This is a genomic window from Pseudomonas sp. NBRC 111123 (assembly GCF_001320205.1).
Taxonomy (GTDB): domain Bacteria; phylum Pseudomonadota; class Gammaproteobacteria; order Pseudomonadales; family Pseudomonadaceae; genus Aquipseudomonas; species Aquipseudomonas putida_J.
In genome coordinates, this window is sequence record NZ_BCAZ01000028.1 from 1 (window position 1) to 57,671 (window position 57,671).

General features: G+C 63.9%; 50 protein-coding genes and 1 pseudogene (1 of these 51 running past the window's edge). 20 read left to right on the forward strand and 31 right to left on the reverse strand.

Translation table 11 applies throughout. The features are described from left to right. Positions 1-135: 135 nt before the first annotated feature. From APH27_RS15315 to mnxG, 19 genes are all read right to left on the reverse strand, one after another. The gene (locus tag APH27_RS15315) at positions 136-987 is read right to left on the reverse strand and encodes a CsgG/HfaB family protein (protein ID WP_027916700.1); all 852 of its coding nucleotides are present in this window, start codon (positions 985-987) and stop codon (positions 136-138) included. Positions 988-1,021: 34 nt separating this feature from the next. After that, on the reverse strand, positions 1,022-1,435 hold the full coding sequence (locus APH27_RS15320; protein WP_060485256.1) for a curli assembly protein CsgF: 414 nt from the start codon (positions 1,433-1,435) through the stop codon (positions 1,022-1,024). Then, positions 1,432-1,833 carry a curli production assembly/transport protein CsgE gene (gene csgE, locus APH27_RS15325; RefSeq protein WP_027916702.1) on the reverse strand — a complete coding sequence of 134 codons (402 nt, stop codon included), beginning with the start codon at positions 1,831-1,833 and terminating at the stop codon, positions 1,432-1,434. The genes APH27_RS15320 and csgE overlap by 4 nt, the downstream gene beginning before the upstream one ends. Beyond that, on the reverse strand, positions 1,830-2,357 hold the full coding sequence (locus APH27_RS15330) for a type II secretion system protein (protein ID WP_060485257.1): 528 nt from the start codon (positions 2,355-2,357) through the stop codon (positions 1,830-1,832). The genes csgE and APH27_RS15330 overlap by 4 nt, the downstream gene beginning before the upstream one ends. Then, complete coding sequence (locus APH27_RS15335) at positions 2,332-2,706, reverse strand: type II secretion system protein (protein ID WP_027916704.1); 375 nt, start codon at positions 2,704-2,706, stop codon at positions 2,332-2,334. The genes APH27_RS15330 and APH27_RS15335 overlap by 26 nt, the downstream gene beginning before the upstream one ends. A 5-nt stretch (positions 2,707-2,711) precedes the next feature. Further along, positions 2,712-3,185, reverse strand: a complete 474-nt coding sequence (locus tag APH27_RS15340) for a type II secretion system protein (protein WP_027916705.1) — start codon at positions 3,183-3,185, stop codon at positions 2,712-2,714. Beyond that, on the reverse strand, positions 3,182-5,062 hold the full coding sequence (locus APH27_RS15345; protein WP_060485258.1) for a secretin N-terminal domain-containing protein: 1,881 nt from the start codon (positions 5,060-5,062) through the stop codon (positions 3,182-3,184). The genes APH27_RS15340 and APH27_RS15345 overlap by 4 nt, the downstream gene beginning before the upstream one ends. Beyond that, positions 5,059-5,583 (reverse strand): hypothetical protein, encoded by a 525-nt coding sequence (locus APH27_RS15350; RefSeq protein WP_060485259.1) that lies wholly within the window; start codon positions 5,581-5,583, stop codon positions 5,059-5,061. Before APH27_RS15350 ends, APH27_RS15345 begins: the two co-directional genes overlap by 4 nt. Beyond that, on the reverse strand, positions 5,583-6,146 hold the full coding sequence (gene pilO, locus APH27_RS15355; protein ID WP_027916708.1) for a type 4a pilus biogenesis protein PilO: 564 nt from the start codon (positions 6,144-6,146) through the stop codon (positions 5,583-5,585). The genes APH27_RS15350 and pilO overlap by 1 nt, the downstream gene beginning before the upstream one ends. Beyond that, positions 6,133-6,675: a PilN domain-containing protein gene (locus APH27_RS15360; protein WP_060485260.1), complete on the reverse strand. Its 543-nt coding sequence runs from the start codon at positions 6,673-6,675 to the stop codon at positions 6,133-6,135. Before APH27_RS15360 ends, pilO begins: the two co-directional genes overlap by 14 nt. A gap of 1 nt (position 6,676) precedes the next feature. Further along, complete coding sequence (locus APH27_RS15365; RefSeq protein ID WP_027916710.1) at positions 6,677-7,471, reverse strand: hypothetical protein; 795 nt, start codon at positions 7,469-7,471, stop codon at positions 6,677-6,679. Continuing rightward, on the reverse strand, positions 7,455-9,137 hold the full coding sequence (locus tag APH27_RS15370) for a GspE/PulE family protein (RefSeq protein WP_060485261.1): 1,683 nt from the start codon (positions 9,135-9,137) through the stop codon (positions 7,455-7,457). The genes APH27_RS15365 and APH27_RS15370 overlap by 17 nt, the downstream gene beginning before the upstream one ends. 60 nt (positions 9,138-9,197) lie before the next feature. Then, positions 9,198-9,731 (reverse strand): response regulator, encoded by a 534-nt coding sequence (locus tag APH27_RS15375; protein WP_027916712.1) that lies wholly within the window; start codon positions 9,729-9,731, stop codon positions 9,198-9,200. A gap of 237 nt (positions 9,732-9,968) precedes the next feature. Next, the gene (locus APH27_RS15380; protein WP_060485262.1) at positions 9,969-10,610 is read right to left on the reverse strand and encodes a SurA N-terminal domain-containing protein; all 642 of its coding nucleotides are present in this window, start codon (positions 10,608-10,610) and stop codon (positions 9,969-9,971) included. Between the two features lie 12 nt (positions 10,611-10,622). Beyond that, positions 10,623-12,110 (reverse strand): ABC transporter substrate-binding protein, encoded by a 1,488-nt coding sequence (locus APH27_RS15385; protein ID WP_060485263.1) that lies wholly within the window; start codon positions 12,108-12,110, stop codon positions 10,623-10,625. Between the two features lie 194 nt (positions 12,111-12,304). Next, positions 12,305-12,940, reverse strand: coding sequence for an SCO family protein (locus tag APH27_RS15390; RefSeq protein ID WP_371260221.1), 636 nt, complete (start codon positions 12,938-12,940; stop codon positions 12,305-12,307). A gap of 23 nt (positions 12,941-12,963) precedes the next feature. Next, positions 12,964-13,620, reverse strand: coding sequence for an SCO family protein (locus APH27_RS15395; protein WP_027916716.1), 657 nt, complete (start codon positions 13,618-13,620; stop codon positions 12,964-12,966). Further along, positions 13,617-15,605, reverse strand: a complete 1,989-nt coding sequence (locus tag APH27_RS15400) for a cytochrome D1 domain-containing protein (RefSeq protein ID WP_060485264.1) — start codon at positions 15,603-15,605, stop codon at positions 13,617-13,619. The genes APH27_RS15395 and APH27_RS15400 overlap by 4 nt, the downstream gene beginning before the upstream one ends. An 18-nt stretch (positions 15,606-15,623) precedes the next feature. Beyond that, positions 15,624-21,473, reverse strand: coding sequence for a manganese-oxidizing multicopper oxidase MnxG (mnxG, locus tag APH27_RS15405; protein ID WP_060485265.1), 5,850 nt, complete (start codon positions 21,471-21,473; stop codon positions 15,624-15,626). A gap of 292 nt (positions 21,474-21,765) precedes the next feature. Here mnxG and APH27_RS25970 point away from each other — a divergent pair. From APH27_RS25970 to APH27_RS15420, 3 genes and pseudogenes are all read left to right on the forward strand, one after another. Next, positions 21,766-22,183, forward strand: a pseudogene (locus tag APH27_RS25970) (hypothetical protein); the annotation flags it as partial. A 333-nt stretch (positions 22,184-22,516) separates the two neighbouring features. Further along, the gene (locus APH27_RS15415) at positions 22,517-22,804 is read left to right on the forward strand and encodes a hypothetical protein (RefSeq protein WP_027916720.1); all 288 of its coding nucleotides are present in this window, start codon (positions 22,517-22,519) and stop codon (positions 22,802-22,804) included. 86 nt (positions 22,805-22,890) lie between these two features. After that, positions 22,891-23,502 (forward strand): Yip1 family protein, encoded by a 612-nt coding sequence (locus APH27_RS15420; protein WP_027916721.1) that lies wholly within the window; start codon positions 22,891-22,893, stop codon positions 23,500-23,502. A 17-nt stretch (positions 23,503-23,519) separates the two neighbouring features. On the opposite strand, the gene APH27_RS15425 is transcribed toward APH27_RS15420, so the two are convergent. The 5 genes from APH27_RS15425 to APH27_RS15445 form a co-directional block, all read right to left on the reverse strand. Further along, a complete protein-coding gene (locus tag APH27_RS15425) occupies positions 23,520-23,780 on the reverse strand; it encodes a DUF1652 domain-containing protein (RefSeq protein WP_027916722.1) in 261 nt (86 codons plus the stop codon). 208 nt (positions 23,781-23,988) lie between these two features. After that, a complete protein-coding gene (locus APH27_RS15430) occupies positions 23,989-24,900 on the reverse strand; it encodes a DNA-3-methyladenine glycosylase (RefSeq protein WP_060485267.1) in 912 nt (303 codons plus the stop codon). A 139-nt stretch (positions 24,901-25,039) separates the two neighbouring features. Continuing rightward, positions 25,040-25,927, reverse strand: a complete 888-nt coding sequence (locus APH27_RS15435) for a pirin family protein (RefSeq protein WP_060485268.1) — start codon at positions 25,925-25,927, stop codon at positions 25,040-25,042. Positions 25,928-26,027: 100 nt separating this feature from the next. After that, entirely contained in the window at positions 26,028-26,900 is an 873-nt protein-coding gene (locus APH27_RS15440) for an alpha/beta fold hydrolase (RefSeq protein WP_060485269.1), read from the reverse strand. Positions 26,901-26,921: 21 nt separating this feature from the next. After that, the gene (locus APH27_RS15445) at positions 26,922-27,551 is read right to left on the reverse strand and encodes a LysE family translocator (RefSeq protein ID WP_027916726.1); all 630 of its coding nucleotides are present in this window, start codon (positions 27,549-27,551) and stop codon (positions 26,922-26,924) included. 139 nt (positions 27,552-27,690) lie between these two features. On the opposite strand from APH27_RS15445, the gene APH27_RS15450 reads away from it, so the two are divergent. The 5 genes from APH27_RS15450 to APH27_RS15470 all read left to right on the forward strand — a co-directional run bounded on the left by APH27_RS15450 (position 27,691) and on the right by APH27_RS15470 (position 33,227). Continuing rightward, on the forward strand, positions 27,691-28,170 hold the full coding sequence (locus APH27_RS15450; RefSeq protein ID WP_060485270.1) for a GNAT family N-acetyltransferase: 480 nt from the start codon (positions 27,691-27,693) through the stop codon (positions 28,168-28,170). A 74-nt stretch (positions 28,171-28,244) separates the two neighbouring features. Continuing rightward, positions 28,245-29,180: a LysR substrate-binding domain-containing protein gene (locus APH27_RS15455; RefSeq protein ID WP_027916728.1), complete on the forward strand. Its 936-nt coding sequence runs from the start codon at positions 28,245-28,247 to the stop codon at positions 29,178-29,180. A gap of 115 nt (positions 29,181-29,295) precedes the next feature. Then, a complete protein-coding gene (gene tcuA / locus APH27_RS15460; protein ID WP_060485271.1) occupies positions 29,296-30,741 on the forward strand; it encodes an FAD-dependent tricarballylate dehydrogenase TcuA in 1,446 nt (481 codons plus the stop codon). Further along, on the forward strand, positions 30,728-31,885 hold the full coding sequence (tcuB, locus tag APH27_RS15465) for a tricarballylate utilization 4Fe-4S protein TcuB (protein ID WP_060485272.1): 1,158 nt from the start codon (positions 30,728-30,730) through the stop codon (positions 31,883-31,885). Before tcuA ends, tcuB begins: the two co-directional genes overlap by 14 nt. 49 nt (positions 31,886-31,934) lie before the next feature. Next, positions 31,935-33,227: an MFS transporter gene (locus APH27_RS15470; protein WP_027916731.1), complete on the forward strand. Its 1,293-nt coding sequence runs from the start codon at positions 31,935-31,937 to the stop codon at positions 33,225-33,227. A gap of 32 nt (positions 33,228-33,259) precedes the next feature. On the opposite strand, the gene APH27_RS15475 is transcribed toward APH27_RS15470, so the two are convergent. Further along, positions 33,260-34,384: an MFS transporter gene (locus APH27_RS15475; protein ID WP_060485288.1), complete on the reverse strand. Its 1,125-nt coding sequence runs from the start codon at positions 34,382-34,384 to the stop codon at positions 33,260-33,262. A 353-nt stretch (positions 34,385-34,737) separates the two neighbouring features. Between APH27_RS15475 and mexE the strand changes: the two genes are divergently transcribed. From mexE to APH27_RS15500, 5 genes are all read left to right on the forward strand, one after another. Then, positions 34,738-35,979: a multidrug efflux RND transporter periplasmic adaptor subunit MexE gene (gene mexE, locus APH27_RS15480; RefSeq protein WP_027916733.1), complete on the forward strand. Its 1,242-nt coding sequence runs from the start codon at positions 34,738-34,740 to the stop codon at positions 35,977-35,979. 12 nt (positions 35,980-35,991) lie between these two features. Then, positions 35,992-39,171, forward strand: a complete 3,180-nt coding sequence (locus APH27_RS15485; RefSeq protein WP_027916734.1) for an efflux RND transporter permease subunit — start codon at positions 35,992-35,994, stop codon at positions 39,169-39,171. Continuing rightward, the gene (locus tag APH27_RS15490) at positions 39,168-40,586 is read left to right on the forward strand and encodes an efflux transporter outer membrane subunit (protein ID WP_060485273.1); all 1,419 of its coding nucleotides are present in this window, start codon (positions 39,168-39,170) and stop codon (positions 40,584-40,586) included. The genes APH27_RS15485 and APH27_RS15490 overlap by 4 nt, the downstream gene beginning before the upstream one ends. Positions 40,587-40,753: 167 nt before the next feature. Next, positions 40,754-41,809, forward strand: a complete 1,056-nt coding sequence (locus APH27_RS15495; RefSeq protein ID WP_060485274.1) for a HEAT repeat domain-containing protein — start codon at positions 40,754-40,756, stop codon at positions 41,807-41,809. A 105-nt stretch (positions 41,810-41,914) separates the two neighbouring features. After that, the gene (locus tag APH27_RS15500) at positions 41,915-43,519 is read left to right on the forward strand and encodes a response regulator (protein ID WP_060485275.1); all 1,605 of its coding nucleotides are present in this window, start codon (positions 41,915-41,917) and stop codon (positions 43,517-43,519) included. 6 nt (positions 43,520-43,525) lie between these two features. Here APH27_RS15500 and APH27_RS15505 read toward each other — a convergent pair whose 3' ends face one another. Then, positions 43,526-45,514, reverse strand: coding sequence for a PAS domain-containing sensor histidine kinase (locus APH27_RS15505; protein ID WP_060485289.1), 1,989 nt, complete (start codon positions 45,512-45,514; stop codon positions 43,526-43,528). A 280-nt stretch (positions 45,515-45,794) separates the two neighbouring features. On the opposite strand from APH27_RS15505, the gene APH27_RS15510 reads away from it, so the two are divergent. Together APH27_RS15510 and APH27_RS15515 are read left to right on the forward strand one after the other, a co-directional pair. Next, positions 45,795-46,481, forward strand: a complete 687-nt coding sequence (locus APH27_RS15510) for a type 1 glutamine amidotransferase domain-containing protein (RefSeq protein ID WP_027916739.1) — start codon at positions 45,795-45,797, stop codon at positions 46,479-46,481. A gap of 130 nt (positions 46,482-46,611) precedes the next feature. Next, positions 46,612-47,415: a CSS-motif domain-containing protein gene (locus tag APH27_RS15515; RefSeq protein WP_027916740.1), complete on the forward strand. Its 804-nt coding sequence runs from the start codon at positions 46,612-46,614 to the stop codon at positions 47,413-47,415. Between the two features lie 20 nt (positions 47,416-47,435). Here the strand turns inward: APH27_RS15515 and hppD are convergent, their stop codons facing one another. Next, positions 47,436-48,512, reverse strand: coding sequence for a 4-hydroxyphenylpyruvate dioxygenase (gene hppD / locus APH27_RS15520; protein ID WP_027916741.1), 1,077 nt, complete (start codon positions 48,510-48,512; stop codon positions 47,436-47,438). 301 nt (positions 48,513-48,813) lie between these two features. Between hppD and APH27_RS15525 the strand changes: the two genes are divergently transcribed. Next, positions 48,814-50,400: a cyclic diguanylate phosphodiesterase gene (locus tag APH27_RS15525; RefSeq protein WP_060485276.1), complete on the forward strand. Its 1,587-nt coding sequence runs from the start codon at positions 48,814-48,816 to the stop codon at positions 50,398-50,400. A gap of 32 nt (positions 50,401-50,432) precedes the next feature. Beyond that, the gene (rarD, locus tag APH27_RS15530) at positions 50,433-51,320 is read left to right on the forward strand and encodes an EamA family transporter RarD (RefSeq protein ID WP_027916743.1); all 888 of its coding nucleotides are present in this window, start codon (positions 50,433-50,435) and stop codon (positions 51,318-51,320) included. Here the strand turns inward: rarD and APH27_RS15535 are convergent. Then, on the reverse strand, positions 51,283-52,854 hold the full coding sequence (locus APH27_RS15535) for a TerC family protein (protein WP_027916744.1): 1,572 nt from the start codon (positions 52,852-52,854) through the stop codon (positions 51,283-51,285). The genes rarD and APH27_RS15535 overlap by 38 nt on opposite strands. 260 nt (positions 52,855-53,114) lie before the next feature. Between APH27_RS15535 and APH27_RS15540 the strand changes: the two genes are divergently transcribed. After that, complete coding sequence (locus APH27_RS15540; RefSeq protein ID WP_027916745.1) at positions 53,115-53,696, forward strand: LysE family translocator; 582 nt, start codon at positions 53,115-53,117, stop codon at positions 53,694-53,696. Here APH27_RS15540 and APH27_RS15545 read toward each other — a convergent pair. Together APH27_RS15545 and APH27_RS15550 are read right to left on the reverse strand one after the other, a co-directional pair. Beyond that, entirely contained in the window at positions 53,689-54,474 is a 786-nt protein-coding gene (locus APH27_RS15545) for an AraC family transcriptional regulator (RefSeq protein WP_027916746.1), read from the reverse strand. The genes APH27_RS15540 and APH27_RS15545 overlap by 8 nt on opposite strands. 10 nt (positions 54,475-54,484) lie before the next feature. Beyond that, positions 54,485-55,027, reverse strand: coding sequence for a helix-turn-helix domain-containing protein (locus APH27_RS15550; RefSeq protein ID WP_027916747.1), 543 nt, complete (start codon positions 55,025-55,027; stop codon positions 54,485-54,487). 152 nt (positions 55,028-55,179) lie between these two features. Between APH27_RS15550 and APH27_RS15555 the strand changes: the two genes are divergently transcribed. Together APH27_RS15555 and APH27_RS15560 are read left to right on the forward strand one after the other, a co-directional pair. Beyond that, positions 55,180-55,962 (forward strand): aldolase, encoded by a 783-nt coding sequence (locus APH27_RS15555; RefSeq protein ID WP_027916748.1) that lies wholly within the window; start codon positions 55,180-55,182, stop codon positions 55,960-55,962. Positions 55,963-55,995: 33 nt separating this feature from the next. Then, positions 55,996-56,883, forward strand: coding sequence for a dihydrodipicolinate synthase family protein (locus APH27_RS15560; protein WP_060485277.1), 888 nt, complete (start codon positions 55,996-55,998; stop codon positions 56,881-56,883). A 126-nt stretch (positions 56,884-57,009) separates the two neighbouring features. Here the strand turns inward: APH27_RS15560 and APH27_RS15565 are convergent, their stop codons facing one another. Continuing rightward, positions 57,010-57,671 carry the final stretch of a short-chain fatty acid transporter gene (locus tag APH27_RS15565; RefSeq protein ID WP_027916750.1) on the reverse strand. 757 nt of this gene lie beyond the right edge of the window, so 662 of the gene's 1,419 nt are visible here — the last part of the coding sequence; the start codon falls outside the window, past its right edge; the stop codon is at positions 57,010-57,012.

The window sequence follows — 57,671 nt, forward strand, 5'->3', positions numbered from 1 at the left end:
TCAAGGCAGGCAACCATGGCGCAACAGGTTTGGTACGTTGCAACAAATGTAGGAGCGGATTTATCCGCGATGCGCCGCGCGGGCGGCGCTCGATCTCACTGGCACCCAAAACCTCAAGCCAACACCCAAAGCCCATCACTGCGGCTGATTCTGGCTGAGGAACTTGTCCACCTCTGCCTTGCCCTCCCCCGGATCCCCCGCCACCTGCCACAGGTGCCGTTCGATCCCCTGGGCCAGCAAATGCCCCACCGCCGCCTCGATCGCCGACAGCACACACAGCTGCGCCGGTTCGTTGGTGGTGTAGCCCACCTCGGCTTCCAGCAACTTCTTGAACTCGATGAACTTGAACACCCCGGCATTGCGGCCAATCGAGTAGATGGTCTTGCTGGTCATCACGTTGGCCAGCACCTGCCCGGTGCGCACGTCCACCGCACGCAGGTTGACCGTGACCTGGTCGACCCGGTACTCGCGGGAAATGTCGACGCCGAGATAACGGGCTCCCTCGCCGCCGCTGCGCACGTTGGTGTCGTAGGCGATGATGCCGCCTTCAAGCATCAGGTTGGCAGCCTGCAGCGGTGGCAGTTCGCTCATGATGTTTTCGGGCACATCGGGCTTTTTCTGCGAAGCACGGATGATCTTGCGTTCGGTCAGCAGGTTCTGCAGGCCCTCGCGCTCCAGCACCACGAACCAGCCGCTGGCATTCAGGGCATCCATCAGCATGCTCGCTGCCCCCTGGGTGACACTGGTGGAGAACGAGCTGGCCGGGGTCGGCTTGTACTGCCCGGTCTGGTCGCGGAAGCCATACACCACGGCCATCAAGCGGCCTTTGGGGCGCGGCATGTTGATCAGGTCATAGTAGGTCGAAGCGCGTGGCGTCAAGGTCGGGGTTTCCGTGTCCTGTTCGGCCGGCATTGGCTCGCGCAGGCCGCAGCCTTGCAGGCCCGCAAGGGTGGCGACGATCAGTAGAGTGCTCAGCAGACGTTTCATGGTGCTCTCTCCCCAGCTAAACGGCCAGTCCCTCTCAGGGGTTCAGGCCACTGACCTCAATGAGCGAAGTTTCTCCGGTAGCGCGGTCGGTGACCTTGATGCTCAGGGCACCGGAGTCATCGATGACATCGATCAGGAACGCATCGGTGGCCATGCTGCCGGTCTTGCCGTTGCTGATGTTGTCCATCAGCTGCGACAACATCCGCGACTCCAGCTGGTTGCTGAAGCGCTCCAGGGCCGAGGTCCCGCCAATGGCGGAGGCGCGGTCCTTGAGGTCCGGGTCGTCGTAGTCGTTCTGCGCCTGGGCGTTGTTCAACAGCCAAGTGCCGTTCAACGGGTTGCCACCGAACGCCGGGTTGACCGGGGTGTACACCAGCTCGGTGGCCTGGACGGTGCAGGCACCGAGCAGCAGGCCAGCCGCCAGGTAACGGGGTATGCACGTGTTCATAGCTCATCCCTCTCCAGATCAGTGGTGTCCTGCAGCAGACGTTGCAGCTTGCGCTGAATGACCTCCTGCTTGACCAGGTCGGCGGCCATCACCGCCTCTTCTTTTAATTGAGTGACGTTCGGGGGCAGAAAGCGGCGGTACAGCACGTCGCGGTCGAACTCCACGGTCACCAGGCTGCCCCAGCGGGCATCGGGGCGCTCGCGCACCACCAGGTTGAAGTCCAGGCGGCTGGTGGCACGCAGGCGGTCGGCAAAGTAGTAGTAAAAGTCGTGGCCGATGTGCGAGATGGTGTTGTCGACGATGAAGCCCTTCATCTCGTCCTCGGCGTCGGCCATGGCCGCGCCCGGCAACCCGGCTGCCAGCAGCAGGCACAGGTACAGCGCGTGCAGGCGTTTCATGGCGTGTCTCCCGGGCCTGCATGGGTACGGGCGCCACCGGCGCTTTCGTTGAAGGCCTGCTCGGCGACGAACTGCCAGTCGCTGTAGTGCTCCAGGCCTTCGAAACCGGAGAACTGCGTCTCGAAGCCGCTGCGTTTGAACGGAGTGGCATCGGAGCGGCTGTGCACCCCGGTGATACGGCCATCGATGGCGCGCAGCAGGCCCCAGTCGTCGCTGTTGGTGATCGGGTCCGGGTACAAGCGGCGGATGTGCCGCTTGGCCTGCGGGAAGCGGTTGTCCTCGAGCAGGTCGGCAAGCTCCTTGGGGTACTGGGCCAGGCCTGGCGAGGCGCGATAGTAGCTGCGCAGGGCCTGGGCATACTGGCCACCGACCCACAGCAGCTCGCGCTCATGCTCGCGCTGGGCGACGCTGGACCACACCGTGCCGGTCGCTGCCAGGGCTACGCTGCTGATTGCGATCAGCACAAGCACGCCCAGGTAGGTGAAGCCGGCGCTGGCCTTACCATTCCGCGAACAGGCTGCCATCACGCGCCCTCCCTGTGGCACCGCTCTTGATATCGGCGACGCCGCCGGCCACGCCCTCGGGCGGTGGCACCAACTGCCAGGCGTCGCTGCGCTCGGTGATCGGGTCAACCGGGGTATTGCGCAGATAGCGCTGCTCCACCAGTTGTTCCAGTGATTCCGGGTAGTGGCCAGTGTCGCCGTAGTAATGGTCCAGGGCTTCACGCAGCACCGACAGGCTCTGGCGCAAGGTGGCCTCGCGGGAGCTGTCCAGGCTGTTGAAGTAGCGCGGCATGGCGATAGTCATCAGCGTGGCGATGATCGCCATCACCACCAGCAGTTCGATCAGGGTGAAGCCTCGGCTGCGTTTCATGGCCGTCACCATTGCCCGTAGGGGATGTTGTTAAGGCCCTTGCCGCGGGCCTTGGAATACACGTCGAAGACGTCTTCGCCTTCACGCGGGTTGTCGGGGCTGCTGGCGTACGCACGCAGGCCCCAACCGCCTTCGTCCTCGCTTTTGGCCGCCACCAGCGGGTCGTGCGGGATGCGCCGCAGGAAGTAGAACTTGGCGCCCTTGGCGCTGCGCACATCGCGCACGCCATCGACCAGCACCTGCAGGTTCGGCGGGTAGCCGCTGGCATCCAGGCGCTTTTCGATGAACCCGGCGTCAAAGGCACGCTTGTAGGCATCGATCGCGTCGCGGATCTGGTACAGCGCCTCGCGCAGCTGCTGCTCCTTGCCACGGCGCACCACCGTTTCGGTCAGTGGCGCGGCCATGGTCGCGAGCATCCCGAGCAGGGCCAGGGTCAGCACCACTTCGATCAGGCTGAAACCCTGCTGGCGACGTTTCATGGCCGTGGGCTCACGGTGATCGGGGCTGGGGCAGTGGCCACCTGGCTTTGCACCACCGGTGCGCTGTCCTGGCTGTCGCTCGGTATGTCGCCTGGCACATCACGCACTGGCAGCGGCGCCGCCTGGCGCACCTGCATGCTCGACTCGGTGCCGGTGCCGAACTCCATATCCGAGGGGCTCTGGTACGGCAGGTTGCGTACGATGCGCGGGGTGATCGCCAGCACCAGCTCGGACTTGCTCATGTCGTCCTTGTTGCTGCCGAACAAGCGCCCCAGGCCAGGGATGTCGCCAAGGCCAGGGATCTTGTTGCCGCTGGCGTTGTGGTCGTTGCGCACCAGGCCGGCCAGCACCTGGGTTTCGCCATCGTGCAAGCGCAGGCTGGTCTGCGCGTTGCGGGTATCGACCTGAACCGGGATGGTGCCCTGGCGGGTGGCCTCCAGCGGCGTGGCGTTACTCACTTCCAGGGCAATCTTGATCGCAACTTCGTTGTTCAGGTGCACGGTGGGCTGTACTTCAAGCTTCAGACCAACATCCAGGTAGGTGACGCTTTCGGTGATCACCGGGCCTTGGGTGGACGGCACCGAGGTGGCACTGATGATCGGCACCCGCTGGCCGATGTGGATGCGCGCCTGCTCACGGTTGCTGACGCGGATCACCGGGCTGGCCAGGGTGTTGATGTCCTTGTCCTGGGCATTGATCTTGGCCTGCGGGGCCGGCGAAATGCTGATGCGGCTGGAGTTGATGCCGCGCAGTTGGTCGAGCACGCTGACCGGGTTGCCATCGTTGGTCAGCACGCCGAAGGTGTTCGGCCATTGCAGGCCGAGGTCGAGGATGCGCGAGGTGGCGACTTCCATCACCTCCACTTCCAGCACCACTTCCGGGTTGGACTGGTCCTGCGACTGCAGCAGTTTTTCGGCCATGCGCACGGCATCGGGGGTATCGCGCATGGTCAGGGTGTTGAGGCGTTCGTCGACGAACACGTCACGGGTCTTGAGCATGGTCTTGACCATGTTCAGCGCGGTGTTGGCGTCGATGCTGGTCAGGTAGAAAGTGCGCATGACCAGTTCCTGGTAGTCCTTGGTCTTCTGCGGCGAATCGGGGTAGACCAGCAAGGTGTTGTCGTTGACGATCTTCTGGCGCAGCTGGTTCTGCTCCAACAGCAGCGCGATGGCATCTTCGATACGCACGTCACGCACGAAGATCGTGGCTTTCATGTCTGGGCGCAGGTCCTTGTCGAAGATGAAGTTGATGCCGGCGACCTGCGACAGCACTTCGAAGATAGTCTTCAGGCCCGCGTCGCGGAACTCCAGGGTCACCGGGCGCTCCAGCTTGCTGCGCAGTTGCGGAAACGGCTGCGCGGTGCGGGCCTGCACGTTCTCGATGTCGGTGCGCAGCGCGATGCCTTTCTGGTTCTGTGGATCCAGGCGCAGCACTTCGCGCATGTAGCGCTCTGCGCCGAACAGGTCACCTTGGCGCAATGCGGCCTGGCCCAGCGCCACGCGCTCGTCGAGGGTGCGGATGAGCTCCAGGTTACGGATACCTTCCTGGGCGCGGCGGTTGTTCGGCTCGATGGTCAGCACCCGGCTGTAGCCCATGCGGGCACTGGTGAAGTCGTGGCGGATACGGTCGGCATCAGCCTGGCTGATCAGCGCTTCCACCGCAGCCTGGCGTCCGTGGGCCAGGGCGATGTTCAGCTCGGTGTCGCGCGGGTTTTCGCTCAGGGCTTCTTCCAGGCGGGCGATCCCGGCCTCGTACTGGCCTTCCTTCATCAGCTCGGCGCTGTCCTTGCGCACCCCGCTGGAGCCGCAGCCGGCGATGGCCACGCACAGCGCCAGCAGCATGAACGGAGCAGGCTTGCACATCTTCGACGACTTCATGGTGCGCTCCCTACAGACAAGGTCTGTGACTGATGCAAAGGCAGATAAACCAGGTCCAGCTCATTGGCCGAAACGTTGTCGAGGCGGTAGGTGCTGTCGATCACGTCCCCCTTGCGCACGACGTACAGCTTTTCTCCGCTCTGCAGGAAGATCTGCAGGTCGTCGCGGTCGCCCATGCGGCCGACGAACTGGAACGGCAGCGCCGGGGCGGTGGGGGCCGCAGTTACCACGGGCGCGGCGGCTACGGGTTGTTCGGTGACGGTGGCCAAGGCTTGTGGCTTGGTCCATTGCTGAGCTGGGAACAGATCCCTGGAAGCCTGTTCCGGCGCCTTCGCGGCGGTTCGGCGCCCCGATGAACCCGCTCCCACAGGGGCGGCGTCGCCTGCGGAACCTGTGGGAGCGGGTTTACCCGCGAAGGGAGCGACGCTATCTTCCTGGTTAAACCAGTGCCCTGGCGCCCAAGCCAACGCTGCCGATACCCCCAAAAAGCCCAGCCACATCACTGCGCGTTGAGTGTTCATCACGACCTCGACAGGTAGAGGGTCAGGCGTACCCGGCCGTTGAGTTCGGTGTCGCCGATGGTTTTACGCTGCAGCTCCAGGTCTTCAAGTACCAGGGTCGGCAGCTGGCCGATCAGGCCGCGCAGAAAGCCGCGGATCTGCGGGTAGCTGCCGCGCACTGGCAGGATGATCTGGTAGCGCGACAGCTGGGTCTTGGGATCGACCCCCAAGGCGTACTCACCGCGCGCCAGGCTGATGTGCTCGGCGCTGGCCAGGTGGTACAGGCGTTCGATCAGCTCGCTGGCTTCTGGCTGCCCGGGCAGCTGCTGGCGCAGGCTGTCCAGCGCCTGCTGTTCAGGCTTGACGGCGACCTTCAGCTCGCCGCGCTTGACCCGTTCGACTTGCACCCTGGCATCGGCTTCGCTGGCGCGCAATTCGCGCACCGCCTGCCACTGCGGGACTACGCCAACCAGCGCGATACCAACGGCGAGCACGGCGACTGCGGCGGCGCCCAGGCCGACCGGGCCGATGCGGCGCAGGTGCTCCTGAAGGACCAAGCTGTTTACAGCATCAGGGACGCGCATGGCCGGTCTCCCAGGTGGCGGTAAGGTTGAAACGCACCGGGTGCTCGGCTTGCCCGGCCACCACTTCGTGGTTGAGCAGCGAGACATCGCTGAGCGCGTCGCTTTGCTCCAGGCGCTGGTGGTACTGCAGCATCGCTTCCAGGTTGCGAGCCTCGGCGGTGATACGGACCTGGCCCTTGCGCGCATCCGGGGTCAAGGTCAGCAGTGCAACGTCTTCCTGCGGCTGCGCTTCGAGCATGGCGAACAGCTGTTGCCAGGGCCGTTGCAGCTGCTGCGAGACGCTGCGCATCTGCGCCAGGCGTTCGGCCTGCTCGCGGCTGGCGGCGCTGTTCTGTGGGGCAGCCGGTGCCGGGCGACGGCCCAGTTGCAGTTCCAGGCTGTGCACGCGGGCGTCCAGGTCTAGCTGCTCGACCTGCAGCTGCTGCTGCACCAGCACCAGCAAGGCGACGGTGGCTGCACTCAGGGCCAGCAGCGACCAGGCCAACGGGCCACTGCGACGGGGCTGGAATTCCAGGTCGAGGCGGCGCATGTCAGGCCACCGCCCGCCACATGGCGCATAGCGGGTCGCTGTCGGCGGCCGGTTGGCACAGCTGCACCGCCGTCAGTTGCGGCACATCGCCCCGCCCCGGGGCATGCAGGTAGACCCGTGGCAGGTGCTCGCCGTATAGCTCGCAGGTGCGTTCGATCAACGCCTGCAGAGCCTGGTCGCTGTCGGCGCAGCCTTGGGCCAGCACCTGTTGCCAGGCGCCACCGGCCGCCAGCAGCAACACGCTGCGGCGCGGTTCGGCGAGCACGAACAGGAAGTCGCCCTGCTCCAGTTGCGCCGAGCAGCGGTTGTAGGCGGCCATCAGGTACGGCTGCACCGAGCGCAGGCTCAGGCGGCTTTCCCGGCCCAAGGTCTGCAGGCCTTGCAGCAGTGCCTCGGGCAGCGCGGTGGCGATGCGCGCGGCCCCGGCAGGCTCGGGCGAGAGGACGATGCGCCAGTCGTCCAGCGACTGACCGTAGAGGTTCTCGAAGCAGGCCCGGGCGTAGGCATCCAGCTCGCGTGGGTGGCCGATGGCATCGCTCCACGGCACCAGGCAGAAGCGGCTGTAGCGGGCCGACAGCAGCACCCGCAACTGTGCTCCCTTGACAGCATGCTCGGCCAGCAGCGCACTCAGGGTTTGCAAGGCGGCTTCCCAGGCCGGTTGCTGCGCGGCATCGCAGGTAAACGCGCGGCTGCCCAGCCACTGATGTTGATTGGCGTGCCAGCAACCCAGGCCGACACCTTCAGCACCCAGTACGGCGCTGTACTTGTAAGCGCCACGATCAGATGAATGTGACACGGTTGATCTCCTCGAGTGTGGTGCGGCCATCGCGGACCAGGTCCAGGGCCGAGGCACGCAGCAGGCGCAGGCCGCGCTGGCAGGCCAGCTGCTTGATCTGCGCCAGGGGGCGGCGTTCGACGATCATCTGCCGCAGGTCGTCGTCCAGGTGCAGCAGTTCGGCAATCGCGCTGCGCCCGCGGTAGCCGCTGCCACGGCACTGGCCGCAACCCTGGGCGCGGACGAACTTCCAACCGGTTACTGCTGCGCGGGTCAGGCCCGAAGCGGTGAGGATTTCGTCATCGGCCTCGCAGGGCGTGCAGCAGTGCGGGCAGGCCAGGCGGATCAGGCGCTGGGCCAGCACGGCGTTGAGGGCAGAGACGAAGCTGTAGGGGTCGACCTGCATCTGGCTGAAGCGGCCGATCACATCGAAGACGTTGTTGGCGTGGATGGTGGTGAACACCAGGTGGCCGGTGAGCGCCGACTGCACGGCGATCTGTGCGGTGTCCGGATCGCGGATCTCACCGACCAGGATCTTGTCCGGGTCGTGGCGCAGGATAGAGCGCAGGCCGCGGGCGAAGGTCAGGCCTTTCTTCTCGTTGACCGGAATCTGTAGCACGCCGGGCAGCTGGTATTCGACCGGGTCTTCGATGGTGATGATCTTGTCCACGCCGTGGTTGATCTCGCTGATCATCGCGTACAGGGTGGTGGTCTTGCCGCTGCCGGTAGGCCCAGTGACCAGGATCATGCCATAGGGCTCGCAAGCCAGCCGGCGCAGGGCACGCAGGGTTTCGTCGGCAAACCCCAGGGCCTGCAACTGCACGCCGCTGACGCGGTCGGACAGGTCTTGCTTGTCGAGCACCCGCAGCACCGCGTCCTCGCCGAAGATGCTTGGCATGATCGACACACGGAAGTCGATCTGCCGCTCGCCGATGGCGACCTTGAAGCGGCCGTCCTGGGGCACGCGTTTTTCGCCGATGTCCAGTTCGGCCATGACCTTGATGCGCGAGATCACCTGGTCGGCGAAGGCACTGCCACTGGCCTTGCCGGCGCCATTTAGCACACCGTCGATACGGTACTTGATGGTCAGGCCCTGGCCGGTCATGCCCAGGTGGATGTCGCTGGCATGCTGTTTGAGGGCGTCGTACAGGGTCGAGTTGACCAGCTTGACCACCTTGCTCTGGTCTTCACTGATGCTGGTCAGCGACAAGCGTTGCAGCGGGTCGTTATCACCACTGGCTTCGCCGTCATGGTCAAGGGCGTCGACGGCGTGGAAGCTTTCTTCGTGGCGGGCCAGGAAGGTGGCCAGGTCGGCGGGGTGGGCCAGGTAAAGAGGCGCGCCCTGAAGGTTGTCGTCGATCCAGGCCAGGCGGGCGTGGTCGAAGGGGTCGGCGAACACGCCGATCAGCTCGCCGCCCTGCTCGATCAGCACGAACTCGCGCTTCAGGCACTGGGCCAGACTGACCTTGTCGAAGCGTGGGGTGCTGGCCAGCAGGGCCTGGGTTTGCAGCACCGGGTAATGCAGGGTAAGGCCCAGGCGCTGGATGAAGCAGTCGGGAGTTTCGTTGGCCAGCCGCTCCAGGCAGTTGAGCAGGCGTTCGTCGCCAGCTTGCAGGCGGGCCTGGGCCAAAAGGTCGCGAGGATAGGCGCTGTGCTTGCCGGCAAGTGTATCGAGTGCGTCTGACATGGCCTGCGACTCCGCTCAGGGGCGCGTCGCAGGCTGGCTTGGCCAGGGTAGCGGGCGCCGCTATTCCCCGGTGAGCAGTTGGTCGTCGTCAGGTCCTGGGGGCTTGGCGCCACTACGGCGGCGATCGGCCAACACCCAGCTGCCATCGTACAACTGCAAGGGGAACGATTCGTTCCTGTTCTGGCGTCGTTCGATAAACCCTTCGGCTGGATCGTCAGTTGCCCTGCGCCGGCGCTCGATGCCCATCAGGTCGAAGATCGCGCGGGCCAGTTCCGCCATCGGGAACGGCTTGAACAGGACATGACTCACACCAAGATCGGCGGCCCGCTCACGGACTTCGACAGTCGGGTGGGCGGTGATCAGCACGAAATGGCACTGCCTGTTCTTGCGCACGGTCTCCAGAACCTGAAACCCCTCCATGTCGGGCAAGCGGTAATCCAGCACAATCACTTTCGGTGCCAGGCTTTGAGCCTGCTCGATACCACTGGCACCGTCGTGGGCGACGTGAGCTTCCAGGCCTTGTGCCTGCAGGTACGCTTGCAGGTTCTGCGCAAGGGTCTGTTCGTCATCGACTACCAATACTCTGTTCACCAAGGTCGACTCCCAAATACTGCCCGGTTACCCGGTTTGCGAAGTGCGGCCTCGATAAGGCTTGAGCAGGCTTCGTGCCAGGCGTGAATAGACATTTCGCACCACTGTAAGTCATTGATCTTGCTCGGTTGTGCCAAACCCTGCAACACAGGCACAGGCGCTGTTCCCCACAACCGGGGAAGGTGATGGCACTTTGCCAAACCGTTATTCCCCAGTTTTGGGGAAATCCATTCGTGGGCCTCAGTCAGCGACCTCCACTGTAGCGGATTCGCGCAAACGTTGGCGCACGGATTGGCGCGCCTGCGCCTGCAACTGGCCGATGAGCGCAGCCTTGGCCAGCTCCAGGCCCGGTTCGGGTATGACCGAGGTATTAGCACTTTGGTTCTGCGCACCTTGCAGTGTCTGCCGATTGGCCTGGTAGAACGCCTCGATTTCGCCTCGGCTGGGCTCGTCTACCGCGCTGAGCTGGGCGTACACCTGCTGCGCGGCCAATTCGTGGCGCAGGTAATCAGCGTACTGCGCCCGGTTGAAACCTGCATCTGCCAGGCGCCTTTCGAACAGGGCCGGGCTACCGATGGCGGCCTCGATCTGACCTACCTGCGCTGATACCTGTTCATCACTAATGTGAATACCCTGGCGCTGCGCCTCTTGCCAGAGCAATTCCTTGTCGATCAGTTCGTCCAGCGCCTGCCCGCGCAGGCGCTTGTACAGCGTCGGGTTGCGGATGCTGGCCACCGCCCTGCCCTGGGCCTGCAGGTACTCGCTGAAATAGCGCTCCAGGCGCATCAGGTCGATGTTCACGCCGTTGACCCGTGCAACGGGCACGTCGGCCCAGCTCGCGTTGGCGATCACCAGCAACAGGCACAGCAACAGGATACGCATGCTTACCTCCGCTCAAGGGCTGTCCACTACGGGTCGGTACGGGGCAACAGCGGTAAACCGGGGCCCGGGCAGCGCCACTGCGACGACATGGGCCCCGGCCATGCCCTGGCGCTTGCCGGGGCCGAAGCCCAGCGCCGGGGTCAGGCCTGTTTCGACATCGTGCAGGCTCTCCAGGGCGGCCACCAGCTGTTCGCGGCTGGCATCGCGGCCAATCTGCTTCAAGGCTTCGGTCAGCAGCTTCAAGGCGCACAAGGTGTTGACCTGCAGCGATGCCTGGCGTGGGTCGAGGCCATGGCGCTGTTGCAGGCCGGCCAGTGCCGCCATGCCCTGCTCGGTCCAGTCGTCCGGCACGAAGGGATAGGCCAGGAAAACCCGTTGCGACCACTGCGTCGGCAAGCTGGCCACCGCTGCCGCTACCTGGCTTGAGGCAGCGAACAGGTACGGTTCACGCCCCTCGGCCTGTAGCGCCTGGGCCAGCGCCGCAAAGGCCTGGGCGCGGCCGATGAAGACGATGCCCGGCCCTGCGACGGCCTGACCGTCAAAGGCCTGGATCGCTGGTGCTGCCCAGCCTTGCTGGAGCAAACGTTCGCGCACCTGCTCGGCCAATGCCGCTTGTTCGTTGCCGGCGTACACCACGCGCAAGCCATCGGGCGCCAGGCCCAGGGCGCCCTTGGCATGGGCAGCCAGGCTCAGCAATTGGCTGGCAATACCGGGCAAGGGGTCGAAAATCTGTGAGCTGCCACCGCTGCGCGGTGTGCTGCCGATCAAAGGCACGCGCCGTTGTTCGAGCAGCGTTGGCAGCTGCTGATCGAGCATGGGCGCCAGCGGCGCGATCAAGGTGAACACCTGGTCCTGGTCCAGCATGCGCTGCAAGGCATGCTCGGCACTGGCCTGGTCGCTGCCGGTATCGGCCACCACCAGTTCCAGGCGCCGACCATGAATACCGCCCTGCTGGTTGATCTGCTCCACACCATCTTCCAGCACCGCGCGCACGACATGCCCGGCGCCAGCCAGCGGACCACTGGCTGGCAGCAGGGTCCCCAGGCGCAGCACACCCTCCTCCACGCCAGGGTCGCGCTCTTCGCCCAGGCGCTTGAGATACGCCGTGAGATTGCGCTGGTCGGCCAAGGTCAGCTCGAAGCGTGGCATGGCCACGTCCAGGCCATTACCGGCCGGGTCGACGCCGTGCTGGATGGCGCGGGCCAACGTGCCGTCGCTGTAGGCCGGGTAGCGGCGACCGTTGCTTTGCCGCTCACCCTGCCCCTGCGCCAGGCGCTGCCAGTCGAGGCTGGGTGGGCGAACCCCACCTTCGGTGCGCCCGCGCCCGTCAGTGCCGTGGCAACTGGCACAGGGCAGCACGCTGGCGGGCACGCTCATGCCGCTGGCGCCGACGCGGGCCATCAGCTGTGCGTCGCTGGCCGATACCCCGTTTCGATACAGGCGCTTGCCAGCTTGCTCGTTGGCGGTGAGTTCCAAGGCCCATGCCGAACTGCTGAACATCTCCAGCAGATAAACCACCAGGAGAACGCAAACCCCTGTCGGAGCGGCCTTGCGTCGCGAAAGGGGCGCGTAGCGGCCCCAGGATTTCAACTTCGCCGCAAAGATCGCCGGGGCTGCTGCGCAACCCTTTCGCGACGCAAGGCCGCTCCTACAGGCATCGCGCAACGGCTCCAACAGGGGCCGGGCCATGGCTGCTAGCGCCCGGCCAATGGCTGAGCCAGCAGCTGCATGCGCTGGGCGATGGCGGCGGGCGGTGCATCCGGGCGGATCTTGCTCCAGCGCTTGCCGGCCACGTCACCGGCAATCAGTTGGGTCGAGTGCTGCTCGGGGCTGGGCAGGAACTGGCCAATGCGCCCCAGCACCAGGTCGACATTGGCCTTGTCACCGGTCAGGAACAGCCAGTTGGCGCTGTCCACGCCTTGCTTCTCGGCAAACGCCTTGAGCGCTGCCGGGGTGTCGTTGAGCGGGTCGCTGCTGATCGACACGAAGGTCACCTGGCTGGCCAGTTCCGGCCCCATGGCATCGCGCACGTCTCGCAGCTTGCGGGTGATCAGCGGGCAGGCGTCGGTGCAGTGGGTGAAAATCACGTTGAGCATCACCACCTTGTCCTTGAGCACATCGCTGTAGAAGCGCAGTGCGCGGCCATTCTGGTCCTTGAGTACGGTGTCGGTGAACCAGGTCTGCGCATCGCGGGTACCGCCACCGCTGGTCATGGCCGGCGGCGCCGGTTGCGGGCTGGGCCCTTGCGGCGCATGGCCGTCGTGGGCGAAAGCGACCGAGCTGAGGATCCACAGCACGGCCACCAGGGCCAGCCAGTCGGTGCTGCGCATCGTGGTGTGGCGGGCTGCGCTGCTCATGGCTGCACCTCATGGTTTTCGGCGATTGCGGTGCTCTTGGCGTGCACGCGGCGGGCGCTAAGGCGGTTGATTTCCTCGACCAGCACGGCCGGGTCGGTGAAGCCGTAGTAGCGGGTCCAGTGGCCAGTGCGGCCGTCGCCCACCAGGATCAGCGGTGGGTGCTGGCTAAGGTCGGCACTGAAGCTGCCCAGGCCCTTGAGGGTTTCGGTAATGGCGTACTGCGAGCCGGTCAGCCAGCTCCAGCCCGGGCCGTGCTGGAAGGACTTGGCGTAGGCCTGCAGGCGTTTGGCATCGTCACGCTGCGGGTCGACGCTGATCGACACCAGCTGGATCTCCTCCCCCACACGCCCACCCAGCTGTTGCTGGACCTTGCCCATGATCGACGACACCACCGGGCACACCGTGGTGCAACTGGTGTAGATGAACCCCATGACCACCAGCCGCTCGCCCACCAGGTCTTTCTCCAGGCGCACCGGCATGCCGTTCTGGTTGAGCAAGGGGACATCGGCAAAACGCACGCTGGTCTTCTCCTGGTGGGCCGCCGGCGGCTGCCCGGCGTGGCCGTCGTGGTCATGACCGGCATGGGCCAGCGCCAGGTTGCTGGCCAGGGCCAGGCTCAGGGCAAGCAACTGAAAAGAATGCTTGGCGTTCATCGCACATTCCTCACTTGGGTCTGGGAAGCGGCAGCTTCGGCGGCTGGCAGCACGCGCAGGCTGGTGTAGTTTTCTTCGGTGAACTTGCGCCCGAGCGACGGCGACTGCACATGCAGGTACCAGGCGCCCGCTTCGGGCAAGGTCAGCGCCGCCTGGTACACGCCCTCGCCCACCTCTTCGAGCGGCAGGTTGCGCGGCAGCGACGAGGGCGCCAGGAAATAGCGCAGGGTCAGGTCGGCGAGGCCGACCTGCGGCCGGCCGTCGTCGCCAACGATGCGTACCTTGGCGGTGAACACCGTCTGCTGGGGCATTGGCTTATCGAGGCCGATGAACTCGGCATGCGCCCCCCGGCGCTTGCTGGCATCTGGCGCCGCGGCCACATCGGTGCTGAAGCAGTGGATGATCTGCGGCTGGTTGAGCAGGAAGGCCACATCGAACGTGCCCGCCGCCGGCATTTTTACCGTCGAGCCATACACACCCGGTGCCAGCTCGCGCAGGCTGCGGTCGATGACCAGGGTCGCCCGGGCCTGGTGGCCACGGTTGTTGTAGCCGGACATCGGAGCATTCATGCCTTCGGCGTAGAAGTAGGTGGTGTTGTCCACCGGGTTGACCACGAACACCGAGTTGTCGTCACGCGACACCGACAAGCCCTGGGCCAATGGCAGGTCACCGGCCTGGCGCGGGGCCGCAGGGCCGGCTTCGAAGCCCTGCACGATCGGCTGGCGCCCTTCGCCCAGGCTGCTCAGGTTGATCATGCTGACCTTGGGTGAGGCCAGGCCACGTATATAGGCGTAGCCTTTGGTGAAGGTCAGCTGGTAGGGCTCGGCCGCCACCGGAACGCGGTGGATCAGCTTGTCGGTACTGGCGTCGATCACCAGGGCCTGGTTGTCCAAGGTGTTGAGCACGATGCCGTAGCGGCCATCGCTGCTGAAGCGCATCGGCCCCAGGCCGCGCTCGGCCTTGACGATGTGGCGCAGCTGGTGGCTGCGGGCATCGATCACCCGCACCGTGCCTTCTTCACCGTCGGCCACGTAAACCGCCTGGGACAGTGCCGAGTAGGCCACCGACAGCGGGTGCGGGCCGACCTCCAAGGTTTTCAGCAGGCGCATCTCGGAGATGTCGATGATGCTCAAGGTGCCGCCGTCGCGGTTGCTGACAAAGGCGTAGCGCGAGTCGGCGCTGAAGGCGATTTCGTGGTGCCCGGAGCCAGTGGCGAACGACTTCAGGGGGCTGCGTGAGGGGACGTCGATCACCGTCACCCCGCCTTTGGACGGGTCGCTGCTGTTGTTGCCAACCCACAGCCGATGCTGGTCCGGCTGCAAAGCCACGCGAACCGGCGATTGGCCAGCGTCCAGGTTGGCCACACGGGTGAAGGTCTCGGTATCGATCACCGCCACCTGGCCACGCTCCGGGATCGACACGAATACCTGCTTGTCATCCCCGGTTGCCGCCCAGTCCATGGGCCGGCCCGGCAGGTCGATGCGCGCCAGGGTACTGGTGATGCCGCCCACCGAAACGGTCGGGTCGATCACGGTCAGGCTGGCGTCCTTGTTCAGCACCAGCAGGAAGTAACTGTTCAGGTCCAGCAACGGGCGTGCACCGATGCTGCTCTTGAGGAACAGTGCAACGCGGGCCTTGCAGCTCTGATCGCGGTTGCCGCCTTCGAGCGGTGCCGACTGCGCCGGATCGATCCAGGCCCCAGGCGCCAGGCCCGACAACGGCTGTCCGCTGGCCTGGTCGGTGACCTTGAAGCGCACGTTGGCGAAAGCGCCTTCGCGCAGCTCTGCGCCGGCCAGTGGCCGAGCTTCGAACGCCACGGTCACGCCGTCGCGGCTGAGCCGGTGCAGGGCTTGCGGGTCGGCAGGTTCCTGCAGCAGTTCACGCGCATCGCACCAGAGGTTCTCGTACATCACACCCAGGCCGATTAGCGCTGCGCCCACCACCACGCCCAGTACCGCGGGCCGAGTCTTCTTGTAGTTGTACATGCTCGCGCTCCCCTTCCTTTACTGGCCCGCGGCGGTTGCCGGCGGCAGGTCATTGGTCACCCGCAGGATGCCCCACAGTCCCGAGAGGTTGCCGTAGGCGGCATAGTCGCGGAACAGGTAGTCCCCCGACACTGCGTTGGCGCCACCGGCACTGGGCAGCATGAAGCTGAAGTGCGCGGCTGGCAGCACGCTCTCCTGGGCACCGATGTACATGGCCATCGGGTTGAGGCCGAAGCGTACCGAGCCAATACCTGGCAGGTTCATCGGGTAGCCGTTGAGGTCATTCTTCTCGGCCTGGTAGCTGTGCAGCGGCCAGATATGCCCGTCCAACTGATAGACCATGCCGCGGCTGCCACCACTGGGCATGACGATGTGGTTACGCACGGGCTGGCCCGGTTTGGCGTACAGCACCGGGGTCAGCGGGTCGCCGCCGACCAAGGCATTGGCGTAGGCCATGTGGGCGTTGGGCACATCGCCGAAGCCCAGGCCGTTGGCACGGCCGAATGGCGAGTCCGGGGCCATGCCGAAGCGCAGCCACAGCGGTTCGGTGCGGTAGTTGACGGCCATGTTGCCATTGTCCTGCGGGTCGCCCGCCGCGCCGTTGCCTTCCGTGTTGATGCCTTCCACCGGGCGGCCATCGGCCCAGCGCATGTTCAGCGCGCGCTGCCAGACCGTGACGAAGTCGCGGTAGTCCGCCTGACCGGTAACCTTCACCGTGGCCTGGGCACGGCTGGCGCTGTCCTCGGTCCAGGTAGCGGTCTGCGGCAGGACGCTCATGGCACCGACCAGGCCCTTCTGCGGTTGCTTGATGAAGTCCGACGGGGTCAGGTTCAGGCCACCGAACTCGATCGCCGTGGAGTTGATGTTGTCCACCGTGCGGCCCAGTTGCAGCACCGGCTTGCCTTCACGCTCCAGGTGGCCGGCGTAGTACTGGTACACCTTGCTCGGGTAGGCGCCACTGTTGCCGGCCCGGGGCGGCACGGTCTGCAACGGGTTGAGGCCGACGTTGGCACCATCGGACTTGGTGATGTCGTAGGCCAGCAGTTGGGCGTGCAGGCCGACGTGGCTGGACGGGCGCATCAGGTTGTTGGCAAAGGCGGTGGCGCCTTCGCTGTCGAAGCGGTCACGCTTGACCACGTTGTGCATCACCGCGGTGCTGGGCAGGTCCGGCATCACCTCGGGCAGGCGGTTCTCCAGGGTGATGCTGATGCAGTCACCCGCGTTGGCACGCAGGATCAGCGGCTCTACAGGTACACCCGCCTTCAGCTTGCCGGTGGTGGCGTCGAGGTCGGCCTTGCGCACGTACAGGATCGCGGTCGGGTCATGCAGCGGCGCACTGTGGCCACCGATGCTGAACGGCTCGCCGTCCTCCGGGTCGACCCCGCTCACCAGCGGGATACTGGTCTTGCGGTTGTTGAATACCAGGGTACCGCCATTGGCCCTGAGCGGGCCGCCGACATGCTGGCCAATCCCGGCGGGGTCATTGATGGCGACGCCGTTGCGGTTTTCCAGGATGTCGTTGGCCAGCGCGGCGACGATCTCATAGCTGCGCTTGACCGTGGCACGGGTGCCGATGCCGTTGGGGTTGGCCGTGGTTTTCGGGCAGATGCCGTCGAAGTTCACGGTGTTGCGCATGGCTACCGGCTGCGGGTTGTTGGGCAGCGGGAACAGGTCGGCACGCTGCGCGGTGTAGTTGCGCATAATCCCCCAGATGCCGTTCCAGTAGCCCTCCAGCGCTGCGTCCAGCGAGTACAGGTAGTCACCATTGGTGGCGGCAGAACTGGAGATCATCGACACCGGTGCCATGAAGCCCAGTTGCTCGGAAATGCCGATCATCTGCGACGACTTCCAGCCCGAGTTGGAGCTGTTGCCGAAGCCCGAGCCGTTCTGCAGCCATTTCACGCCATGCAGGGTGACGTTGTGCTCCTCTTCATGGCCACCGGCGTGCATGCGCAGGCGCACGTTGTCGCCGCTGTAGGTACGCAGCATGGGCGTGAACGGGTCGCCCGGTTCGCTGCCAGCCTTATTGATGTGCGGCGGGAAGCGCGTGGTACCACCGGTGGGGCCGACCGCCGAGGTGATCGCCGATGGCGCCATGTTCATCGCCGGGATGGCGCGGTCGGTGCGGGTCTGCAGGGCGTAGCTGAGGTCGCCACCGAGGCCGTCGGCCTGCATGCCGCGCTTGCCGTCCGGGCCGACCTTGTTCGGGTCGAACACGCGCAGGGCCAACGGTTCGTTACGGTAGTTGACGACGAACATGCCGGGGTCATCGACCGAGATGGCCTGCGGGCAAGGCCGGCTCGGGCAACCTGGGTTGATGCCGCCACGCTCCTCGACGATGGCTTCGAGCAGGTTCGACGCCTTGCCGCGCACCGGCGGGTTGATGGCGTAGCGGAAGCTGTCGGCGGTGGCCGGGAACGACTGGGCATTGGGGATGCCATCCGGGCCGGCACCGACATACACGCCCGCTTCATAAGCATGCTGGAAGTCGCTGTACTCGAGGAAGAACTCACGGTAGCTGTCGTTCTTGCCATCGCCATCGTGGTCGCCCGTCTGGATCACTGCCTGCCACGAGGTCGGGCCGCCGTCCTGGCGAGTGGCCGGGTCGTACAGCTTCTCGCCGGTTTCGGCGTGGTACCAGGTGGAACCGGCCGGTTCAGCCAGCACGGTGGCGTAGAGCCCGAGCTGCTGGTGGGTCGATGGGCCGAGGTGGTCGTGGGTGAAGATGGTGCCCAGGCCGCGGTCGACGTTGAACACGTTGACCAGCGGGTCGGCAAACCAGCGCTGCATGGCCGTGCGGGCACCGAGCCAGTCTGCCCGGCCGAAGCGGCCGAAGTACGGGTGCTGCTTGGCTTTCGGGCAGGCGGCGGTGCCGTCGCGAGTGTCACCCTCGCTGCAGTTGTTGAAGGCACGGATGGCATGCACGCGCTCGACCACACTGCCGGGCGAGAGGATGCCGTCTTCGTAGTTCCAGCCGTTGGCCGAGCCATCGGCGGCGGTCAGGTCCCACTTGGGCAGGTGGATGTGCTGGCCGATCACGTCGGTCGGGGTGCGCACCTGGTAGTCGTCCATTTCATAGAACGACGGGATCAGGTTGGTGTGCTGGTACATGGTGCAGTCGAAGGTGTTCATGCGCATCACCAGCGGCTCTGGCGGGCGCTGCTTGGTGATCACCGGCCAGGCGTCTTCCCACAAGGCGATGATGCGCGCCTGCGGGAAGTGGTAGCCGACCTTGTTGTACACCGCGTCGAACTGGATGTTGGCACCCTTGTAGATGCGCGGGCGGTCGGCGGTGAAGCTGGACGCGCCGCGGAAGTTGATGCCGGTCAGGCTTTCGCCGCTGAAGAATTCACCAACGCCCGAAGACTGGGTCAGGCGTTTGCCACGGTCATCCATGCACGGCTCGTAGAACGGTGCGCCTGCAGTCGGCAGCGCGCCGTTGGTGCGGAAGGCCTTGGGCACCGGCTGGCTGCCGGGGATCAGCGCGTAGCTGGGGTGCTCGGCCATGGCGTGGAACTGCATGGCGGCCTGCTCGACGTCGGTGCCCTCTTCCGGCAGGTAGATCGGCTTGGCCCGGTGCACCACCTTGGAGAAATCCAGCTTGGTGGTGGTGGTCACGGCCTCACCGCCAGCGGATACACCGTCCAGCGCGTGGCGCCCAAGGCCACCGTCCCAGCCATCGACCTGGTTGGGGTCGAGGTTGGCCCACAGGGCCTTGCCGCTGTCCTTGAGCTGCCGGGCCAGAGCCGGGTCGAGCATGTCCAGTGGCGGGGTTGGCGGGCGGTTGCCGACGCTGCTTTCCATGCCACCGATCCAGAACGGGTAGCCTGGGTTCTTCAGGGTGCCGTCAGGATTGCGGTTGGCTTCGCTGCGGTCGACCAGGGCCAGTGAACCAATTGCCTTGGCTGCGCCAGGCGGGTGGGCGTGGTCGTCATCACCGTCCATTTCAGGTGGGTTGTCGTCGTTGGCGGCGACCTGCTCGGCAGCGAGCTTGGGCACAACCACGACCTTGCCAGGCATCGGCGCCATGGCCTTGCCAGGCAATGGCACGATAGCCGGGATCGGTGTGCCGGCAACGATCTCGCCGTCGGGCAGTGCCCGTGCCCCGACAGCGGGTTTACCGCTGCGCAGTGCGAACGGGGTGCTGTGGAAGCCGTTCGCGCCTTGCCCGCTGACGTCCAGCCGGGTGCCCTCCTCGAACACGTCATGCACCCGCCACATGGCCCACATGCCTTGGGCGAAGTGCGGGTAGAAGTGGCAGTGGTAGATGGCGTCGCCGGCCACGCGGTTGCGGTTGCCCGAGCCGCCATTGGCAATTTCGTAGGTGTAGCCGACACCCGCACCGATGCCCTGGGCATCGATGTAGTCGGAGTTGTCGTCATTGGGGTTGAACAACCACTGGTGCCCGTGCAGGTGGAAGATGTGCTGCTCGTGGCCGTTGTGGGTGTTGCGGAACTTGGTGAAATCACCGATGTAGCTGTGATGCACGTTGGCAGGTTCCGCCGGGTACAGGGCCATGCTGGCCTTGACCCCGGTGGCGCTGGCCGGCGGCACTTCGCCGGGGCGGATATGTTCGAGGCCGACGTTGGCCGGCACATCGACCAGGGTGCCGACATCGCCCACGGTGTGCGCACTGAGGAAGAACTCTTCGTAGGCGCACGACAGGCAGTCATGCATCGGCCCCACGCCCAGGCGGTTGGCGACCACCTCGGCGCCCATGCCGCCGGAGCCGTAGTTGATCATGAACGAGTCGCGTGCCGGTTCCAGCACATGCCCCATGACCGGGTCGGCCCAGTAGCCGGGGAAGGCCTGGGTGCCGGCCACTTCGTCGGCGAACTGCGAGGCGAAGTCGCGGAACGCCTCGAGCCGGTTGGGCAGTGCCGGGTTGCGCTTGCCGATGTTTTCCAGCGGATAAGTGGACTTGGGGAAGCTGCCATCAGGGTTGGGGCCCATGACGATGGCATCGGTTTCGCTGTTGAGGATCTCGTTGCCGTCGATCATTGCAATGATCGGCTTGCCGGCCTTGCCCTCGGTCACCCACGGCTCGCGCTGCGGGTAGCGGGCCTCGTAGTCGATCACTGGCTGGCCGGTGGCGGTACGCCCGGTGGTGGCCAGGCGCATTTCCTCTTCAGTCAGGGTGTTGCGGTAGGTGCGCCCACCTTTGGGCACCACCACCACCTGGCCGAACAGGCCGTTGGCGACGTTACCGGCAGTCCCCTCGCCGCCGAAGGTGGCGGCCTTGCTGGTGGCAGCAAACGCCCCTTCGCGTTCGGCATACAGGGTGTAGCTGCGAGTGCTGCCCGGGCTTACCAGGAAGTTGCCGTTGCGGCCGGTGTTGGCGGAGATGTCGGCAATGCTGTTGACCGCCTGCAGGCCGTTGACCTGGAAGCCGACCATGCGCTCGGCCACCTGCTCATCGGCGACAAAGCCTTCACCGGCTTCATTCTCGACCTCTGTCTGCGGCCCCTCTTCGCCCTCAGGCGCTTCGGCTTCAATACCATGCTTGTTGGGGTTGGCCCTGTAGTCGAGCAGGTTGGTGAGGTTGACCGTGAGGCAGTCCCCGGCGGCTACGCGCAGCACGATCGGCCGTGGGCGCTTGTCGGGGCGCAGGGTGACCTTGCCCGGCACGGCGGCCCCGCCCTTGCTCAGCGGTACCTGGCGCTCATCCACCACATCCTCGCGCAGGGCGTAGATCATGCCGTTGGCGTTCTGCGCACCAAGGCGGTTGAACATCAGCGGCTGGTCCAGGGCCACCACATTGGCCACCAGGGTGCGCTGGCACTGCACGGCAGCCTCGCTGGTCGCTTCCCAGCCAAACAAGGCCAAGACAAGTGATGTCAGGACGGGGCCTTTGTTCGGGATCGACATGCTGCACCTCCGGGACACAGGGACACTGTGGAGGGTTTCAGCAAGGTGTGTGCCATTTGCGAATGGCTTTTTATTTCAGTGAGTTAGGTGCGTAGCGCAACAGATTGGGGAGGATTCCCCATGGCAATTCCCCGAATCGGGGGATGATAGGCATTGTCGTTTCCACGTCGAAGAATGCTACAAAGCGTTGAGAAGCGTCCAACTGCTCCGAGAATTGATTCCTCGATAGTGTTCGGGGTCTGCGTGATTGCGCCTGATCGCCATGCATCCGACCACTACGAGCAATCAGCCGATGAGTGACGCCCCTGTCAGCCGCGCCCCATCCAGGCCCGCCTGCAGCGCACGGGTGCCGATCCTGCCGGTGCGCTATGCCATCGTCCCGCGAGCGGGCGATGCGCCACCCTGTCGCTATACCGATTCCGGTTTCGCCCTTGAACAGGTTTTCCCCACGCTGCAGCACTCCGCCTACAGCCCGCCCCTGTGGACCCCCACCTTGACAGCACGCATCACCGGTTTGCTGGCCATGCGCAGTGGCGCAAACGGCACATGCGCCAAGCCTTCATGCCCTGGCGCGCCACTGCCCCTACACCCAACCGAAGATCCCTGCCGTGGTGGTGCTCAGCGATGCCGAAGGCATGGCCCTGGACCTGAGCCTGTCGGTGTCAGCCTACCCGCACCAGATGGGTGACCTGATGCCCGCCGAGCAGCTGCTGGCACATCATCTGCCTACTTTTCAACGTGCGGGCAGCACCTGCACCACCTGAGGCGTTTGAAGAGGTGCCTGTTCAATGAACCAGGCGCAAATCCAAATGACCCACGCAACTGATGGCTAAAACAAGCCGATTCACGGTTCACAGGGCCGCCAGTAACCCTTCGTCGGCACACGTAAAAAAATCCATGAAAATCACTGAAACAAGTTGAACATCCAGCTCCGGCAAGCTTCAAAACGTTGATACGTGCCATCCTTTTGCCAGGAGCCTGACACCTATGCCCATCCAGCCTAACCTGCTGTGCCAACGCCCAGGAATCCAGCAGCCATGAACATGAAGATGCCTGGCCGCGCGCCCAATTCCAGTTTGCAGCTCGATTACGTCCGCGACACCCTGTTCGGCCCCGTGGCTTTGAGCGTTGAATGCCAATGCCAAATGGCGGCCCTCAGCCTGCAGGGCCGCCCTGCCCTGCGCCTGCACATCTGCCCGCCGCTGCCGGACAAGGTCGAGCGCGCGCACAGCGTGGCATTCGTATGGGACGGTCAAAGTTATCGTGGCGTGGTCCGTGACCATGGCAAATGCGGTGATGGCGGCCTGAACCTGCTGCTGGAGCTGCAATAAGCCGATCAACGGCGGCGCAGCGGGCTGAACCTGACGCAAACGGTGGATCTCCATAACTACAAAGGCCTAGCCTTCTGGAGAACGCCATGAACAGCCCGTTGCTCAAGCTCTTCACCCACCCCTCCGACGCCTGGATCGAGATCCGCCGCGCCGAGGAGGACCACCCGCAACAGTACCTGCCGCGCTTGTTGGCGCTGGCCCTGATCCCTGCCCTGTGCCTGTTCGTCGGCACCACTACCTTCGGTTGGAGCCTGGCCGCACAAGAGCGGGTGCAATTGAGCATGGCCAGCGCCGCTCAACTGGCCGGGCTGCTGTATGCCACCACCGTGGTCGGGGTAATGTTGATGGGGGTGATGATCCGCTGGATGTCACGTGGTTTCGACACGCAACCGACGCTCAACCAATGCATAGGCTTCGCCGCCTATTGCGCCACGCCGTGGTTCTTCGCCGGTATCGTCGGCCTGCTGCCGATTCGCTGGTTGGCACTGCTGGTGCTGGTTGCCGCTTCAGCCTACGCCACACTCCTGTTGTACGGCGGCTTGCAAACCTTCCTGCGCCTGCGCAAGGAGCAGGCCATGCTGTTTTCCAGCTGCGTCTGGGGCGTGGGGCTGTTGTTGCTGGTGACCATCCTGGTGGCAATGATCCTGTTCTGGTCCGGTCTGACGCCGGAATACGTGCGCCCGGCCAGCCTCGGCTGACCGGGGCACTTCGGTGCTCAGGCGATGGCCCTGAGTGCCGCCGGGTGGCTGTCTCGCAGGGTGTGCAGTTGGCCGACCAGGTGCACCAGGTCACGGCAACTGTTCAAGCTCTGCAGCGAAACCCCGGAGAGAGTGACGCCCTTCTCCAGGTTTTGCCCCTGACCCAGGCGAATGGTCAGGGTGGTGCCGTCCGGGCAGCTGACTTCGCAGCGATCTGGCAGACAGGCCTGCTCGATGATCTGCCGCATTTCCAGCATCGAAACTCCAATCAACGCCATGTTACGACCCTCTCTGTACTGGATGGCCTGTTATGTGTGAGTACGCCTTTGGCAGGCAGGGTGCCAATTGATATTGCTCATGCCCAAGCGGCCGTCCATGCGCCGGGGAAATGATCGTGCAAAGAACCCTTTAGCACCTTAGTGGAAGAACGATCAAAGGCCTCGCCTGTTCGATCGAATGCGAGCACTTCGCGACAGGCGGTCACCCTTATTTATCAGCCAATGACGCCCATAGATGCTGCGCGGCATATGCGCGCCAAGGGCGCCAGGCCAAGGCGCGCTCGGCCAGTTGAGCGTCAGGCCCTTCCAGCAGGCGTAACGCCTTGACCAATGCCACATCGCCCAGCGGCAATGCGTCATGGGCACCTGCTTGGCGCAGTGCCAGGTAGTGGGCACTCCAGGGACCGATCCCTTTCAGATGGCAGAGGTTGGCCAGCAGCGGTTCCAGCGCCTGGCCCGTTCGTAGCAATGTTGGCTGCGCCAGTAACGCTCGCGCCAAAGTACCAAGGGTGGCAGCGCGTGCGCGGGGCATGCCCAGGTTTTCCAGGTCGGCGTTGGCGAGCACATTCGACGTCGGGAAGACATGTGTCAGGCCAGCGGCCGGCAGACGCAACGGCTGGCCGTGGCGCGCCACCAGGCGTCCGGCCAGGGTCATGGCACCGGCCACGCTGATCTGCTGACCCAGCACCGTGCGCATGGCTTGTTCGCAGGCGTCCCAGCCTTGCGGCACGCGCAGGCCTGGGTGGGCGGCGAGCAGCCTGGCCATCAAGGGGTCGCGGGACAGCTCGGCAGCAATGCGTGCGGGGTCGGCGTCAAGGTCGAAGAAGCGGCGGATGCGGGAAATCAGGGCGGGGACGAATCGGGCAGGCACGCCGCTGAAGCGGATGAACAGGCGGTCGCCATTAGCCGGCCTGGCGTCGAGCACAGCGTGCTTGCCGGCCACGGTGAAACTGCGGCGATAGGTGCCATCGCGGAAGGTTTCGATACCAGGGATACAACGGGCGGCCAGGAAGGCCAGCGTGGAAGGCCAGTGGTAGGGTGTGGGGTAGCGCAGCCACACGGTGTGCTGGCCAGAAGCGCTGAGTGAACGGTGCACGGCGTGCAAGTGGGACAGAGGCATCGCTGCATCATGCCAAGTTTTGTGTCGCTTGTACCGACGTATTCGCGGGTAAACCCGCTCCCACAGGGAACCCACATTGCTCGACCCTGTGGTCATCCTGTGGGAGCGGGTTTACCCGCGAACAGGCCGGTACAGGCAATCAATGATCGAGGCCAGCCCCCTCGCCCGCCATCTGTCCAAAGCGCCCGGCGTGGAAGTCATCGAACGACTCGGCAATCTCTGCCTGGCTATTCATCACGAACGGGCCATAGCCAACGATCGGCTCATCGATCGGTTCACCGCTGAGCAGCAGCAGGCTGGCGCCTTCGAGCGCCTCGATGGCCACATCTTCGCCACCACGTTCCAGAAGCACCAGGCTGGCCGGGCCCGCGTCACGCTCACCGTTGACTCGTACGCTGCCGCGCAGCACCACCAGCGCGGCATTACGACCTGCTGCGACCGGCAATTGCAGGTTGGCACCGGCCTTCAGGTGCATGTCCCACACGTCCATCGGCGTGAAGGTCCGCGCCGGGCCCGAATGGCCCTGATAGCCACCGGCGATCACCCGCAGGCTGCCGGCGCCGCCTTCCAGTTGCACCACGGGGATGTCCGCCGACAACAGCGTCTGGTAACCCGCCGCCGCACGCTTGTCACGTGCTGGCAGGTTGACCCACAGCTGCACCATCTCCAGCGTGCCGCCGCTGCGGGCGAACGCCGGGGAATGGAACTCTTCGTGGATGATGCCGTTGGCGGCCGTCATCCACTGCACGTCACCTGGGCCGATCAGGCCGCCGGCCCCCGTCGAGTCGCGGTGCTCCAGCTCGCCTTGGTAAACGATGGTCACGGTCTCGAACCCGCGGTGCGGGTGCTGGCCGACACCGCGACGGTCACTGGTCGAAGTGAAGTCGTAGGGGCCGGCATAGTCGAGCAACAGGAACGGGCTGATCTTGCTCGCCAGATTGTCGTAGGTGAACAGGCTGCGCACAGGGAAACCATCGCCAACCCAATGGGCGTGAGGGCTACGGTGGATACCCAGGATCTTTTTCATGAGAAGTCTCCTCTCTAAGCTGGGCTAACCTTACCAATGAGCTCAAAAAGCCGGTAGCCAGCTTAAATGGCACTGATCGTCCCAATAATGGAACAGTCGCTCACGCCTGCAGAAAATCGAGCACCTTTTGCGCAGCCATCGCTGGGTCTTCCTGCATGAAGCAGTGCCCGCCCGGAACCTGAAGGGCGCTCACCTCAGGGTTCAGACTGGCCAGGCGCTGCGCCGAGTGCGGCACGAAGGGGTAGGTCTGTTCGCCATGAAGCACCAACGTGGGCACCTGGATGGAAGCCAACTGCGCCCACAGGCGCGACGGGAACGAGCTGAAAATCTCGACTTCGCGGCTGGGCCGGCACTTGAGCACCACACCCTCATCGCAATCGCCAATCGCGTGCTCGACATACGCCTGCAGCGCCGCGTCGCTCCAGCCTTTGAAGATGCCACGCCCCTGCAGCGATGCCCGCGCCGACTCACGGTCGGGCCAATGGCTGCACCGGCTGGCAGCCTTGCGCGCCAAGGTATGCCGGCGGTGCAAGCCGACCAGCGCAGCGGCGCCCATCACGCCGATCCTGCGCTGGCTGAACAGCACAGGGTCGAGCAATACGGCCCGGGCAAACAAGCCAGGCTGGCTGGCCAGCATCAAACCGGTGAGCACACCACCGAAACTATGCCCCACTGCGTACCGGGGAACCTCGCCATATTCCCCACGGCCGGCATCGAAGGCTTGCGCCGCAAGCGCAGCGGTACGGTTCCAGCCGCGGAAATCACCGCCATGATCGCTGTCGCCATGGCCCTGAACATCGCTGAGCCACACATCGAAATGTTCACTGAGGCTCATCAGCAGCGGCTGGTAGACCAGGCAGCAGAAGCCGTTGCCGTGCAGGAAGTGCAGCAGCGGCTTGCCGCTGGCTGGCGAGCGCCAGCCACGCAAGGTAAAGCCTTCGGAGGTCTCGAAGGACCAGGGGATCAGCTGCATTGGTTTACTGCACTCGACGGTTCATGAAAACGCCGATTCTACAAACAGCAATGGGTAAAGTGAAATCACCAGCAACACGGCCATCAGGACATTGAACAGCATCAACCAGCGTGGGTTCTGCAGCAGGTTGCGCAGGGCGCTGCCGAACATCACCCATACCCCGACGCTGGGCAAGTTGACCAAAGCGAACAGTGCGGCAATTACCACCACGTTGGTCACGTAGCCTTGGGCCGGCGTGTAGGTGGTAATCGCCCCCACCGCCATCACCCAGGCCTTGGGGTTGACCCACTGAAATGCCGCAGCCCCCCAGAACCCCAGTGGCTTGCGCGCGCCTGGCGAGTCAGCGCCAAGCGGCCCTGAGGTGGCGATCTTCCAGGCCAGGTACAGCAAGTAGGCCGCACCGGTGTAGCGCAGCACGCTGTACAGCACCGGCCAGGCTTTGAACACCTCGCCAAGGCCCAGGCCCACCGCGAGCACCATGACCATGAAACCGACGCTGATACCCATGGCATGCGGGATCGAACGGCGCACCCCGAAATTCACGCCCGAGGCCAGCAGCATGGTGTTGTTAGGCCCCGGGGTGATCGAGGAAACGAAGGCAAACAGCACGAAGGCGGTCAGCAGGTCGGCAGAGGCAAGCATGGCAGGCATTCCAGAATCGTTGCAGGTGCTGTCACACTAACGGAGTCGCCCTGCCCTGCGACCGATACAGTTACCTTAAATTATGCAGATACACATTACTGTACCGCTCACCACTGAACCATCCACCCAAGAACATGGAAGCCCCTGCATGAGCCTGACCATCCGCCCCGCCGTTCGCAGTGATGCTGCGCAGATTCTCGCCTTTATCACCGAGCTGGCCGAGTACGAGCGCGCCCGTCACGAGGTAGTTGCCACCGTTGCCGACATCGAGCATAGCCTGTTCGATGACGGCAGCACCGTGCACAGCCTGATCTGCGAACGCGACGGCAAGGCCATCGGCTTCGCCGTGTATTTCTACAGCTATTCCACCTGGCAGGGCCGCAACGGTATCTATCTGGAGGACCTGTACATCACCCCCGAGCAGCGCGGCGGTGGTGCAGGTCGTGATGTGTTGCGGCACATTGCGCGCGAAGCAGTGGCCAAAGGTTGCGGGCGGTTCGAGTGGAGCGTACTGGACTGGAACGAACCTGCGATCGGTTTCTACAAGTCCCTGGGGGCCGAGCCACAGGATGAGTGGGTGCGCTATCGGCTCGATGGCGACAAGCTGTTGCAGTTTGCCCAGGGTTGATCGACTGACGCTTCACCTGATCCGCGTTTACCCGCATGTCGCAACCACTTTGGCAAACCCTCTGGAGTCCACCCTTGGAACTCAGGCAACTGCGCTACTTCGTCAAGATCATCGAACACGGCAGCCTTGGCCGCGCCGCGCTCGAACTGGAGGTCGGCGTCTCCGCCCTGAGCCAGCAGATCGCCAAGCTCGAAAGCGAATTGTGCACCCGCCTGCTCAATCGCAGCAGCACGGGGGTCACGCCAACCAGCGCCGGCATGGCCTTCTTGCACCATGCCCAGCTCAGCCTGCGCCAGGCCGAGAATGCCATTCTGGCCGCCCACCGTGGACGTATGAGCGGTTACGTCACCGTCGGCCTGCCGCCCACTACCGCCACCGTGCTCGCACTACCGCTGATCAACGCCATGCGTGAGCGTTACCCCGATATCCAGCTGCACCTGGTGGAAATGCTTTCAGGGCACCTCGCCGCGCAGCTCAATGCCCGGCAGATCGACCTCGCCATCCTTTTCCAGCTCGAGGGGGGTAAACGCTGGAGCGTGACGCCGCTGCTCGACGAAAAGCTCTTCGTCATCAGCCCTCCACAGCTCCCCCACGCCCCCTCGGGCAGCAGTGTGCAGCTGGCCGATCTGGGCCAGCTGCCGCTGGTCATGCCCAGCGCCCAGCATGGCCTGCGCTCGACGTTGATGGCCGCTTTCGAACGCTTCGGCCTGGTGCCGAACATCATCATGGAAGTCGATGGCCTGGCGGTCCTGATGAACGCCGTGCGTGCCGGCCATGCCGCCACCATTCAGCCGGGCGCCGCAGCGGCGCTCAAGGGTGAAAGCGGGCTGTGTGTCGCGCAGATCAGCGACGCCCACGTCGGCCGGCGCAACCTGCTGGCAACCTTGGCGGACGATGAACTGTCACCTGCCGCACTGGCCACCCGGCGGGTGATCATCGACGTCGCGCGCCAGCTCGTCAGCCAGCAGCAATGGCCAGGCGCAACCTGGATCGAAGACGCCAGCCTTTAGTAAAACTGAACACCCCATGCCGTAGCCCGCCTTTCGGCGCCCGGCCGGCTCCCCTACTTTCTCCTCACTCGCAAGGGGCCCTTCGTTCACGCCTCCTTGCGACCGAGGAGCGAAAATGATCGATGTTCTTGTAATCGGCGGTGGCAACGCCGCCCTCTGCGCCGCGCTGATGGCCCGCGAGGCCGGTGCCAGCGTCATGCTGCTGGAAGCCGCGCCCAGGGCGTGGCGTGGCGGCAACTCGCAGCACACCCGCAACCTGCGGTGCATGCACGACGCGCCCCAGGATGTGCTGGTCGATGCCTACCCCGAAGAGGAGTACTGGCAGGACCTGCTCAAAGTCACAGGCGGCCTGACCAACGAAAAGCTGGCACGCATTGCCATCCGCGCTTCTTCCAGCTGCCGCGACTGGATGCGCCGCCATGGCGTGCATTTCCAGCCGCCGCTGTCTGGCGCCCTGCATGTGGCGCGGACCAACGCGTTTTTCATGGGCGGCGGCAAGGCACTGGTGAACGCCTACTTCCGCAGTGCCGAACGGCTTGGCGTGCAGGTGCGCTACAACGCCCCGGTCAGCGATATCGAACTGCAGGGCGGCAAATTTGTCGCCGCCCACCTGGCCGCGCGCGAAGCAGAGGGTCGGCAGCTGCCTGCCGAACGTATCCAGGCCAGGGCCTGCGTGCTGGCGGCGGGCGGCTTCGAATCCAACCGTGAGTGGTTGCGTGAAGCCTGGGGCCAGAACGCCCGTGGCGAATGGCCGTCGGACAACTTCCTGATCCGCGGCACGCGCTTCAACACCGGCATTCTGCTCAAGCGCATGGGCGAACTCGGCGCCGACATCATCGGCGATCCGACCCAGGCGCACATGGTCGCCATCGACGCTCGCGCACCGTTGTATGACGGCGGTATCTGCACCCGCATCGACTGCGTGTCGCTGGGCGTGGTGGTCAACCGCGACGGCGAGCGTTTCTACGACGAAGGCGAAGACTTCTGGCCCAAACGCTATGCCATCTGGGGCCGCCTGGTGGCCGGCCAGCCGGGTCAGCAGGCTTACTCGATCATCGACCAGCAGGCCATCGGCCGCTTCATGCCACCGGTGTTCCCTGGCACCACGGCCAATACCCTGGCGGAGCTGGCGCGCAAGCTGGGCCTGCCAGAAGCGCAGTTTTGCCAGACCATCGAGGCCTTCAACAACGCCTGCCAGGTCGGCACCTTCGACCACACCGCGCTCGACGACTGCCACACCGCCGGCCTGACCCCAGCCAAGACCCACTGGGCCCGCCCGCTGGTCAAGCCGCCGTTCCACGCCTACCCGCTCAAGCCAGGCGTCACCTTCACCTATCTGGGCCTGGCCACCGACGAAACGGCCGCCGTGCATTTCGCCGGAAAGCCCAGCCCAAACCTTTTCGTCGCAGGAGAAATGATGGCCGGTAACGTACTGGGCAAGGGCTACACCGCCGGCATCGGCATGGCCATTGGCACGGCATTCGGCCGTATCGCCGGCGTCCAGGCGGCGGCCAGCGCGGGCTTCGTCGATAACCGCGAGGTGCGCCATGCAGCTGTTTGAACCACAGGCACAAAGCGAACTGATCCCGGTGCTGAATGTGCACGAAAGCGAAGTGCAGCGGCAGATGACCATCTGCAATGCCTGCCGCTACTGTGAAGGTTTCTGTGCGGTATTTCCGGCGATGACCCGGCGCCTGGAGTTCGCCCAGGCCGACATCCACTACCTGGCCAACCTCTGCCACAACTGTGGCGCCTGCCTGCACGCCTGCCAGTACGCGGCGCCCCACGCCTTCGAGGTCAACGTGCCCAAGGCCATGGCCAAGGTACGCCTGAACACCTACGTCGAATACGCCTGGCCGCGCGCCCTGGGCCGCCTGTACCAGCGCAACGGCCTGACCCTGGCGCTGGCCAGCGGCTTCGGCCTGGTGCTTTTCCTGTGCCTGAGCCTGTTGGCCATGGGCAACCTGTTCACGCCCATGCCTGGGGGCAACTTCTATGGCATTTTTGCGCACAACACCCTGGCGCTGATGTTTGGCGCGGTGTTCGGCTTTGCGGTCATCGCCTTGGGGCTGGGCGTACGGCGGTTCTGGCGCGACATCTCGCCACCTGCGGCAGACGCCAGGCTGAAATCTGCCGCTGCACTGGAAGCGACGGCCAGCGTGGCCAAGCTCAAGTATCTGGACGGTGGCCATGGCGAGGGGTGCAACAACGCCGATGACCGCTTCACCTTGTGGCGGCGGCGCTTCCACCACCTGACCTTCTACGGTTTCCTGCTGTGCCTGGCCGCCACCGCGAGCGCAACGCTCTACCACTACCTGCTGGGCCTGGCGGCGCCCTACCCGGTGCTGAGCCTGCCGGTCATGCTCGGCATCGCCGGCGGCATCGGCCTGCTGGTAGGCCCTGCCGGGCTGCTGTACCTCAACCTGCAGCGCAACCCCGCCCACGGCGACAGCGAGCAGAAGCCCATGGACATCGGTTTCATCGCCCTGCTGTTGCTGGTCAGCGCCAGCGGCCTTGCCCTGCTGGCGTTTCGAGAAACCAGCGCCCTTGGCCTGCTGCTGGCCCTGCACCTGGGGCTGGTGATGGCGTTCTTCCTGACCATGCCCTACGGCAAGTTCGCCCACGGCATCTTCCGCAGCGCCGCGCTACTCAAGCACGCCATCGAGAAACGCCAGCCCAACCCGATCAATGCCGGCAGCGACTGAACATCGCGCCACGCCTCAAAAAACAACAAAAGCGAGCAAAACGGTAGCCATGATGAAAACAACAACACAGACCAGGGGTGCCAAGCTGGGCGCCATCCTGCGGGTCACCAGCGGCAATTTCCTCGAGCAGTTCGATTTCTTTCTGTTCGGTTTCTATGCCACCTACATATCCCAGACGTTCTTCCCGGCCACCAGCGAGTTCGCTTCATTGATGATGACCTTCGCGGTGTTCGGCTCAGGCTTTCTGATGCGCCCGTTGGGGGCCATCGTGCTGGGCGCCTACATCGACAAGGTCGGCCGGCGCAAAGGGCTGATCGTGACGCTGTCGATCATGGCCACTGGCACCGTGCTGATCGCACTGGTGCCGGGTTACGCCAGCATCGGCATCCTCGCCCCGCTGCTGGTGCTGCTGGGGCGGCTGTTACAGGGCTTTTCCGCCGGCGCCGAACTGGGAGGCGTTTCGGTCTACCTCTCGGAAATCGCCACGCCGGGGCGCACCGGCTTCTACACCAGCTGGCAATCGGCGAGCCAGCAAGTGGCGATCGTCGTCGCCGCGGCACTGGGCTTCGCCCTCAATGCCTGCATGGCAACCCACGAAGTGGCCAGCTGGGGCTGGCGTATCCCGTTCTTCATCGGCTGCGTGATCATCCCGTTCATCTTCATCATCCGCCGCTCGTTGCAGGAGACCGAAGCATTCAAGGCGCGCGGGCACCACCCGGGCGCTGCCGAGGTATTCCGCTCGATGTGCGACAACTGGCGCACGGTGCTGGCCGGCGGCTTGCTGGCGGCAATGACGACCACCACGTTCTACCTGATCACGGTCTACACCCCGACCTTCGGCAAGACCGTGCTGCAACTGAGCACCACCGAGAGCCTGATGGTGACCTTGCTGGTCGGGGTCAGCAACTTCATCTGGCTGCCCATCGGCGGCGCCCTTTCCGACCGCATCGGCCGGCGCCCGCAGCTGTTGGCGATTTCCCTGCTGTGCGTGGTCAGCGCCTACCCGGCCATGCACTGGCTGGCCGAGGCCGCCAGCTTCGAGCGCCTGCTGGCAGTATTGCTGTACTTCTCTTTCTTCTTCGGTATGTACAACGGCGCCATGGTCGCGGCGCTGACCGAGGTGATGCCGGCGAACGTGCGTGTGGTCGGGTTCTCTCTGGCCTTCAGCCTGGCCACCGCGCTGTTTGGCGGTTTCACGCCGGCCGTTTCGACGCTCTTGGTGCAGGCCACCGGAGACAAGGCATCGCCGGCTTACTGGCTGATGTTCGCAGCGGTATGCGGATTTACCGCAACGACCGTGCTGTATCGCCGAGCCAAGCCGGTAGCGGCCAGCACCTGCTGAGTCCCGATTGCCAAGCGGTGGTGCCAGCAGGTTCAGCTGCTGGCTCGCACCCGGTACATCAGCATCCCGACCAACAGCACATTGGTCAGCGCCAGCAGGCACAGGGTCAGCAACACCCCCATCGAGCCAAAGTGCTCGAACAGAAAGCCCCCCACCACTGGCGTGAGTGCCTGTCCGATCAGCGACGGCCGCGACATGCGGCCCATCAACATCACATACTGCGCTGGCGGCATCATCGCCAGCGGCAGCAGCCCCCGTACGATCGCCCGCAGGCCATTGCCGCAGCCGAACACCAGCAAGCCCACCGCCGTGGCTGCCGGCATAAAGGTCACCATCAGCAGCCCCACCAGTACCAGGCTCACCCAGGCCAGCGCGGTCCAGATCGGGTGGCGCTTGCCCGCCAGGATCTGCAGCACCCGCGATGCCACCTGGCTGGGGCCGAGCATCGCCGCCAGCCCGATGGCCACCGGCAGCGAATGCCCCAGGCCCTGCAGCACGGCCACCAGCTGCACGGCGATGGCGGTCATGATGATCGCACCGATGGCGAACATGCAGGTCAGCAGCAGGTACAGCGCGCGGTCCACGCCGGGCGCTTCGCCTGCTGCCTGTGCCTTGGCCGGCACCTCGACCCGGCCGCCCGCAGGCAGCACCCGCCAGTACAGCGGCGCGACCACCACGATCAGCACCAGCGCATAGCACACGCACGTCGCCCGCCAGCCAATGTGTTCGATGGCCAGGGCCACGGTTGGCCAGGACAGGGTCGAGGCGAAGCCGGCAATCAGGGTGATGCCGGTGATGGCCTTGCCCGCACCTTCGCCATACAACCCGCCGAGGGTGGCGAACAGCGCTTCATACAAGCCCATGGCCATGCCGATGCCGATCACCGCCCAGGCAAGCAGGAACAGGCCGAGGTCGTGGCTGGCGGCCATGATCAGCAGCCCTACCGCCACCACCGCGCCGCTGGCGGCCATTTGCGGGCGGCCACCATGGCGGGCGACCAGGCGGCTGGACCAGGGGGCGAACAGCGCCGAGACCATCAAACTCAGGGACAGCGCGCCGTAGACCCACTGGCTGGGCCAGCCGGTATCGCGGCTGATCGGGTCGGCCATTACCGCCATGAGGAAGAATGAGCCGCCCCAGACCAGGATTTGCAGCACGCCGAGGAGGACGATACCGAGGGGGCCAGGGAGGCGGTGGTAGGTGTGCAAGGCGGGGCCTATTTCAGTTGCTGTGCGAAGGTGTCTGCCTGACCCCTTCGCGGGCAAGCCCCCTCCCACAGGTATTGCACAGGCCTTGAGAAGTGCATGGATCCTGTGGGAGCGGGCTTGCCCGCGAAGGGGCCGGCACTGCAGTTAGAGCGCTTACCCGCAAGCCCCGTCACATGCCCGCCATCGATAATGGATCCCGACATATCATTGCGCGTGATAATAACCTTCGCTCCGTTCGATTCGTGCGTCACGCGCAAGACACTCACACTCCGCCCACTACTAATACATTGGCGGAGTTCTCCATGGATCACTCACTCAAACCCTTGCGCTTCCCACTCGCTGCCCTGGCAGTGGTGGTGCTCGGCGCTTGTGGCCGCACCCCCGACGCCGTGCAGGCTCCCGCCGCGCCCAAGGTCAGCGTCGCCAAGGTCATCGAGCAACCGATCAACGAATGGGACGAGTTCACCGGCCGGCTTGAAGCGCCAGAAACCGTCGAAGTGCGCCCACGGGTCTCGGGCCAGATCGACCTGGTCGGCTTCACCGAAGGTGCCCAAGTCAAGAAAGGCGACCTGCTGTTCCAGATCGACCCGCGCCCGTTCCAGGCTGAAGTCCGCCGCCTCGAAGCACAGCTGCAACAGGCCAAGGCCACCGCCATCCGCAGTGCCAACGAAGCCCGCCGTGGCGAGCGCCTGCGCGACAGCAATGCCATCTCCGCCGAGCTTGCCGAATCGCGCAGCAGCGCCGCCGCCGAAGCCCGCGCCGGGGTCGATGCGATCCAGGCCCAGCTCGACCTGGCCCGCCTGAACCTCAGCTTCACCCGCGTCACCGCGCCGATCAGCGGCCGCGTCAGCCGCGCCGAATTCACCGCCGGCAACATCGTCACTGCCGATGTCACGCCGCTGACCAGCGTGGTTTCCACCGACAAGGTGTACGCCTACTTCGACGCCGACGAGCGCGTGTACCTCAAGTACAACCAGCTGGCGCGCGACGGCCAGCGTGGTCAGAGCACCCCGGTGTACCTGGGCCTGACCAGCGAAACCGGTAACCCGCACCTGGGCCAGATGAACTTTGTCGACAACCAGGTCAACCCGCGCACCGGCACCATCCGTGGCCGCGCCGTGTTCGACAACCGTGACGGCCAGTTCACCCCAGGCCTGTATGCCCGCCTGAAGCTGGTCGGCAGCGCCCAGTACGACGCCGTGCTGATCAACGACGAAGCGGTCGGTACCGACCTTGGCAAGAAGTTCGTGCTGGTCATGGACAAGGACAACAAGGCCGCCTACCGCGCCGTGGAACTGGGGCCGAAGCTCGAAGGCCTGCGCATCGTCCGTAGCGGCCTGGCCAAGGACGATCGCATCGTGGTCAAGGGCCTGCAGCGCGTGCGCCCTGGCTCGCCAGTGACCCCGGAAGAAACACCCATGGCCAGCGAGCAGACGCTTGCCGCCCTCGCCCAGCAGCGCCAGGCCCTCGAGGCCAGCAACCAGGCGCACAAGGTAGCGGGCTCCACCGAAAAAGTCGCCAGCGCCCAGGCGCCACGCGGTTAAGGGACCACACCGATGAACTTTTCGAAATTCTTCATTACCCGGCCCATCTTCGCCGCAGTGCTGTCGCTGGTGCTGCTGATTGCGGGCTCGATCTCGCTGTTCCAGCTGCCCATCAGCGAATACCCCGAAGTGGTACCACCGACCGTGGTGGTGCGCGCCAACTTCCCCGGTGCCAACCCCAAGGTGATCGGTGAGACCGTTGCCGCGCCACTGGAACAGGCCATCACCGGTGTCGAGAACATGCTGTACATGTCCTCGCAGTCCACTGCCGACGGCAAGCTGACCCTGACCATCACCTTCGCCCTGGGCACGGACCTTGACAATGCCCAGGTGCAGGTGCAGAACCGCGTCACCCGTACCCAGCCCAAGCTGCCGGAGGAAGTGACGCGGATCGGTATCACCGTCGACAAGGCGTCGCCCGACCTGACCATGGTCGTGCACCTGACCTCGCCGGACAAACGCTACGACATGCTCTACCTGTCCAACTACGCCATCCTCAACATCAAGGATGAGCTGGCACGCCTGGGCGGCGTCGGCGACGTGCAGCTGTTCGGCATGGGCGACTATTCGCTGCGCGTGTGGCTCGACCCGAACAAGACCGCTTCGCGCAACCTGACTGCCAGCGACGTGGTGGCCGCCATCCGCGAGCAGAACCGCCAGGTCGCCGCCGGCCAGCTGGGCGCCCCGCCCGCCCCCGGTTCGACCAGCTTCCAGCTGTCGATCAACACCCAGGGCCGCCTGGTCAACGAGGAAGAGTTCGAGAACATCATCATCCGTGCCGGTGCCGACGGTGAAATCACCCGCCTGAAGGACATCGCCCGGGTCGAGCTCGGTTCCAGCCAGTACGCCCTGCGCTCGCTGCTGAACAACCAGCCGGCGGTGGCCATCCCGATCTTCCAGCGCCCGGGCTCCAACGCCATCGAGATCTCCGACGAAGTGCGGGCAAAGATGGCCGAGCTGAAGAAGGACTTCCCGGAAGGCATGGACTACAGCATCGTCTATGACCCGACCGTGTTCGTCCGTGGCTCCATCGAAGCCGTGGTGCACACGCTGTTCGAAGCGCTGGTGCTGGTCGTGCTGGTGGTCATTCTGTTCCTGCAGACCTGGCGCGCCTCGATCATCCCGCTGCTGGCCGTACCCGTTTCGCTGATCGGCACCTTTGCGGTGATGCACCTGTTCGGCTTTTCGCTCAACGCCTTGTCACTGTTCGGCCTGGTGTTGGCCATCGGTATCGTGGTGGACGACGCCATCGTCGTGGTGGAGAACGTCGAACGCAACATCGGGCTGGGCCTGAAACCGCTTGAAGCCACGCAGAAGGCCATGAGTGAAGTGACCGGGCCGATCATCGCCACGGCGCTGGTGCTGTGCGCGGTGTTCGTGCCTGCCGCGTTCATTTCCGGCCTTACCGGGCAGTTCTACAAGCAGTTTGCGCTGACCATCGCCATTTCCACCGTGATCTCGGCATTCAACTCGCTGACCCTGTCGCCAGCACTGGCTGCCGTGCTGCTCAAAGACCACCATGCGCCCAAAGACCGTTTCTCGCGGTTCCTGGAGCGGCTGCTGGGCAGCTGGCTGTTCGCCCCGTTCAACCGCTTCTTCGACCGGGCCAGCCACCGCTACGTGGGCGGCGTGCGCCGGGTTATCCGCTCCAGCGGCATCGCCCTGTTCATCTATGCCGGGCTGATGGGCCTGACCTACCTGGGCTTCTCCAGCACCCCGACCGGTTTCGTCCCGGCGCAGGACAAGCAGTACCTGGTGGCCTTCGCCCAACTGCCTGACGCCGCCAGCCTCGACCGCACCGAGGCGGTGATCAAGCGCATGAGCGAAATCGCCCTGGAGCAACCGGGCGTGGCCGATTCGGTGGCCTTCCCGGGCCTGTCGATCAACGGGTTCACCAACAGCCCGAACAGCGGCATCGTGTTCACCCCGCTCAAACCGTTCGACGAGCGCAAGGACCCGAGCCAGTCGGCCGCGGCCATCGCTGCCGCGCTGAACGCCAAGTTCGCTGACATCCAGGACGCTTACATCGCGATCTTCCCGCCACCGCCCGTGCAAGGCCTTGGCACCATCGGCGGCTTCCGCCTGCAGATCGAGGACCGCGGCAACCTGGGCTACGAAGCGCTGTACAAAGAAACCCAGAACATCATCGCCAAGAGCCACAACGTGCCGGAGCTGGCGGGCTTGTTCACCAGCTACCAGGTCAACGTGCCGCAGGTCGATGCCGCCATCGACCGGGAAAAGGCCAAGACCCACGGCGTGGCGATCACCGACATCTTCGACACCCTGCAGGTCTACCTGGGCTCGCTGTACACCAACGACTTCAACCGCTTTGGCCGCACCTACCAGGTCAACGTCCAGGCCGAGCAGCAGTTCCGCCTCGATGCCGAGCAGATCGGCCAGCTGAAGGTGCGCAACAACCTCGGCGAGATGATCCCGCTGGCGACCTTCCTCAAGGTCAGCGACACCTCTGGCCCTGACCGGGTAATGCATTACAACGGCTTCATCACCGCCGAGATCAACGGCGCTGCTGCCCCAGGGTACAGCTCCGGCCAGGCCGAGGCGGCAATCGAGAAACTGCTCAAGGAAGAGCTGCCCAACGGCATGACCTTCGAGTGGACCGACCTCACCTACCAGCAGATCCTCTCGGGCAATACCGCGCTGTTCGTGTTCCCGCTGTGCGTGCTGCTGGCGTTCCTGGTGCTGGCGGCCCAGTACGAAAGCTGGAGCCTGCCGCTGGCGGTGATCCTGATCGTGCCGATGACCCTGCTGTCGGCCATCACCGGGGTGATCGTGTCCGGTGGCGACAACAACATCTTCACCCAGATCGGCCTGATCGTGCTGGTGGGCCTGGCGTGCAAGAACGCGATCCTGATCGTCGAGTTCGCCAAGGATGAACAGGCCAAGGGCCTCGACCCGCTGGCTGCGGTGCTGGAAGCCTGCCGCCTGCGTCTGCGGCCGATCCTGATGACCTCGATCGCCTTCATCATGGGTGTGGTACCGCTGGTGTTCAGCTCCGGAGCCGGCTCGGAAATGCGCCATGCCATGGGTGTGGCGGTGTTCTCGGGGATGATCGGCGTGACTGTGTTCGGCCTGTTCCTGACCCCGGTGTTCTTCTTCCTGATCCGCCGCTTCGTCGAGCGTCGCCAGGCCCGCAAGGCCGAGCCCGCGCACGTGCTGGAGAACCACGCATGAACCTGCTCAAACCACTGACACCGAGCCTGCTGGCGCTGGCCCTGGCGGCCTGCGCGGTAGGCCCGGACTACAAGACCCCGGACACCGAACCTGCGCATTTCGACAGCACTGATGTGCAGGCCAAGGCCTTTGACCGCAGCCGCTTCGAAAGCGTGTGGTGGAAGCAGTTCGACGACCCGGTGCTGAACCAGCTGGTGCAGGCATCGCTGGACGGCAACCGCGACCTGCGCGTGGCGTTCGCCCGGCTCAAGTCGGTTCGGGCGATCCGCGATGACGCCGCCAACGACCAGTTCCCGGTGGTCACCAGCCGCGCCAGCAGCGAGATCGGCAAGGGCCAGGTGCCCGGCCAGACCACCCAGCGGGTCAACCAGGAACGGTACGACCTGGGCCTGGACATGGCCTGGGAACTTGACCTGTTCGGCCGCATCCAGCGCCAGATCGAGGCCAGCGAAGCCCAGGAAGCGGCGGCCCAGGCCGACCTGCAACAGCTGCAGGTCAGCCTGATCGCCGAACTGGTTGACGCTTACGGCCAGCTGCGTGGTGCGCAACTGCGCGAGAACATCGCCGTGGCCAACCTCAAGACCCAGCAGGAATCACGCAACATCACCGTGACCCTGCGCGATGCCGGGGTCGGCAACGAACTCGACGTGGTGCGCGCCGATGCCCGCCTGGCGGGTGTCGAAGCCACCGTACCGCAACTGCAGGCCGAACAGGCCAGGGCGCGGCACCGCATCGCCACCTTGCTTGGCCAGCGCCCGGATGCACTGAGCGTGGACCTGTCGCCCAAGGCTTTGCCGGCCATCGCCAAGGCCTTGCCGGTGGGCGACCCCGGCGAGCTGCTGCGCCGTCGCCCGGATATCCGCAGCGCCGAGCGCCAGCTGGCCGCTGCCACCGCCAATGTCGGTGTGGCCACCGCCGACCTGTTCCCTCGGGTGAGCCTCAGCGGCTTCCTCGGCTTTACCGCCGCCCGTGGCTCGCAGATCGGATCTTCTGCAGCCAATGCCTGGGCACTGGGCCCAAGCATCACCTGGGCCGCCTTCGACCTGGGCAGCGTGCGGGCCCGCCTGCGCGGCGCCAAGGCTGACGCCGAAGGCGCCCTGGCCAACTATGAACAGCAGGTGCTGCTGGCCTTGGAAGAATCGGCCAACGCCTTCAGCGACTACGACAAGACCCAGCAGCGGCTGTTGTCGCTGATGCGCCAGAGTGACGCTAGCCGCAAGGCCGCCGACCTGGCGTCGGTGCGTTACCGCGAGGGTACTGTGGATTACCTGGTGCTGCTCGATGCCGAACGCGAACGCCTGAGCGCCGAAGACGCCCAGGCCCAGGGCGAGGTCGAGCTGTATCGCGGCATCGTCTCGATCTACAAGGCCCTCGGTGGCGGCTGGCAGCCGGAGACCGTCGCCAGCGCACGTTGACCCGCCCCGTTTCAACGACTCCTTTGGTTGGTTCCTCCCCCAACCGTTTGCCCCGCCGGCCCTGGCCTGCGGGGCTTTTTTATTACCCCTGGGTGCCCATGCGGCTTGCAGCTCAGGGCTTTCTGCCCCAAGCTCTGCCTTCCCACAGCCATGGATCGCTGCGCCCGATGCCCAGACGCCACAGCTACCTGATCGCCGTACTGCTGCTGATTCTGGTGTCCATCGCCATCGTTTTCGTGCGCCGCGACGACAAGCCCGCTGCGCCGGTACTTCCGCCGCACAGCTATGGCAAGGCGCTTCGCCAGGCCCATGATGGCCTGCCAGGTGCCGCCCGGGTGCTGTATCAGCAACTGCAGCGTGATGACCTGACACCCATCCGCCGCGCCGCACTTTATGCCGAGTTGCCCAACTACCCCTCACCACAGGCACTGAAACTGGCCCGCCTGGACCTGGAAAACGATGACCCGCTGGTGCGCCGGGCAGCCATTGCCAGTATCCGCAAGCTGTTGCCGCCCTCCCAGCGCAGCCTGGTGCTGGGGCCATTGCTGGACGATGACGAACAGAGCGTGCGCTTCGCGGCAGTGGATGCCTTGCTCGGCCTCGACCCCGATGCCATTGGCCTGTATTTCGGCCCGTTGCAGGCCGCGCTGGAGCAGTATCAGCAGGCTCTGGAAAAACAACCCGATGACGCCGAGGCCCAAGTGCATCTGGCCCGCCTGTACTTGCACGAAAATGATTACGACCCGGCGGCTGCAGCCCTGCAGCGCAGCCTCGCCTTGGCCCCGAATGGCCTCGACGCCCTGGCCACCCAAGTGCGCTTGCTGGAACGCCAGGGCCACCATGACCAATCCCGTCAGGTGCTCGCCAATGCCTTGGCGCTGCGCCCGGACTCGGCGTTCCTGCAATACGAACTGGGGCTGTGGTTGATCCGCCATGACCAGCGTGAATACGCCCTGCTCGCCTTGTCGCGCGCGGTTGAACTGGAGCCGGAAAATACCGATTACCGCTATACCCTGGCGGTGACCTTGCACGATCTGGATCAGGCCGATGCCGCGCAGAAACAGCTGGAAACCCTGCTCAGCCGCCAACCGGCCAATCGCCGGGCGCGGGTGCTGCTGATCCAGTACTGGAAGGAAACCGGCCAACTGCAGAATGTCCAGGTCTTGCTGGCCGAGCTGGAGCGGCAGAACCCGGATGATCCCTTCCTGCAACAGGGGCTGTAGATTGCGTTGAACCCTGGGCGAATGCCCGTGGTCCAGTGGGTATCGGGACCATTGAAGGTAGCAAGGACACAAACCGACCTTGCCCACCGTTTCAGGAGAATCGCATTGACCAGTCCGTTAACGATGGACGAACGTGCACTGATCCTGGCACCGGATCTGCTAGCCAGCAATACTTCAACGTTGTTGGCGGCTGCCGGTGTCGACTGCTTGTGCGCGCCGGATATCGCCGGGCTGCAAGCGTGCCTGCTAGAAGGCGCTGGGCTGGCGATCATCGCCGAACAGGCGCTTGACGTCGAAGCAGCCACCCTCTTGCAGGGTTACATCGATCAACAGCCGGTCTGGTCGGACCTGCCAATCGTGTTATTGACATGCACGCCAGCGGCTACCCCCTCTGCGGCCAACCGCGCGCTGGGCAACCTGACCCTGCTTGCCGTACCTTTCGAAGATGGGTGCTTGCTGGATCTGGCCCAGAAAGCGTTACGCAACCGCCGCCGTCAATACCTGGCGCGCGACCACATACACGACTTGCAACAGCGCCTGGATGCACATAGCGAGCAACAACGTGCCACCGACCATGCCGTGCAGCAGACCCGCAAGATGGAGGCAATCGGCCAATTGGCCGGCGGTGTCGCGCATGACTTCAACAACTTGCTGACCAGCATAGGGGGCAGTTTCGAGCTGGTTGATCGGCGCCTGAAACAGGGGCGCAGTGAGGGCGTTGAAGGGATTCTGCGCATGGGCCAGGAAGCCGTGTCACGTGCAGCTGTACTGACCCATCGCTTGCTGGCGTTTTCGTCCAGACAGTCGCTGCACAGCCAGCGCATAGACTTGCTCGCGCTGCTGGAACCGGAGCGCCTCGAAGCCATTATTGGCCAAGGCGTGAGCCTGCACCTTGCCCTGCCTGAAGACCTCTGGGCAGTGCAGGCGGACGACAAGCAATTGCAAGAGGCGGTGAACAACTTGCTGGTCAATGCCTGCGAGGCCATGCCCAATGGCGGCACGTTGCGTATAGAAGCGAGCAATCAGCAGGTTGACGCGCTACAGGTCGCCGGCGATGGGCCAGACAAGGGTGAATATGCCCGCCTGAGCATCATCGATAATGGGCAAGGCATGTCACAGAGCACTCTGGAGCATGCGTTCGAGCCCTTTTTCAGCACCAAACCCGTGGGCCAAGGTATTGGCCTTGGGCTGTCGATGGTTTACGGCTTCAGCAAGCAGTCCCACGGCCATGTGGCGCTGTTCAGCGAGATCGGCCACGGCACACAAGTGGACCTTTACCTGCCACGCCACCTTGGCCCGCAACCACCTCTGGCACCCGAACCGCGCTCATCGCCTGCCGGTAAAAGCCGTAATGTGTTGGTGGTCGAGGATGATCCCCATGTCCGCGAACTGCTTTGCCAGTCGTTGCAGGATGAGGGTTATCCCTGCCGCAGCGTCAGCAATGCCAGCGAAGCCTTGCAGTTGCTGCGTTCAGCGCAGGTGATCGACCTGCTGCTCAGCGACATCGGGCTACCAGGCATGAATGGTCGCCAACTGGCCGAGATCGCCCGGACGCTGCGTCCTCACCTTCCGGTGCTGTTCATTACCGGCTACGCCGAGACAGCAATGGCACGCGAGGGTTTTCTCGCCCCGGGCATGCAGCTGATCTGCAAGCCATTCGAACTCAAGCAGTTACAGGCGCAGGTAGCCCAGATGCTGGTGAATCGCTGAGCCCGATCATTCGCTCAGCATCAGCAGGGCCTGGTTCATCAAGCTGGCCAACGCGAAAGGCTTGAGCATCAGCGCCGTGCCTGGCGTCTCGGATAGCTGGGGGTCCAGAGGCTGATCGTTGAACCCGGTAATGATCAGAATCTTCTGATCCGGCTCCACCATGCGCATCGCCCTGGCGACCTGCCGCCCGCTGAAACCGCCCGGCAAGCCGATATCGGTGATCACCAGGTCGAACGGCCCGTAGTGGCGGAAGCGATCGAGCGCCGAATTCGCATCCCGCACATCGCACACATCGAAGCCACGCTCCTGAAGGTACTCCTTCATCACCAAACGCAGGTTGTCCTCGTCATCGACCAACAGCACGCGTTGGCCACTGGCGCGCGCTACAGCGGGTATTGGTTGCGGGAGTTCTTGCGGTATGTGTTCAAAGCAACGCGGGAACAACATACAAACCTTCAGGCCATGATCGGGCGCTGACTCGAGCCAGACGTGGCCACCCGACTGGCCGACAAAGCCATAGACCATCGCCAGCCCCAACCCGGCGCCATGGCCCATGGGTTTGGTGGTGAAGAACGGCTCGAACGCCCGGGCCAGATCCACCTCGGGTATGCCAGGCCCATCGTCCGTGACATACACGGCGACATAATCACCCGGGGATATGCCACGCTCATCGGGGACCTGCGCCTCCAAGCGCGTGTTGATCGTGCGCAATGTCACCACGCCACGCCCAAGGCATGCCTCACGTGCGTTGACGAACAGGTTCACCAGGGCATTTTCCAGCTGCGCGATATCCACGCAGATTGCCCAGCGCGTTACATCCAGTTCCCAGCTCAATCGCATTTCAGCCCCCAGCACCTGGCGCAACAGCAGCTCCATGGCGGTCAGCTGGCGATTGATGTCCAGTGGTTTGGGTGACAGCGGCTGAAGGCGGGAGAATGCCAACAGACGATGAGTGAGCGTCATGGCGCGTTGCACCGAATCGCTGGCCAGCGCCACATAACGGTCGATGTGCTCGAGGCGACCTTGGTCCAGGCGTCGCTGCAAGAGCTCCAGGCTGCCGCCGATGCCCGACAGCAGGTTGTTCATTTCGTGGGCCATGCCACCTGCCAGGTGGCTGACCGCGTCCAGGCGCTGCGATGCCCGTAACAGGGTATCGGATAGGCGCAAGGCATCTTCATCGTCCTGAGAAATATCGCGCCCTACGGCCGTCAGCAACGTACCGTCGAAACTCGCCGTCCAGCGGAAGCAGCGGTAGTGCCCGTCCATATGGCGCAAGCGTGTCTCGAGCTGACCGCCTCCGCGGTCGAGCAAGAGTTCCATCACCGCAACCACCACCTCGGCTCTGTCGGAAGGGTGGACCAGCTCCAGGATGGACTTACCTAGCACCTGATCTTCAGCCCAGCCCAGCGCGCGCTGCCAGCATGGATTGACCGCTTGCAGCCGCATGTCGCGGTTAACCAAGATCATGGCATCACGAGAAAGCTGCCAGATCTGATCGCGGTCGAGCATGACGCGCTCGATCTGGCGCTCGAACGCCAACGCCTGCTCGCGCCATCTGTCATGGGAAGCGATAGTGGCGCTGGTATTGATCACCGTGTGCAGAAACCCCACTACTTCATGCTGCTCATCGCGTAGCGGTGTATAGCTGAAGGCGTAGCAGGCTTGGCTGCCCGTTCGCCTGCACGGTAGCCAAAGCGGCTGATTTTCGACAAGGTTCGAGCTACCTTCGAGTGCTTTGAACACCCAAGGCCCGATGCTCTCCCAGGCTTTTGCCCAGAGCTTGTCGAACCCCTGCCCCAACGTATGGCCGTCGCTATCGAGCAATGCCGCGTAAGGATCGTTGTGTATCACGGTCATCTGGGCACCCCAGACCACCGCGCAGGGGAATGGCGACAGCAACATCATGTCGACGGCGATGCGCAAGGGTGCCTGCCAGTAGGGCAGCGGCCCAAGCGAACTGTATCGCCAATCGAACTGCGCGATCTGCTCAGCCATGCCGACTTGGGCCGAAGGTTTACGCGGTACGTCGTTTACGATCACTGTCGTGATTCCACCATTGCTCGAGAGTAGAAATCCGTTTGCGCATCATCTGCCCGAGGATTTGCCACCGCAATAGCTGCACTGTTAGCAGCTCTCACTGGACGCACCGCAAGCATAGAGCAATAGCATAGAGCCACTATCTAAATGGCGCCTTGTCAAACGGCAGCTATGCTCAATACGTTTTCCCGCGCCAAGGAACGCATTACCCTTCAACCACAGACCAGGGAGCGTGGCGATGAGCAAGAAGATTCTGGTAGTGCTGACCAATACGGCCAAATACCCGACCCTGAAGCGGGCCACCGGTTTGTGGCTGGGTGAAGCGGTGCATTTTGCCGACGTGGTGCAGAAAGCCGGATATGAAGTCGATTATGTGAGCCCTTTGGGCGGTTATGTGCCCATCGACCCGCATAGCCTGCAATTGGCCCCGGATCTGGACTGGCAATGGTACGACGACAAATCGTTCATGAACCGTCTGGGCACATCGTTCAGCCCTGGCAAGGTCAAGGCAAGTGATTACTGCGCCATCTACTACACAGGTGGCCACGGGGTGATGTTCGACTTCCCAGACAACCAGCCGTTGCAGGAACTGGCGCGCAAAGTCTACGAAAGCGACGGCATCGTTGCTGCCGTCTGTCATGGTGTAGTGGGCCTGTTGAACATCAAGCTCAGCGACAACACCCTGTTGCTCAAGGGCCGGCAGGTAACTGGCTTCTCCAATACCGAAGAAAAGCTCGCAGAACTGGACAAGGTGGTGCCGTTTCTCACCGAAAACGAACTGGTTGCGCGAGGCGGCAACTACAGCAAAGACGACGACCCATGGAAACCCTTCGTGATCCCGGACGGTCGACTGATTACCGGGCAGAATCCCGCCTCCACAAGCCTATTGGCAGAAAAGGTCATTGCTGCGCTCAAGGCGCAATGAGTCCTACACCTTAGCGGCGTAGTTCGCAAAACATCCATGGCTTTGGCTGACAGCAGGCGCAGTAATTGATTCATAGGCTCTCCACTGGGCTGTCCATCTCGGGCAGCTCGAAAATGGGGGCTGGACACTCATGTCAAGATTCAAAACTGCAGGGCAGAGCTTGGTCGAACTTTTGCTGACATTGGTCATCAGCTTGCTGCCGGTCTGCACCGGACTGATAATCCTGTTTTACCAACAGGACAAGAAATTTGAAGAAACCTCGCGGATCTCCGTCAACGAGGCCATCTATTCAGTGGACCTGGCATTGGACCGAATACACGATTCGGCATCTGCTGCGTTGGCATTGGCCGGGACTGGCTGTGAGAACGCCAAACCGCACTTGCTCGATCAGGTCTCAAAAGTACCGCACCTGCGCTCACTGGCATTGACCGTCGAGGGCCGCACCTATTGCAGCACCTTGGGAACACCCTACTCACCGGATCTCATGATCCCAGATGCGCAATCGCCGTTTCATTTGCTGCTGGACCCACCCGCAACTCCCGATGCAGTGCTGCTTACCTATCAGCTCAGTGAGAATACGCTGGGGGTCATCGCCACGTCCTATGGCATCTTGCTGCGCAATGAGCTGCGCGCGTTTCAAACTGGGCTGACTTTATTGCTCGAATTCGGTGACTCATACATCTGGACCGACGGCGACAGTCGCGACAAGACGCGCCCATCACAAGTCGAATTTTTCAACGAGGGTGTATCAAACAAGTATGGTTATACCGTCAAGGCAGGCTATGCACAGGGATATTCGGCACGTGAGGCGCGTAAAACGCTGATACCAATCCTCCCTTCCCTGGCGCTGGTCGGCATCATTACAGGCTCGATCACTTACTTGGGCTTCTACAGGCAGCGTAAACGTGTTCGTAGCGCCGCCAGCACAGCCTGACGGCGCCACTCTGCGCTCACTTACTCGGCATTGAGCACGCCACGACGGACCTGGTCACGCTCGATGGACTCGAACAGCGCCTTGAAGTTGCCTTCACCGAAACCGTCATCCCCTTTGCGCTGGATGAACTCGAAAAATACCGGGCCGAGCAACGTTTCCGAGAATATCTGCAGCAGCAGGCGTTTGTCGCCGGCCTCGGAAGCGCCGTCCAGCAGGATGCCGCGCGCCTGCAGCTGGTCGACCGGCTCGCCATGCCCAGGCAGGCGTTCTTCGAGCATTTCGTAATACGTTTGCGGCGGCGCAGTCATGAAGCGCATGCCGAAACCTTTGAGTGCATCCCAAGTCTTGAGCAGGTCATCGGTGAGGAAGGCCACATGCTGGATGCCCTCGCCATTGAACTGCATCAGGAACTCTTCGATCTGCCCGGCACCCTTGGATGACTCCTCATTGAGCGGAATGCGGATCATGCCGTCAGGCGCAGTCATGGCCTTGGAAGTCAGGCCGGTGTATTCGCCTTTGATATCGAAGTAGCGAATCTCGCGGAAGTTGAACAGCTTCTCGTAGAAACCGGCCCAGTAAGCCATGCGCCCGCGATAGACGTTGTGGGTCAGGTGATCGATGATCTTCAGCCCTGCCCCCTGCGGGTTGCGGTCGACGCCTTCGATGAAATTGAAGTCGATATCGTAGATCGAGCTGCCTTCTTCAAACCGGTCGATCAGGTAGAGCGGTGCCCCACCGATACCTTTGATGGCCGGCAGGCGCAATTCCATCGGGCCGGTTTCGATCTCGACCGGTTGAGCACCCAGCTCCAGGGCCCGGGCATAGGCTTCATGGGCATTGCGCACGCGGAACGCCATGCCGCACACCGACGGGCCATGCTCGGCAGCAAAGTAGGAGGCGATGCTTTTGGGTTCGTTGTTGAGAATCAGGTTGATGCCGCCCTGGCGATACAGGTGCACGTCCTTGGAGCGGTGAGTGGCCACCTTGGTGAAGCCGAGGATCTGGAACACCGGCTCGAGGACGCCAGGCGTTGGCGAAGCCAGCTCGATGAATTCGAAGCCCATCAGGCCCATTGGATTGTCAAAGATATCAGCCATGTTCGTACCCTCATCTGCAGCGAAAATTAATGAATGCGTAGGATGTGGAACGGCAATGGTGGAGAGCACGGGATACCGCGCACGCTGCGGGCGAGGAAGTCACCAATGATCAGCTTGAACCCATGGTATGTCATATGGACCCATTCTCGGCGGGCTTGATCCTCCAATGGCGAAGGACCTTATTGTTGTATTCGTAACCGGATTCTACATTGCGTAAATAGCTTTGTCGCGCATTAGTTCGCCATCGCCGCCGACAAACGGCTATCCTCTGCACGTCAGTCATCAGGAAAATCTCCCCAACATGCCCCTCACGGTCAAACGCCCCGCTCGCTGGAGCTGGCGCACGCTCCTGCCCTGGATCGTCGGCGTGATGCCGCTTGCCTGTGGCCTGGCGGTGATGAACTGGCAGATCGAGCGCGAACTGCGCGCCACCAGCCAGGCGACCACGCGCCAGGTGGTCGAGCATGTCGATCATATTCTAGACAACCTCGCCACCGCCTCGCAGGCGCTGCTGCCGCTGGCAGGAACCCCCTGCGCAGACGCCCAACTGGCCATGCGCAGCCAGGTCACGCGCAATGCCTTCGTGCGTTCGACCAACCTGTTCCAGCGGCATAACCTTTATTGCAGTTCGCTGTTCGGCGACTTCGACGAGCCCGTCGAGGCCAATGACTACACCGATGGCCGGCTATGGCTGATGAGCGGCAACTCGGTCACGCCCGGCCATCCCTTGCTGGTGTACCGGGCCAGTGATGGCGACCGCGGTGTGATCAGTACCGTGGATGGCGACCACTTGCTCACCGCCTTGCGCCTGATAGGCCCGGAGCAAGCATTGCAGATTCGTGTCGGCAATGCCTGGATGGGCAAGGACGGCGTGGTGCATGGCGGTGCGCCACCGGTTGCTGCCGCCGCCGATGTGACCCTGGGCTCGACGCGCTATCCGTTCAGCGTGCAGGGTGGCTTCGAGGCCAGCAAGCAAGGTGAGCTGCTGCGCAGCCATTATCCTGCCTTGCTCAGCCTGCTGTTGGTGATCGGCGTGGTGGCCGGCAGTGTCTGTCGCTGGCAGATTCGTCGGGCCAGTTCGCCCCGGGCCGAGCTGCGGCGGGCCCTGGAGGCAGACGAGTTTCTGCCGTATTTCCAACCCGTGGTGCGCAAAGGGGACTACCGCTGGGCCGGGGCTGAAGTGCTGATGCGCTGGAACCATCCCCGAGAAGGCCTGGTACGCCCGGACTTGTTCATCCCCTACGCCGAACACAGCGGCCAGATCGTCGCAATGACCCGGGCCCTGATGCTGCACACTGCGCAAAGCCTGGCGCCTTACGCTGCGCTGCTGGAAGACGGCTTCCATGTCGGCATCAACATTACCGCCGACCACTGCCGCGACCTGAGCCTGCTCGACGACTGCCGCACGTTCCTTCAGCACTTCCCCCCTGGGCGGGTGCGGCTGACTCTGGAGCTAACCGAACGCAAGCTCATCGAAGCCACACCCGTAGCCCTCGACCTGTTCGCCAAACTGCACGAGATGGGAGTGATGATCGCTCTGGATGACTTCGGGACCGGCCAGTCGAGCCTCAACTACCTGCGCCAGTTCAAGGTCGATTACCTGAAGATCGACCAGAGCTTCGTGGCCATGATCGGTGGCGACGCGTTGTCACAGCACATTCTCGACAGCATCATCGAGCTGTCCGGCAAGCTGGGCCTGGGCATTGTTGCCGAAGGCGTGGAAACCGATGTACAGCGTGACTACCTGGCGCGTTTCGGGGTGGACTTCCAGCAGGGCTACCTGTTTGCCCGGCCAATGCCGGCGGACGCGTTCCTCAGCGCACTCGCTGCCCGCCCGAGTGCTGCGCAGTTGCCGCAGGCCGCGCCCCCTGAGATCATGCGCGGCTGATCCACCCGCTCACTCCCCTATCCGAGGCATTCGTGTCAAAAGGCATTATTTCGTCGGTCATGGCGTCCTGTCTGTTCGCCGTGATGTATTTCTATACCTCCCTGCTTTCGCCGCTCGATGGCGAAGAGATCTTTGGCTGGCGCACGTTGCTGACGCTGCCTTGCCTCACCCTGTTCATGCTGGTCAGCAAAGACTGGAAGCGCGTCGGCGAATTGCTGGCCCGCGTGCGCCAGACGCCGATCCTGTTGCTGGGCATGGTCGGTACTTCGTGGTTGATGGGCGTGCAGCTGTGGCTGTTCCTCTGGGCGCCGCTGCACGGGCGCAGCCTGGAAGTGTCGATGGGCTACTTCCTACTTCCGCTGGCGATGGTACTGACCGGGCGGCTGGTCTACGGCGAGCGCCTGTCGCGCCTGCAGAAAGTGGCAGTCAGCTGCGCCGCACTGGGCGTAGGGCACGAGCTGTACCAACATGGCAGCTTCGCCTGGGAAACCTTGCTGGTAACGATCGGCTACCCGATCTACTTCGTTTTACGGCGACGCTGCCGCACCGACCACCTCGGTGGCCTGTGGTGCGACATGTGCCTCTTGCTGCCCTGGGCTGTGTATTTCGTTACCCAAGGGCCGTTGTCGACGGCCGATCTGCACCAGCACCCAGGGCTCTACGGGTTGATCCCGCTGCTGGGGGCAATCAGCGCTTGTGCACTGATCGCCTACGTGCTGGCCAGCCGCCTGTTGCCGTTCAGCCTGTTCGGCCTGCTCAGCTACGTCGAGCCAGTCTTGCTGGTGGGCGTCGCCCTGCTGCTGGGCGAAACCATCGGCCCGGATCAATGGCTGACCTACCTGCCGATATGGGCCGCGGTGCTGGTGCTGGTGCTCGAAGGCTTCAAGCACCTGCTGCGTCAGCGTCGGCGTTCGGTGTAAGGCGCACCTGGCGCACCCGGCGCTCCTCCACCGCCACCACGGTCATGCGCCAGCCGTTCCAGGCCAGCTGGTCACCGACTACCGGCAGGCGGTCCAGCAAGCTCATCACCAGGCCCGCCAGGGTCTGGTAGTCCTCGGTGGCACGGGCGCTGAAGCCTGTACGGGCCTGGACCTGGCTCAGGTTCAGGGCGCCACTGACGACAAAACCGCCACCCTCCTCGACGATCGCCGGGCCCTCTACCTCGCTGGCATCCGGTAATTCGCCGGCAATCGACTCAAGGATGTCGGTCATGGTCAACAGACCAGTGAAATCACCGAACTCGTTGATCACGAAAGCAATGTGCGTCGATTGCCCACGCATCTGCTCAAGCGCGTTGAGGATGCTGAAGCTCTCCAGCAGGTTCAACGGCGCCCGGGCCATGCGCTCAAGGTCTGGCTGGCTGCCGGACAGCAACTCCTTGAGCAGCTCTTTCTTGTGCACGAAGCCCAGGGGTTCCTCGATATGGCCATCGCGAATCAGCGGCAGGCGCGAATACGGTGAGTTGGCCAGCGCCTCGGTAATGGCTTGCGCCGGTTGCGCCAGGTCGATCACGTCTACCTCGGCCCGCGCGGTCATCACCGTGCGGATCGGCCGCTCGGCCAGGTTCAGCACGCCACTGATCATCACCCGCTCGCGACGGTCGAACAGCACCTGCTCCTCGCCCCCTTCGACCAGGTCGGCAATTTCTTCGCCCACCTCGTCAGCCTCGACCCGACGGCCACCCAGCAGGCGCAGCACGGCATGCGCAGTGCGCTCACGCAGCGGCCGATGCTGCTGCAGGCTGCGCTTGCGGCGGGCACGGGCCAGCTGGTTGAACAGCTCGATGAGGATCGAGAAGCCGATGGCCGCGTACAGGTAGCCTTTCGGGATATGGAAGCCCAGGCCTTCGGCGGTCAGGCTGAAACCGATCATCATCAAGAAGCCCAGGCACAACATGATCACCGTCGGGTGGGCGTTGACGAAGCGGGTCAGCGGCTTGCTGGCGACGATCATGATGCCGATCGAGAAGACCACCGCGATCATCATCACCGACAACTCTTCGACCATGCCTACGGCCGTGATCACCGCGTCCAGCGAGAACACCGCGTCAAGCACGACGATCTGCGCCACGATCGGCCAGAACGCGGCATGACGCACCGCACCACTGGCTTGGGTAACGTGCCCTTCCAGGCGTTCGTGCAGTTCCATGGTGGCCTTGAACAGCAGGAACACACCACCGAACAACATGATCAGGTCACGGCCGGAGAAGCTCTTGCCGAACACCTCGAACAGCGGCGCAGTCAGCGTAACCATCCACGAGATACTGGCCAACAGGCCCAGGCGCATGATCAGCGCCAGGCTCAGGCCGATGACCCGTGCGCGGTCGCGCTGATGCGGTGGCAGCTTGTCGGCGAGGATGGCGATGAACACCAGGTTGTCGATACCAAGCACCAGCTCGAGGACGATAAGCGTCAGCAGGCCCAGCCAGGCCGTGGGGTCGGCTAGCCATTCCATTAGCAGGTACTCACGAAGGAAGCGTCACGAGGACGATGGGAGGATGGCCGTGAAGGCCGGGGACTGGGGGGCTCCGCGAAGGTGCTCATATAGACCTTGATACAAAATAGGGAAGTGGATGCTACAAGCACAGCAGCTTTTTCTGATAGCGCGAAAATATTACAAAACCTGTAACACCATTTTGGGGGACTTTTCTTCAATACACGCCCCGCGTGACGCCGCAGGATGGCGGCATCGCCCAACCTACGGAGTTTCGGTAAATGAGCCTGTCCCTTTCCATGGCCGCTTTCGCCCTCGCCGCCTCGATCTCTCCCGGGCCGGTCAATGTCGTTGCCCTCGGCAGCGGTGCCCGGCATGGTCTGCGGGCTAGCCTGTGGCATGTGACGGGCGCAACGCTGGGCTTCTGCCTGTTGCTGGTACTGGTTGGGCTGGGAGTACACGAGCTGCTGTCGCGCTGGCCGCTGCTGAGCGTGGCGCTGCACTGGGGCGGCGTGGCGTTTCTGCTGTACATGGCGTGGAAGCTGGCCCGCGATGATGGCCAACTGAGCGGGTCACAACAGCAGCGCGCACCTTCGGCCTGGCAGGGTGCGGCGATGCAATGGCTGAACCCCAAGGCCTGGCTGGCGGCAGTGGCAGGCGTTGGCGCCTATACCGGTGGCGAACAACAATTGCTGTGGTTGTTCACCTGGATCTACGGGCCTATCTGCTTTGTTTCGGTAGCCTGCTGGGCCTGGGCCGGAAGTGTGATTCGGCCATTTCTTCGGGAGCCGCGTTACCTCAAGTGGCTGAACCGAGGGCTGGCAGTATTGCTGGTGGGAAGCGCGGTGTATCTGCTCACTTGATGTCGGCTGCGCGGTAATGCCCAGGCGTTGCTGCCAGGTGCTGCTTGAAGGCGCGCTGCAGATGCGCCTGGTCGGCAAACCCTGCCTCCAGTGCCACCTCGGCAATCGCCCGGCCACGTCGCAGTTGCGACCGCGCCAGCTGCACCCGCTGGTCGAGCAGGTAGCCATGGGGCGTCAGGCCGAAGCGCTGGCGGAAAGCGCGAATCAGGTAGGAACGGGACAGGCCACAAGCCGCACAGATATCAGCCAGGCTCAACGGGTCGCATCGGTGCGCACGTATGAACGCCGCCGCCGCGTCCAATTGTGGATGCTCACTATGCACCTGGTACACACTGGCGTGGAGGTAGCCGGGCAGATCCGTGAAAAAAGTGGCCAACCGAGCTTCTCGATCACTCAGGCACGCGTCGAACAAGTCGGCGAACAGTTGCAGCAGCCGGCGGTACAACCCCGCAGAGGCGCTAAAGGTCTGCGTTGGCAGGACGAAGCGACGGTCTTGCAGCCACGGCATGTCGACGAACAGCATCAGGTACGACCACGGCTGGCCGGCAATCGGGTTGCAGGTGTGTACCACTCCTGGGTTCATCAGCACCGTGGTACCGGCCATCACCTCGACCTGGCTGGCACCGCTCAGGTAGGTGCTGCGCCCGCCGGTGATCACGCCGATGGAAAAGCTCTCATGGGAATGGGCGGCATAGCAGACCTTGCGCCCATCTCCCACGCATCGGGCTTCGACAAAGGGCAATGCCGGATCCCGCCAGAACCGCGACACCTCGATCATCGCCCTGCCCTCATTCGCCGCTGTGGTGCACCACCACCAGCAACTGCGCCGGCTGTTCGCCGACAGAGCGCAGGCGGTGCGGCGTCTGGGCGTTGAAGTGCAGCGCATCGCCCTGCTCCAGCAATACCCGCTCGTTCATGAAGTCGACCTCCACCTTGCCGGCGTGGACGAACAGAAACTCCTCACCCTCATGCTCCTTGAACGTCGGGTCGCTGAATTCGGTCGGCGGCTGGATCAGAAACGGCAAAAGGCTGCGCTGCCCGATCTGGCTGGTCAGCGCCGCATAGCCCGGCCCGTGACCATCGCCCACCAGCGCCTGGCGCTCGCCCTGGCGCACCAGGCTGTAACGACCTTGCCCAGCCTGCTCCTCGGCGAACAACTCCTCGACATTGACGTTCAGCGCCCGCGCCAGCTTGAGGGCAGCTGCGATCGACGGTGTGTTCAGGCCACGCTCCACCTTGGACAGGTAGCTCTTGGTCATGCCGGACTTATCGGCCAGCACCTCCAGCGTGACACCCAGTTTTTTTCTCAACACTTTCAATCGGTTAGACATGCGACGCGACTTTCCCCGATCCACAGGCTTGCTTATGACACTTTGTGTCATATAGGATTATTTGTGTCACGAGCTGACCCGTTCCTCAACCGACCAAAGCTTCGGAACGGGCCAGCGCTGACATCGCTCATCACGCCACAGAGGACCCCCCCATGGCCAAGACCCTGACACACAGCAAGGACCAACTGGTCCAGCAGGCGCTGACGCAGATGCAAGGCTCGCTTGCCGATAATACGTGGACTGTGCGGGAAAAGCTGGCCCTGACCTGCCGAATTCTTTTCGATCACGGCCATGACTCCGGTCTGGCCGGGCAAATCAGCGCCCGCGGCCCGCAACCCGGCACCTTCTACACCCAGCAACTGGGGCTGGGTTTCGACGAAATCAGTGCCAGCAATCTGCTGCTGGTCAACGAGGACCTCGAGGTGCTCGAAGGCCAGGGCATGCCTAACCCGGCCAATCGCTTCCACAGCTGGGTGTACCGCGCCCGTGCGGACGTGAACTGCATCATCCACACCCACCCGACCCACGTCGCTGCCCTGTCGATGCTGGAAGTCCCATTGCAGGTTTCGCACATGGACCTGTGCCCGCTGTACGACGATTGTGCATTCCTCGAAGCCTGGCCAGGCGTGCCAGTGGGCAACGAGGAAGGCGAGATCATCAGTGCCGCGCTGGGTGACAAGCGCGCCATCCTGCTCTCGCACCATGGCCAGCTGTCCACCGGCTCCAGCATCGAGCAGGCCTGCGTGTATGCCCAACTGATCGAGCGCGCCGCACGCCTGCAACTGCTGGCGATGTCGGCCGGCACCATCAAACCCATCGCACCGGCACTGGGCCGCGAAGCCCATGACTGGATCGACCGGCCCAAGCGCCATGCCGCTGCCTTCAACTATTTTGCCCGGCAGAGCCTGCGTGCCCACGCCGATTGCCTGAACTGACCCCTGAATGCCTTGCTTGCGGAGCCTATCACCATGACCACACAATTCCACGGCATCATCGGCTACACCATCACCCCCTTCAGCGCTGGCGGCGAACAGCTCGACCTGCCCGCGCTGGGTCAGTCCATCGAACGCCTGATCGGCGGCGGCGTGCAGGCCATCGCCCCATTGGGCAGCACCGGCGAAGGTGCCTATCTCAGCGACAGCGAATGGCAACAGGTGGCCGAGTACAGCCTTGCCCAGATCGGCAAACGCGTGCCCAGCATCGTCAGTGTCTCCGACCTGACCACCGCCGGCGCCGTGCGCCGCGCCCGCTTTGCCCAGGCCCATGGCGCCGACGCGGTGATGGTACTGCCGGCCGCCTACTGGAAGCTCAGCGAAGCCGAGATCCTCCAGCACTACCGCGCCATCGGTAACGCCATCGATATCCCGATCATGCTCTACAACAACCCGGCCACCAGTGGCACCGACATGTCGGTAGAGCTGATCCTGCGCATCGTCCGCGAAGTGGCCAACGTGACCATGGTCAAGGAGAGCACCGGCGACATCCAGCGCATGCACAAGCTTCAGCTGCTTGGCGAGGGCCAGGTGCCGTTCTACAACGGTTGCAATCCGCTGGCACTGGAAGCGTTCGTGGCCGGGGCCAAGGGCTGGTGCACGGCCGCGCCTAACCTGATTCCGGCGTTGAACCAGGCGCTTTACCAGGCTGTGCTCGAGGGGGACCTGGTGCTGGCCAAGGCGCTGTTCTACCGGCAGCTGCCGTTGCTCGACTTCATCCTGAAGGGCGGATTGCCGGCGACCATCAAGGCGGGTTTGGGGCTGACCGGGTTACCCGTGGGTGAACCACGGCGGCCGGTGTTCGGGCTGGATGAACCAGGGCGCGCGACCTTGGCGGCATTGTTGGCAACGCTGACGGATTGAAAACCTGCACTGGCCTCTTCGCGGGTAAACCCGCTCCCACAGGTACTGCACCTCATTTGAGGTTTGTGGGGATCCTGTGGGAGCGGGTTTACCCGCGAACAGGCCGGTGCAGGCAACACCGCTATTTCAAGGCATCACCGGCGGCACATACTGCAACGTGGTACCCAGTGCCCACAGCAGCACCAGCACCAGCGGCACATGCACCAGCAACTGCACGAACGAGAAGCCGATCAGGTCCCGCGCCTTGAGCCCCAGCACGCCCAGCAACGGCAGCATGTAGAACGGGTTGATCAGGTTCGGCAACGCCTCGGCGGCGTTGTAGATCTGCACCGCCCAGCCCAGGTGGTACTGCAGGTCGTTGGCCACCAGCATCACGTACGGCGCTTCGATGATCCACTTGCCACCACCCGAAGGGATGAAGAAGCCCAGCACTGCCGAGTACACACCCATCAGCAGCGCATAGGTGTCATGGGTGGCGATCTGGGTGAAGAACAACGAGATGTGATGGGCCAGCGTCTGCTCATCCACACCTTTGACCTGGGTAAGGATCGCAGCAATCGAGCCGTACAGCGGGAACTGGATCAGCACCCCGGTGGTGGTCGGCACGGCACGCGCCACGGCATCGAGGAAGCTGCGTGGGCGCCAGTGAAGCAAAGCACCAAGCATGATGAACAGCAGGTTGTAGGTGTTCAGCCCGGAAATCGCAGTGATCGCCGGTTTGGTGGCGAACTCCTGGTACAGCCAGCCGCCGGCCAGGGCCACCAGCATCAGGATCAGGATCGGGCTGT

Bases quoted from the DNA above. Each gene is read 5' to 3' on its own strand.
- APH27_RS15395 (WP_027916716.1), bottom strand. From the start codon at position 13,620: ATGAACGCCAAGCATTCTTTTCAGTTGCTTGCCCTGAGCCTGGCCCTG.
- APH27_RS15415 (WP_027916720.1), top strand. From the start codon at position 22,517: ATGAAGATGCCTGGCCGCGCGCCCAATTCCAGTTTGCAGCTCGATTAC.
- APH27_RS15450 (WP_060485270.1), top strand. From the start codon at position 27,691: ATGAGCCTGACCATCCGCCCCGCCGTTCGCAGTGATGCTGCGCAGATT.
- APH27_RS15340 (WP_027916705.1), bottom strand. From the start codon at position 3,185: ATGAAACGTCGCCAGCAGGGTTTCAGCCTGATCGAAGTGGTGCTGACC.
- APH27_RS15470 (WP_027916731.1), top strand. From the start codon at position 31,935: ATGATGAAAACAACAACACAGACCAGGGGTGCCAAGCTGGGCGCCATC.
- APH27_RS15335 (WP_027916704.1), bottom strand. From the start codon at position 2,706: ATGAAACGCAGCCGAGGCTTCACCCTGATCGAACTGCTGGTGGTGATG.
- APH27_RS15385 (WP_060485263.1), bottom strand. From the start codon at position 12,110: ATGTTCAGCAGTTCGGCATGGGCCTTGGAACTCACCGCCAACGAGCAA.
- APH27_RS15315 (WP_027916700.1), bottom strand. From the start codon at position 987: ATGAAACGTCTGCTGAGCACTCTACTGATCGTCGCCACCCTTGCGGGC.
- APH27_RS15380 (WP_060485262.1), bottom strand. From the start codon at position 10,610: ATGCGTATCCTGTTGCTGTGCCTGTTGCTGGTGATCGCCAACGCGAGC.
- APH27_RS15540 (WP_027916745.1), top strand. From the start codon at position 53,115: ATGAGCCTGTCCCTTTCCATGGCCGCTTTCGCCCTCGCCGCCTCGATC.
- hppD (WP_027916741.1), bottom strand. From the start codon at position 48,512: ATGGCTGATATCTTTGACAATCCAATGGGCCTGATGGGCTTCGAATTC.
- APH27_RS15485 (WP_027916734.1), top strand. From the start codon at position 35,992: ATGAACTTTTCGAAATTCTTCATTACCCGGCCCATCTTCGCCGCAGTG.
- mexE (WP_027916733.1), top strand. From the start codon at position 34,738: ATGGATCACTCACTCAAACCCTTGCGCTTCCCACTCGCTGCCCTGGCA.
- APH27_RS15440 (WP_060485269.1), bottom strand. From the start codon at position 26,900: ATGCAGCTGATCCCCTGGTCCTTCGAGACCTCCGAAGGCTTTACCTTG.
- APH27_RS15505 (WP_060485289.1), bottom strand. From the start codon at position 45,514: ATGGCTGAGCAGATCGCGCAGTTCGATTGGCGATACAGTTCGCTTGGG.
- APH27_RS15435 (WP_060485268.1), bottom strand. From the start codon at position 25,927: ATGAAAAAGATCCTGGGTATCCACCGTAGCCCTCACGCCCATTGGGTT.
- APH27_RS15390 (WP_371260221.1), bottom strand. From the start codon at position 12,940: ATGCGCAGCACCGACTGGCTGGCCCTGGTGGCCGTGCTGTGGATCCTC.
- APH27_RS15420 (WP_027916721.1), top strand. From the start codon at position 22,891: ATGAACAGCCCGTTGCTCAAGCTCTTCACCCACCCCTCCGACGCCTGG.
- APH27_RS15430 (WP_060485267.1), bottom strand. From the start codon at position 24,900: ATGCCTCTGTCCCACTTGCACGCCGTGCACCGTTCACTCAGCGCTTCT.
- APH27_RS15350 (WP_060485259.1), bottom strand. From the start codon at position 5,583: ATGAACACTCAACGCGCAGTGATGTGGCTGGGCTTTTTGGGGGTATCG.
- APH27_RS15545 (WP_027916746.1), bottom strand. From the start codon at position 54,474: ATGATCGAGGTGTCGCGGTTCTGGCGGGATCCGGCATTGCCCTTTGTC.
- APH27_RS15360 (WP_060485260.1), bottom strand. From the start codon at position 6,675: ATGCGCCGCCTCGACCTGGAATTCCAGCCCCGTCGCAGTGGCCCGTTG.
- APH27_RS15555 (WP_027916748.1), top strand. From the start codon at position 55,180: ATGGCCAAGACCCTGACACACAGCAAGGACCAACTGGTCCAGCAGGCG.
- APH27_RS15400 (WP_060485264.1), bottom strand. From the start codon at position 15,605: ATGTACAACTACAAGAAGACTCGGCCCGCGGTACTGGGCGTGGTGGTG.
- APH27_RS15525 (WP_060485276.1), top strand. From the start codon at position 48,814: ATGCCCCTCACGGTCAAACGCCCCGCTCGCTGGAGCTGGCGCACGCTC.
- APH27_RS15425 (WP_027916722.1), bottom strand. From the start codon at position 23,780: ATGGCGTTGATTGGAGTTTCGATGCTGGAAATGCGGCAGATCATCGAG.
- APH27_RS15370 (WP_060485261.1), bottom strand. From the start codon at position 9,137: ATGTCAGACGCACTCGATACACTTGCCGGCAAGCACAGCGCCTATCCT.
- APH27_RS15510 (WP_027916739.1), top strand. From the start codon at position 45,795: ATGAGCAAGAAGATTCTGGTAGTGCTGACCAATACGGCCAAATACCCG.
- APH27_RS15345 (WP_060485258.1), bottom strand. From the start codon at position 5,062: ATGAAGTCGTCGAAGATGTGCAAGCCTGCTCCGTTCATGCTGCTGGCG.
- csgE (WP_027916702.1), bottom strand. From the start codon at position 1,833: ATGAAACGCCTGCACGCGCTGTACCTGTGCCTGCTGCTGGCAGCCGGG.
- tcuB (WP_060485272.1), top strand. From the start codon at position 30,728: ATGCAGCTGTTTGAACCACAGGCACAAAGCGAACTGATCCCGGTGCTG.
- pilO (WP_027916708.1), bottom strand. From the start codon at position 6,146: ATGCGCGTCCCTGATGCTGTAAACAGCTTGGTCCTTCAGGAGCACCTG.
- APH27_RS15550 (WP_027916747.1), bottom strand. From the start codon at position 55,027: ATGTCTAACCGATTGAAAGTGTTGAGAAAAAAACTGGGTGTCACGCTG.
- APH27_RS15535 (WP_027916744.1), bottom strand. From the start codon at position 52,854: ATGGAATGGCTAGCCGACCCCACGGCCTGGCTGGGCCTGCTGACGCTT.
- APH27_RS15495 (WP_060485274.1), top strand. From the start codon at position 40,754: ATGCCCAGACGCCACAGCTACCTGATCGCCGTACTGCTGCTGATTCTG.
- APH27_RS15490 (WP_060485273.1), top strand. From the start codon at position 39,168: ATGAACCTGCTCAAACCACTGACACCGAGCCTGCTGGCGCTGGCCCTG.
- APH27_RS15330 (WP_060485257.1), bottom strand. From the start codon at position 2,357: ATGGCAGCCTGTTCGCGGAATGGTAAGGCCAGCGCCGGCTTCACCTAC.
- APH27_RS15560 (WP_060485277.1), top strand. From the start codon at position 55,996: ATGACCACACAATTCCACGGCATCATCGGCTACACCATCACCCCCTTC.
- APH27_RS15515 (WP_027916740.1), top strand. From the start codon at position 46,612: ATGTCAAGATTCAAAACTGCAGGGCAGAGCTTGGTCGAACTTTTGCTG.
- mnxG (WP_060485265.1), bottom strand. From the start codon at position 21,473: ATGTCGATCCCGAACAAAGGCCCCGTCCTGACATCACTTGTCTTGGCC.
- tcuA (WP_060485271.1), top strand. From the start codon at position 29,296: ATGATCGATGTTCTTGTAATCGGCGGTGGCAACGCCGCCCTCTGCGCC.
- APH27_RS15320 (WP_060485256.1), bottom strand. From the start codon at position 1,435: ATGAACACGTGCATACCCCGTTACCTGGCGGCTGGCCTGCTGCTCGGT.
- APH27_RS15445 (WP_027916726.1), bottom strand. From the start codon at position 27,551: ATGCCTGCCATGCTTGCCTCTGCCGACCTGCTGACCGCCTTCGTGCTG.